The organism is Actinacidiphila glaucinigra (genome assembly GCF_900188405.1).
Classification (GTDB): domain Bacteria; phylum Actinomycetota; class Actinomycetes; order Streptomycetales; family Streptomycetaceae; genus Actinacidiphila; species Actinacidiphila glaucinigra.
Genome location: NZ_FZOF01000013.1, coordinates 54,586 through 112,256 on the forward strand (window position 1 = coordinate 54,586; position 57,671 = coordinate 112,256).

The 57,671-nt window shown below is 71.2% G+C and carries 47 protein-coding genes; 17 read left to right on the top strand and 30 right to left on the bottom strand.

Features of this window, described 5'->3' with window-relative positions; genetic code table 11:
• Positions 1-77 precede the first annotated feature (77 nt).
• From CHF15_RS24435 to CHF15_RS24450, 5 genes are all read right to left on the bottom strand, one after another.
• Positions 78-302, bottom strand: a complete 225-nt coding sequence (locus tag CHF15_RS24435) for a helix-turn-helix domain-containing protein (protein WP_089226019.1) — start codon at positions 300-302, stop codon at positions 78-80.
• On the bottom strand, positions 302-793 hold the full coding sequence (locus tag CHF15_RS24440; protein WP_089226020.1) for a DUF2975 domain-containing protein: 492 nt from the start codon (positions 791-793) through the stop codon (positions 302-304). Before CHF15_RS24440 ends, CHF15_RS24435 begins: the two co-directional genes overlap by 1 nt.
• 111 nt (positions 794-904) lie before the next feature.
• On the bottom strand, positions 905-1,492 hold the full coding sequence (locus CHF15_RS45860) for a hypothetical protein (protein ID WP_245939017.1): 588 nt from the start codon (positions 1,490-1,492) through the stop codon (positions 905-907).
• Positions 1,493-1,580: 88 nt separating this feature from the next.
• Positions 1,581-1,991, bottom strand: a complete 411-nt coding sequence (locus CHF15_RS45865; protein ID WP_107418565.1) for a hypothetical protein — start codon at positions 1,989-1,991, stop codon at positions 1,581-1,583.
• Positions 1,992-2,218: 227 nt separating this feature from the next.
• Entirely contained in the window at positions 2,219-2,830 is a 612-nt protein-coding gene (locus CHF15_RS24450; RefSeq protein ID WP_089226021.1) for a PadR family transcriptional regulator, read from the bottom strand.
• 182 nt (positions 2,831-3,012) lie between these two features.
• Between CHF15_RS24450 and CHF15_RS24455 the strand changes: the two genes are divergently transcribed.
• Positions 3,013-4,077: an oxidoreductase gene (locus tag CHF15_RS24455; protein ID WP_089226022.1), complete on the top strand. Its 1,065-nt coding sequence runs from the start codon at positions 3,013-3,015 to the stop codon at positions 4,075-4,077.
• A 95-nt stretch (positions 4,078-4,172) separates the two neighbouring features.
• Positions 4,173-5,405 (top strand): alkene reductase, encoded by a 1,233-nt coding sequence (locus CHF15_RS24460; RefSeq protein WP_089226023.1) that lies wholly within the window; start codon positions 4,173-4,175, stop codon positions 5,403-5,405.
• A 151-nt stretch (positions 5,406-5,556) separates the two neighbouring features.
• On the opposite strand, the gene CHF15_RS24465 is transcribed toward CHF15_RS24460, so the two are convergent.
• From CHF15_RS24465 to nhaA, 3 genes are all read right to left on the bottom strand, one after another.
• Positions 5,557-6,858, bottom strand: coding sequence for a DUF2254 domain-containing protein (locus tag CHF15_RS24465; protein ID WP_089226024.1), 1,302 nt, complete (start codon positions 6,856-6,858; stop codon positions 5,557-5,559).
• Between the two features lie 221 nt (positions 6,859-7,079).
• Positions 7,080-8,981, bottom strand: coding sequence for an alkyl/aryl-sulfatase (locus CHF15_RS24470; protein ID WP_089226025.1), 1,902 nt, complete (start codon positions 8,979-8,981; stop codon positions 7,080-7,082).
• 168 nt (positions 8,982-9,149) lie between these two features.
• The gene (gene nhaA / locus CHF15_RS24475; protein ID WP_089226026.1) at positions 9,150-10,469 is read right to left on the bottom strand and encodes a Na+/H+ antiporter NhaA; all 1,320 of its coding nucleotides are present in this window, start codon (positions 10,467-10,469) and stop codon (positions 9,150-9,152) included.
• Between the two features lie 425 nt (positions 10,470-10,894).
• On the opposite strand from nhaA, the gene CHF15_RS24480 reads away from it, so the two are divergent.
• The 5 genes from CHF15_RS24480 (at position 10,895) to CHF15_RS24500 (ending at position 15,699) form a co-directional block, all read left to right on the top strand.
• Positions 10,895-12,211, top strand: coding sequence for a molybdopterin-dependent oxidoreductase (locus CHF15_RS24480; RefSeq protein ID WP_089226027.1), 1,317 nt, complete (start codon positions 10,895-10,897; stop codon positions 12,209-12,211).
• 2 nt (positions 12,212-12,213) lie between these two features.
• Positions 12,214-12,717: a hypothetical protein gene (locus CHF15_RS24485; RefSeq protein WP_089226028.1), complete on the top strand. Its 504-nt coding sequence runs from the start codon at positions 12,214-12,216 to the stop codon at positions 12,715-12,717.
• 274 nt (positions 12,718-12,991) lie between these two features.
• Positions 12,992-14,128 (top strand): molybdopterin-dependent oxidoreductase, encoded by a 1,137-nt coding sequence (locus CHF15_RS24490; protein WP_089226029.1) that lies wholly within the window; start codon positions 12,992-12,994, stop codon positions 14,126-14,128.
• Entirely contained in the window at positions 14,125-14,526 is a 402-nt protein-coding gene (locus CHF15_RS24495) for a hypothetical protein (protein WP_089226030.1), read from the top strand. The genes CHF15_RS24490 and CHF15_RS24495 overlap by 4 nt, the downstream gene beginning before the upstream one ends.
• 120 nt (positions 14,527-14,646) lie before the next feature.
• Positions 14,647-15,699 (top strand): NAD-dependent epimerase/dehydratase family protein, encoded by a 1,053-nt coding sequence (locus CHF15_RS24500; RefSeq protein ID WP_089226031.1) that lies wholly within the window; start codon positions 14,647-14,649, stop codon positions 15,697-15,699.
• A 24-nt stretch (positions 15,700-15,723) separates the two neighbouring features.
• Here CHF15_RS24500 and CHF15_RS24505 read toward each other — a convergent pair whose 3' ends face one another.
• Both CHF15_RS24505 and CHF15_RS24510 read right to left on the bottom strand, forming a co-directional pair.
• Positions 15,724-16,836 carry a sensor histidine kinase gene (locus CHF15_RS24505; RefSeq protein ID WP_179279942.1) on the bottom strand — a complete coding sequence of 371 codons (1,113 nt, stop codon included), beginning with the start codon at positions 16,834-16,836 and terminating at the stop codon, positions 15,724-15,726.
• Entirely contained in the window at positions 16,826-17,545 is a 720-nt protein-coding gene (locus tag CHF15_RS24510; RefSeq protein ID WP_179279943.1) for a response regulator transcription factor, read from the bottom strand. Before CHF15_RS24510 ends, CHF15_RS24505 begins: the two co-directional genes overlap by 11 nt.
• A 114-nt stretch (positions 17,546-17,659) precedes the next feature.
• On the opposite strand from CHF15_RS24510, the gene CHF15_RS24515 reads away from it, so the two are divergent.
• The 6 genes from CHF15_RS24515 to CHF15_RS24540 all read left to right on the top strand — a co-directional run bounded on the left by CHF15_RS24515 (position 17,660) and on the right by CHF15_RS24540 (position 23,825).
• On the top strand, positions 17,660-18,385 hold the full coding sequence (locus tag CHF15_RS24515; protein ID WP_089226033.1) for a glycosyltransferase family 2 protein: 726 nt from the start codon (positions 17,660-17,662) through the stop codon (positions 18,383-18,385).
• Positions 18,382-19,038: a TIGR04282 family arsenosugar biosynthesis glycosyltransferase gene (locus CHF15_RS24520; RefSeq protein ID WP_089226034.1), complete on the top strand. Its 657-nt coding sequence runs from the start codon at positions 18,382-18,384 to the stop codon at positions 19,036-19,038. Before CHF15_RS24515 ends, CHF15_RS24520 begins: the two co-directional genes overlap by 4 nt.
• Complete coding sequence (locus CHF15_RS24525) at positions 19,035-19,871, top strand: class I SAM-dependent methyltransferase (protein ID WP_089226035.1); 837 nt, start codon at positions 19,035-19,037, stop codon at positions 19,869-19,871. Before CHF15_RS24520 ends, CHF15_RS24525 begins: the two co-directional genes overlap by 4 nt.
• Positions 19,868-21,322 carry a glycosyltransferase 87 family protein gene (locus CHF15_RS24530; protein ID WP_089226036.1) on the top strand — a complete coding sequence of 485 codons (1,455 nt, stop codon included), beginning with the start codon at positions 19,868-19,870 and terminating at the stop codon, positions 21,320-21,322. Before CHF15_RS24525 ends, CHF15_RS24530 begins: the two co-directional genes overlap by 4 nt.
• 144 nt (positions 21,323-21,466) lie before the next feature.
• Positions 21,467-23,056 (top strand): molybdopterin-dependent oxidoreductase, encoded by a 1,590-nt coding sequence (locus CHF15_RS24535; protein WP_089226037.1) that lies wholly within the window; start codon positions 21,467-21,469, stop codon positions 23,054-23,056.
• Between the two features lie 109 nt (positions 23,057-23,165).
• The gene (locus CHF15_RS24540; RefSeq protein WP_089226038.1) at positions 23,166-23,825 is read left to right on the top strand and encodes a fasciclin domain-containing protein; all 660 of its coding nucleotides are present in this window, start codon (positions 23,166-23,168) and stop codon (positions 23,823-23,825) included.
• A gap of 441 nt (positions 23,826-24,266) precedes the next feature.
• Here CHF15_RS24540 and CHF15_RS24545 read toward each other — a convergent pair whose 3' ends face one another.
• From CHF15_RS24545 to CHF15_RS46440, 3 genes are all read right to left on the bottom strand, one after another.
• Positions 24,267-25,142 carry an alpha/beta fold hydrolase gene (locus CHF15_RS24545; RefSeq protein WP_089226039.1) on the bottom strand — a complete coding sequence of 292 codons (876 nt, stop codon included), beginning with the start codon at positions 25,140-25,142 and terminating at the stop codon, positions 24,267-24,269.
• A 193-nt stretch (positions 25,143-25,335) separates the two neighbouring features.
• Positions 25,336-26,700 (bottom strand): carotenoid oxygenase family protein, encoded by a 1,365-nt coding sequence (locus CHF15_RS24550; protein WP_089226040.1) that lies wholly within the window; start codon positions 26,698-26,700, stop codon positions 25,336-25,338.
• Positions 26,697-28,949 carry a SpoIIE family protein phosphatase gene (locus tag CHF15_RS46440; RefSeq protein ID WP_089226041.1) on the bottom strand — a complete coding sequence of 751 codons (2,253 nt, stop codon included), beginning with the start codon at positions 28,947-28,949 and terminating at the stop codon, positions 26,697-26,699. Before CHF15_RS46440 ends, CHF15_RS24550 begins: the two co-directional genes overlap by 4 nt.
• Positions 28,950-29,320: 371 nt before the next feature.
• On the opposite strand from CHF15_RS46440, the gene CHF15_RS24560 reads away from it, so the two are divergent.
• Complete coding sequence (locus CHF15_RS24560; protein ID WP_089226042.1) at positions 29,321-29,806, top strand: hypothetical protein; 486 nt, start codon at positions 29,321-29,323, stop codon at positions 29,804-29,806.
• A 265-nt stretch (positions 29,807-30,071) separates the two neighbouring features.
• Here the strand turns inward: CHF15_RS24560 and CHF15_RS24565 are convergent, their stop codons facing one another.
• The 7 genes from CHF15_RS24565 to CHF15_RS24595 all read right to left on the bottom strand — a co-directional run bounded on the left by CHF15_RS24565 (position 30,072) and on the right by CHF15_RS24595 (position 42,625).
• Positions 30,072-31,073, bottom strand: a complete 1,002-nt coding sequence (locus tag CHF15_RS24565) for a LacI family DNA-binding transcriptional regulator (RefSeq protein ID WP_143681631.1) — start codon at positions 31,071-31,073, stop codon at positions 30,072-30,074.
• A gap of 199 nt (positions 31,074-31,272) precedes the next feature.
• Positions 31,273-34,479, bottom strand: a complete 3,207-nt coding sequence (locus tag CHF15_RS24570; RefSeq protein ID WP_089226044.1) for an alpha-L-rhamnosidase — start codon at positions 34,477-34,479, stop codon at positions 31,273-31,275.
• A gap of 182 nt (positions 34,480-34,661) precedes the next feature.
• Positions 34,662-36,920, bottom strand: coding sequence for an alpha-L-rhamnosidase-related protein (locus tag CHF15_RS24575; RefSeq protein ID WP_220093324.1), 2,259 nt, complete (start codon positions 36,918-36,920; stop codon positions 34,662-34,664).
• A 161-nt stretch (positions 36,921-37,081) separates the two neighbouring features.
• Complete coding sequence (locus CHF15_RS24580; RefSeq protein WP_089226045.1) at positions 37,082-39,373, bottom strand: alpha-L-rhamnosidase C-terminal domain-containing protein; 2,292 nt, start codon at positions 39,371-39,373, stop codon at positions 37,082-37,084.
• Positions 39,374-39,459: 86 nt separating this feature from the next.
• Positions 39,460-40,722: an ABC transporter substrate-binding protein gene (locus tag CHF15_RS24585; protein ID WP_089226046.1), complete on the bottom strand. Its 1,263-nt coding sequence runs from the start codon at positions 40,720-40,722 to the stop codon at positions 39,460-39,462.
• 137 nt (positions 40,723-40,859) lie between these two features.
• Entirely contained in the window at positions 40,860-41,681 is an 822-nt protein-coding gene (locus CHF15_RS24590) for a carbohydrate ABC transporter permease (RefSeq protein WP_089226047.1), read from the bottom strand.
• Entirely contained in the window at positions 41,678-42,625 is a 948-nt protein-coding gene (locus CHF15_RS24595) for a carbohydrate ABC transporter permease (RefSeq protein ID WP_089226048.1), read from the bottom strand. The genes CHF15_RS24590 and CHF15_RS24595 overlap by 4 nt, the downstream gene beginning before the upstream one ends.
• 262 nt (positions 42,626-42,887) lie before the next feature.
• On the opposite strand from CHF15_RS24595, the gene CHF15_RS24600 reads away from it, so the two are divergent.
• Positions 42,888-43,925, top strand: coding sequence for a LacI family DNA-binding transcriptional regulator (locus tag CHF15_RS24600; protein WP_089226049.1), 1,038 nt, complete (start codon positions 42,888-42,890; stop codon positions 43,923-43,925).
• Between the two features lie 68 nt (positions 43,926-43,993).
• On the opposite strand, the gene CHF15_RS24605 is transcribed toward CHF15_RS24600, so the two are convergent.
• The 7 genes from CHF15_RS24605 to CHF15_RS24635 all read right to left on the bottom strand — a co-directional run bounded on the left by CHF15_RS24605 (position 43,994) and on the right by CHF15_RS24635 (position 50,982).
• On the bottom strand, positions 43,994-44,749 hold the full coding sequence (locus CHF15_RS24605) for an SDR family NAD(P)-dependent oxidoreductase (protein WP_245939018.1): 756 nt from the start codon (positions 44,747-44,749) through the stop codon (positions 43,994-43,996).
• 445 nt (positions 44,750-45,194) lie between these two features.
• A complete protein-coding gene (locus CHF15_RS24610; protein ID WP_018561957.1) occupies positions 45,195-45,362 on the bottom strand; it encodes a hypothetical protein in 168 nt (55 codons plus the stop codon).
• 283 nt (positions 45,363-45,645) lie between these two features.
• Positions 45,646-47,118: a glycerophosphodiester phosphodiesterase family protein gene (locus CHF15_RS24615; protein ID WP_089226051.1), complete on the bottom strand. Its 1,473-nt coding sequence runs from the start codon at positions 47,116-47,118 to the stop codon at positions 45,646-45,648.
• A gap of 211 nt (positions 47,119-47,329) precedes the next feature.
• On the bottom strand, positions 47,330-48,523 hold the full coding sequence (locus CHF15_RS24620; protein ID WP_179279944.1) for an ABC transporter permease: 1,194 nt from the start codon (positions 48,521-48,523) through the stop codon (positions 47,330-47,332).
• Positions 48,520-49,236, bottom strand: coding sequence for an ABC transporter ATP-binding protein (locus tag CHF15_RS24625; protein WP_089226053.1), 717 nt, complete (start codon positions 49,234-49,236; stop codon positions 48,520-48,522). The genes CHF15_RS24620 and CHF15_RS24625 overlap by 4 nt, the downstream gene beginning before the upstream one ends.
• Positions 49,233-50,357, bottom strand: a complete 1,125-nt coding sequence (locus CHF15_RS24630; RefSeq protein ID WP_245939019.1) for an efflux RND transporter periplasmic adaptor subunit — start codon at positions 50,355-50,357, stop codon at positions 49,233-49,235. The genes CHF15_RS24625 and CHF15_RS24630 overlap by 4 nt, the downstream gene beginning before the upstream one ends.
• Positions 50,341-50,982 carry a hypothetical protein gene (locus tag CHF15_RS24635; RefSeq protein ID WP_089226054.1) on the bottom strand — a complete coding sequence of 214 codons (642 nt, stop codon included), beginning with the start codon at positions 50,980-50,982 and terminating at the stop codon, positions 50,341-50,343. The genes CHF15_RS24630 and CHF15_RS24635 overlap by 17 nt, the downstream gene beginning before the upstream one ends.
• Before the next feature lie 123 nt (positions 50,983-51,105).
• Between CHF15_RS24635 and CHF15_RS24640 the strand changes: the two genes are divergently transcribed.
• Both CHF15_RS24640 and CHF15_RS24645 read left to right on the top strand, forming a co-directional pair.
• Positions 51,106-51,804, top strand: a complete 699-nt coding sequence (locus CHF15_RS24640; RefSeq protein WP_089226055.1) for a response regulator transcription factor — start codon at positions 51,106-51,108, stop codon at positions 51,802-51,804.
• Complete coding sequence (locus CHF15_RS24645; RefSeq protein ID WP_089226056.1) at positions 51,801-53,633, top strand: sensor histidine kinase; 1,833 nt, start codon at positions 51,801-51,803, stop codon at positions 53,631-53,633. The genes CHF15_RS24640 and CHF15_RS24645 overlap by 4 nt, the downstream gene beginning before the upstream one ends.
• Positions 53,634-53,739: 106 nt before the next feature.
• Here the strand turns inward: CHF15_RS24645 and CHF15_RS24650 are convergent, their stop codons facing one another.
• The 3 genes from CHF15_RS24650 to CHF15_RS24660 all read right to left on the bottom strand — a co-directional run bounded on the left by CHF15_RS24650 (position 53,740) and on the right by CHF15_RS24660 (position 57,381).
• Positions 53,740-54,429: a DUF4232 domain-containing protein gene (locus CHF15_RS24650; RefSeq protein WP_179279945.1), complete on the bottom strand. Its 690-nt coding sequence runs from the start codon at positions 54,427-54,429 to the stop codon at positions 53,740-53,742.
• A gap of 546 nt (positions 54,430-54,975) precedes the next feature.
• Complete coding sequence (locus CHF15_RS24655; RefSeq protein WP_089226058.1) at positions 54,976-56,532, bottom strand: oxidoreductase; 1,557 nt, start codon at positions 56,530-56,532, stop codon at positions 54,976-54,978.
• A gap of 108 nt (positions 56,533-56,640) precedes the next feature.
• On the bottom strand, positions 56,641-57,381 hold the full coding sequence (locus CHF15_RS24660) for a hypothetical protein (protein ID WP_089226059.1): 741 nt from the start codon (positions 57,379-57,381) through the stop codon (positions 56,641-56,643).
• Positions 57,382-57,671 lie beyond the last annotated feature (290 nt).

The window sequence follows — 57,671 nt, forward strand, 5'->3', positions numbered from 1 at the left end:
TCACGGAGGTGACGCCGTTACCGCCGGGTCGGCACGGGCCGGCTTCCCCAGGCCTTCGCCCGCCAGCCCCGGGCGCGTCATCCCTCCGCGGTGCCGTCCTCGTCCTCCCAGCGCAGCAGGTCGCCCGGCTGGCACTCCAGCACCTCGCAGAGCGCGGCGAGCGTCGCGAAGCGCACCGCCTTGGCGCGGCCGTTCTTGAGCACCGCCAGGTTGGCGGGAGTGATCCCGACGCGGTCCGCGAGTTCGCCCACGGACATCTTCCGCCTGGCCAGCATCACGTCGATGTCGACGGCGATCGGCATCAGATCACCTCGTCCAGCTCGGCCCGCAGCTGCGTCGCCTCGACGTCGCGCGCGACGGCCTGGGCGAGCAGAATCCGCAGCACGAGCACGAGGAGCGCGACACCCAGGATGGCCACGCCGATGCCGCCCATGATGACGGTGACGCCCGGGTCCTCGCGCTGTCCGGGCGCGTTGATGGCCGTGACCGCGAACCACACGAGGGCGGCCGTGACGATCGCGCCGATCACGACGTCCACGTACCGGAAGGCGGCGTGCGAGAACACGGTGCCGCGTCGCACCATCGTCACCAGCCGCCACACGCAGACCAGGGCGACCTGGGCCGACACCATGCCCAGGATCGTGACCAGGCGCAGCGGGGTCAGCGGGAGCGACCCGTCCTCCGGGTCGTTGCCCGACACCAACGCCCACACCATCCCCACCTGCACGAACACGGTGCCGGCTAGCACCACCACGAGGACGGCGCGCAACGCCCACACTGTCAGCTTTCCCATGACCCATCCTTACATCGAGTTACGATGGGAATCTATCGAATCTCGATAGGTGAAGCAAGGTCGGGGGCAGCGGGCGGGCAGGCGGCGGTTTCATATCGCGGCCCGGTACGGTCAGGCCGTCCCGGCGTACCGTTCCCCCGCGTACGCCCGCAGCACCGGCACGACCGCCTCCGCGCCGCCCGGCAGCCGGTCCACCCGCTCCAGGACGTAGGCCCGGTGGCCGTCGACCAGGTGGTCGGGCTGCTCCTCCCCGTAGTTCCCCGGCAGCGGCCACACCGTCAGGCACGGGCGGGGTTCGACGCCGCGCGGATGCGAGCCGACCGTGACGGTGGCTATCCGCGCCCACCGGAAGAAGCTCTCCTCGCCGGCCACCTCGCGCATGCCGATGCCGGCGGGCCCGATCCGCAGCCGCATCGGCTTGCGCCGGCGCACGTAGGAGGATCCCGCCTGGATCCGGCAGACGATCGCCGCGAGCAACGCCACCGTGACGGGGATCCCGGTTCCGGCTTCATAGTCGGCCTGCTCGGGATGGAAGATCAGGTACAGCATGAACGAGCCGGACACCGCGCTGCACGCCAGCGCCGACACCGCCCAGGTGGCCATCCGGCGGCCGGCGCCCTCGTCGGCGGTGAAGGTCTGCTCCCCGCCGGGCACGCGGAGTCCGGGGCCGGCGACGGTCACCGGGATCGGCGCCCGCACGGCGCGCGGCGCCGTCTCGAAGTGGCGCCGCCGTGCTCGGCGAGCGCGGCGGTGAGTTCCCGGACGCTCTGGTCCAGGTCCGCGCACTTCACCGGGTGTAGCGGGTCCGGGCGTCCGCGGTGAGGTCGCGTCGGCGCGGCAGCGTCACGCCCGGCGCCGTCCAGAGCATCAGCCGCGGCTCGGGCGCCGCGCTCTCGCTGTCCGGCGCGGCATAGTGCCACAGGGCTGCCGCGTCGGTCTGCTCCCAGGCCAGTTCGGCGTCGTGCAGGGTGATCCCGAACTCGTCGATCCGCAGCCGGAACGGCCGCCGCGCATCACGCAGGTCCCTCCATCCGCGCCGGACCGCCACCACGGCCAGGGCCCCCACGAACCCCGGGCCGAGGACTTCGCCGTCGCGGGGCGCGATCAGCCAGACGAGCGCGCCCGCCAGGGCGACGAGTCCCCAGAACGTCCACCGCTTCCCTCGTCTTCGCAGCGTGCGCCCGACCGTGAACTCCATTGCGCCGAACCCCCTTTGCCATACTCCGCCGGTTCCATGATGTGGCCCCTCATCAGCATCTTCCGGCCCCGCGGATGGGGTGGGTGCTCTTCCGTGACGTCCGCGGGACATCGGCCCCCTCCCGCCCCTCCCCCACCTCCGTCCGTTCACCGCCCTGCCGCCTCATGTGCAGGAACGCCCGGGCGCTGCCCGGCCGGGATGGAGGCGACGCGGGACGGGCCCCGCGGTCACGTCTCCGCTCCGCCCTCGCCCACGAGGTGCGCCGGAGAGGCGGCGATCTCACGCCAGAAGTCGATGATCATTCGCTCGAACCGCAGCCCCACCTCCACGGTGGCCCGCTGGGGCGAGCCCGCGGGCAGCGTTCCGGAGGCGACCAGCCGTCCGTATTCGTCGAGTTGGCCCTCATGGGCGCGGATCTGCTCCGCGGCGAGCCGGCCGATCGCGTCGACGGTGTCCGCGGCGCCGGTCGCGGCGCCGGTCGCGTCGGCATCGATGCCGGCTTCACACGTCTGGGGCTGGAAGTAGAGCCTCAGCAGCCCCTCGTCGTGGATCTCGGTGATGGCCCGCGTCGGTGCGGCGAGCCACCGGCACAGTTCGCGTCGCCCCTCCTCGGTGAGCGACAGGGTGCGCCGATGGCGGCCTCCCTCTTCCTGGCGCTCGACGACCAGTCCGCGCCGCACCAGCCGTCCGGCCTCGGCGTAGAGCTGTGAGCGGGGGAAGACCCAGAAGTGACCGATGCTCTGACGGATCCTCTGGTCGAGTTGATAGGGGGTCGCGCCGTCGTGCCTGCCCAGCAGGCCGAGGACGACGTAGGCACTGACCGGCAGTGCGGTCGGCATCGCTGCCTCCCGATTCAGACCATCTGAATCTCAATATTCCGGACATAACCGTCCATACCGTACCGTGGATTTCGACGGTCGAGAGGGATCGACACGACCGCCGCAAGCCGTCCCGATGGACGCCCTGTTGGGCGCGCGACCACGGCCGCCCACCCCCTCCCCCACTTCCAGGAGGCAGCTCCGTGAGTACCACCTTGTTCGAGCCCGTCACTCTCCGCTCACTGACCGTTCCGAACCGCATCTGGATGGCCGACATCTCCCACTCCGGCGCCGCACCGGACGGGGACCTGGCGGGCGTGCCGGACGACGGGTATTTCGCGCACCTCGCGGCGCGGGCCACCGGCGGCACCGGACTGATCCTGGCCAAGGCCACCGCGGTCGGCCCGGAGAACCGGCTCGGCGCGTACGACCTCGGCATATGGAACGACACCCAGGTCGAGGCGTTCCGGCGGATCACCGGGTTCCTGAAGTCGCAGGGCACGGTTCCCGGTGTCCAGCTCGCCGCGGGGCGCATGGACCCCGCCGAGGGAGGCTGGGTCGACCGCAGGTTCCCGGTCACCCCGGGCAAGCGGTACGGCTGGACGCCCGGCGGCTCCGGCCCCGTCCCGTTCCGCACGGGCTCCACCGCGGCGGACGAACTCGGCACCGAGCAGATCGGCCGGGTCGTGGCGGACTTCGCCGACGCCGCCCGGCGCGCCCTGGACGCGGGATTCCAGGTCGCCGGGGTCCACGGCGTCCACGGCGGTCTCGTCAACCAGTTCCTGTTCGGGCACAGCAACCACCGCACCGACGGCTACGGCGGGGACTTCGCGGGCCGCACGCGCTTCGCGCTGGAGGTCGTGGAGGCCGTCCGCGCGGTGTGGCCGCAGGACCTGCCGGTCTTCTTCCGCATGTCGTCCGCCGACTGGCCGGACGAGTCCGCCGGCGACGACCCCGAGGACTGGACCCCGGACGACACCGTCCGCCTCGCCAAGGAACTGCAGGCCCGGGGCGTCGACCTGATGGACGTCCCGGCCCCGCGCCACCGGGCGCCGGTGGCCGAGCGCGTACGCAACGAGACCGGCATGCCCGTGGCCGCCGTCGGCCCCCTGACCCAGCCGGCCCAGGCACAGGCACTCGTCCGCTCCGGCGCCGCCGACGCCGTCCTCCTCGGCCAGGAGCTGCTGCGCGACCCGTACTGGCCCCTGCACGCGGCAACCGCGCTCGGCGGGAGGGTCAACCTCGCCAGGCACCACACCGGCGTCTGAGGCGCCCGCCCCATTCGACCACCCTTCGGCCCGGCCCCAGAGCCGTCCGGCCCGCACCTTCCCCGTCCCCCGTCACCGTTTCCCGGAGAAGAACCATGCACAACAGCCCCCTCTTCGACCCCGTCCGGCTCGGCGCCCTGTCGCTGGCCAACCGCTTCGTGATGCCCCCGATGACGCGCAGCCGCTCCCTGCCCGACGGCAGCCCCGGCCCCTCCGCGCCGCTCTACTACAGCCAGCGCGCCTCGGCCGGGCTGATCATCACGGAGGGCACCGTCGTCGCCGCCGAGGGCGTCGGCGGCCCCGGCATCCCGGGCCTGTGGAGCGACGCCCAGGTCCAGGGGTGGAAGCGCGTCACAGACGCGGTGCACGACGCGGGCAGCACCATCGTCACCCAGTTGTGGCACACCGGCCGCGCCTCGCACCCCGTCTTCCAGCCCGGCGGCAAGACCCCGGTCGGCCCCTCCCCCGTCGCGATCGACGGCCTGGTCTTCACCGACGAGGGCCGCGTGCCCTTCGTCGCGCCGCGGCCGCTGGAGATCGACGAGATCCAGGAGATCGTCGCCCAGTTCGCCAAGGCCGGCGAGAACGCGATGGCGGCCGGGTTCGACGGCGTGGAGGTGCACGCGGCCAACGGCTATCTGATCGACCAGTTCCTCCAGGACAGCGCCAACCGGCGCACGGACCGCTACGGGGGCGGCGTCGAGAACCGCGCACGCCTGCTGCTGGAAATCGTCGACGCCCTGGCCGGGACGGTGGGCGCGGACCGCGTCGGCGTCCGCATATCCCCGAGCAGCGTCTTCCAGGACATGACCGACTCCGACCCGCACGCGCTGTTCGGCCACGTCGTGGACGAACTCGCCGCCCGCGACCTCGCCTATCTGCACCTGGTCGAGCCGGGCATCATCGGCAACGACGACCACACCGCCGAGCGGCGACCGGCCGACGACATCGACAGCGCCTGGGCCCGCCAACGCTACCCGGGCCGCCTGATCGCGACCGGCGGCTATGGACGCGAGGAGGCCCTGCGCGCCGTCGAGAGCGGCACCGTCGACGCCGTGGGCTTCGGTCGCGACTTCATCGCCAACCCCGATCTGCCCGAGCGCCTGGCCCGCGACGCGGAGCTGCGCGAGGCGCTGCGGCCCACCTTCTTCGGCGGTGACGACCGCGGCTACCTGGACTACCCCTCCCTCGAGGCCGAGCGCCTGCTGTCCGAACTGCGCGAGGGACGCCTCGAGCCGGTGCCCGGCCTGGAGCTGAACTCCGCGACGCCGCCGGACACATGGCACCTGGCCTGGGCCCAGCAGCGCCACGCGGCCGCCCGGGACTGACCCGCGCGGTCGCCGACCCGGACGGGGCGCCCGATGGGGCGTGCCCGTCCGGGAGTGCCTGCCGAACATGCGCCGGCGGAGGATTCGGGAGGCCGGCGCCACTGCCCCGCAACGGCCGGAGCCGGAGCATGGAGGGCGCTTGGACGCCCGCTCAGCGGCCTGCTGAGTCGGACGGGCCGCCAAGGCCTTGCCTGTCGGAGCAGCCGGCGATGCGGTGCAGGAACGGGTCCGGAAGGCGCATGGTGGCAAGGCGCTGCAAGGCGTCGGCCCGTTCAGCCACGGCTGGCTTCCGCTCTGCGGGCACCGTCGCAAGCAGGCGTTGCAGGAGAGCGTTGAGACGTCGGACGGTCTGGAGGCTCGACGAGCCGTACAGGAGGGTTTCGTCGAGTGCCACGGAGACGACATCGGCCCATTGCGGGGCGGGGAGGTTGACGCGGGGGGTGCCGTGCTGGCCGAGGAGCCAGATCGGCCCGAGCGTCCGGTCCGTGAGTCGCAGCAGGGCGTCTTCGATCTGGTCGAGTGCCTGGACGGCCGTGGTGGGGTCGTTGATGCCAGGGGACAGGGCCCGGATGGCGATGTCGGCGAGCAGCCGGAATCCGTACGCGGTGTCCTGCTCGAGCGTGCGGCTGGGTCCATAGCGGAGGCATGCGGCGATCCTCCGGTCCGGTAAGGGGTCGACGGCCGCTGCTTCTGGTTCGACGCGAGCCACCACGTCGCCTGTCGTGACGGAGTCGCCGACGGTGCGCGTGAGCCAGATACGGAGGTGGTTTCGGTCGGCGAGCCGGGTGATACGTGCTTCGTCGATCGAGGCGATGACCGCGGGCCGGCCTCGATGCGTGATGGAAAGCGTGTCGCGCTGGTGCGCGGTCAAGGGAACGGGGCTGGTCTTCGCGGCTACGGGATGGACCTGGTGGATGGTTGCGCGGAGGCACTCGCCGACGGCACGGGACAGGCCGCCGCCGGTGACGGCGTGGCGCAGTGACGCCAGCAGGTGCAGGACGACGATGGCGTCGAGGAGGACGAGCGCGACCGCCAGGGTGACGCTGAGGCGCGGGACGTTGTCACCTCGGATGTGGCTGAGCGTCACCAGCGCGTAGAGGGCCGTGCCGATCAGCAGGCCGAACAGGGCCAGGAAGCGGCTGAAGCGTCCGAGGGCTGCCACGAGTCGTGGAGACATCGCTTGGACGGTCTGCACGACGAGGGTGATGGCCGTGACGATAAAGCCCGCCAGCGTGATCATGCTGCCGGCGACAGCTCCGAGGGCCGCTTGCGCTGTGGAGGCGTCGAAGCTGAGACCGGGCGCGGGCAGGCGCTTCTCCCACAGCGGCAGGAACCAGCCCAGCACCGCTCCTCCCGTGGCCAGCGTCAGCGCGGCGCTCTGGCCGCGCAGGAGTCCGGTGCGGCAGGCGCCCCGGCTCCGGTTCGGACGCCGTGCCGGCGGCTGGGACGTCATGGTCGGAGTGCGGGCGCGAGGCAGGCTTCCGCGGTGCCGAGCTCGGTCCTCACGGGCCACAGCGAACGGTTGGACGAGGTCGGCTGTGTGCCGTTGCCGCGTGCGTGCCACCCGTTCACTGGCGGGCCTCCTCGATCCTCGCTGCTGGGGACACTGAGTTGCAGATCACCGGGCGGTGCCGGTCGACGCACGGTGGCGCATCGCTTCCGAAGTGGGGCGGGCTACGGAGTCACGATGGCGAAGTTCGGGTCGGGTGTGCCGAGATGTCTGAGGAGTTCGGTCAGTTTGCCGACATCGCCGGTTGCCCGGACGCCGGTCCGGTGCTCCAGGTCGGTTGCCGACAGGGTTCCCAGGAGGACGGCCCGCAGATCGGCCTCGGAGAGGGTGACCTCGAGGTCGGGTCCGGCAGCTGCGGGGCCCTCACCGAGCACGTGGGTGAGCACGCCGTTGTGGAGGCGCCAGGTGACGGGCTCCGTGCCGTGGACGTTCCAGCGGACGGTGATGTCCGCGTCCCAGCCGGCGGGGCCGTCGAGGCGGATGGCGAGGGAGTCGAAGAGCTGGTCGAGGGACAGCGCGGAGACCACGTCGGGGGACGCGGTGACGGTGGGTGTGCCGACCAGGCCGTGTCGCAGTTCGAGGGCGCCGGTGAGGTAGAAGTTGCGCCATGTGCCGTTCTCGCTGCCGTAGCCGAGCTGGGTGAGGGCGTCCGCCTGCAGTTCGCGTGCTTCGGTGTTGCCGGGGTCGGCGAACAGGACGTGGTCGACGACCTGGGCCACCCAGCGGAAGTCGCCGTCCGCGTAGGACTGGTGGGCCCGGCGCAGTACCTCGTCGGCGCCGCCCATGAAGTCCACGTAGCGGGTGGCGGCTTCGGTTGGCGGGTGTTCCCACAGGTGGGCGGGATTGCCGTCGAACCAGCCCATGTAGCGCTGGTAGATCGCCTTGGTGTTGTGGCTGACCGATCCGTAGTAGCCGTGGGTGTGCCAGGCGTGTTCCAGCGCCGGGGGCAGCTGGATCCGTTCGGCGATCTCCAACGGCGTGAGTCCCTCGTTGATCATGCGCAGGGTCTGGTCGTGGAGGTAGGCGTAGAGGTCGCGTTGCTCGGTGAGGTGGGTCAGGACCCGCTCGCGTCCCCACACCGGCCAGTGGTGGGAGGCGAAGGCGACGTCGCTGTGGTCGCCGAAGAGCTGGATGGCCTCGGTGAGGTACTTGGCCCACACGCGAGGGTCGCGGACTTCGGCACCGCGCAGGGTCAGCAGGTTGTGCAGGGTGTGGGTGGCGTTCTCGGCCATGCACAAGGCGGCGCGGTCGGGGAAGTGCACGTTGAGTTCGGCCGGCGCCTCCGTGTCGGGAGTCAGCTGGAAGGTCATGCGGATGCCGTCGACGGTGAGCTGGTGCCCGGTGTGCGTGATCTCGACGGTGGGCGGGATGAGGCTGACCCTGCCCGTGGAGGTCGTCTGCCCCAGACCCGCACCGAGCTGGCCGTGCGTTCCCTTGGGCAGCGCGGCGCCGTACATGTAGGCGGCGCGGCGCGCCATCGCCGTGCCCGCGTAGACGTTCTCACTGACCGCATGGGCCAGGAAGCCCTGAGGGGCGATGACGGGCAGGCCGGCTCCGACCTGTTCGGCGGTCACGACGCCCTTGACGCCGCCGAAGTGGTCGACGTGGCTGTGGGTGTAGAGCACGCCGGTCACGGGGCGGTCGCCGCGGTGGCTCCGGTACAGGGCCAGGGCGGCCGCAGCGGTCTCGACGGACAGGAGGGGGTCGATGACCAGGATGCCCCGCTCACCCTCGACGACGGTCATGTTGGACAGGTCGAAGCCGCGCACCTGGTAAACGCCCTCGGCGACCTCGTACAGCCCGTGCCGGGCGACCAGACCGCTCTGCCGCCACAGGCTCGGGTGAACGGTGTCCGGGCAGTCCGCATCGAGGAATCCGTACGCGTCCAGGGACCACACGACGCGACCGTCGCGGTCCGTGATCTCCCGCTGGTCGACGGTCCCGAGGAAACCTCGGCCGACGTCGTCCAGGTCGCGGCGGTCCTCGAACGGCAGGAGGCTCCGTGCGGCCTGGTTGGCGGCGACGATGGCCGGCTCGGGACCCTTCAGCGCGGAATCGGCGGACATCGTGTTCTCCTTCGAGACCGGACCGGCGTCATACCCGTACGGGAGAGCCTCTGCCACCCTCGGCGATCGCCCGCAGGCACGCCATCAGGATTGCGCCATCTGCACGACGGGACAGGAGACGGTGCGCCACGGGCTGCACCTTGGCAGATGTGGTGCTGCTCCCCAGCGTCAGTCCGCCTGCTCGGCTGTGGTCGGGCTGTCTCCACCGTGCTGGTAGATGTCGGGAATGCCGTCCCCGTCGGCGTCCACGTTCTCCTCGGCGCACAGCCGCCGGTACAGCCGGTTGCGACGGAGCAGGAGCAGGGAAGCGAGGCAGGCCGAGATCACCGAGGCCACCAGGACCGCGGCCTTGACTTGCTCACCTTGCGAGGCGGTCGCGGGGAAGGAGAGTTCACCGATCAGCAGGGCGACGGTGAAGCCGATGCCGCCCAGGGTGGCGAGGCCGAACACGTCGGCCCAGGCGAGGTCCGGATTCAACCGGGCCCGCGTGAAGCGGGCGGCGAGGTAGGTTCCGGCGAAGATACCGACGATCTTGCCGAGCACCAGGCCCACGACGACGCCGAGCGGTTCGGGGCTGGTGAACACCTTCCCCAGGTCACCCGCGGAGACTGCGACCCCGGCCGCGAACAGGGCGAACAGCGGGACGACGACACCGGCGGACAAGGGGTGAAGCAGATGGCCGGTTCGCTCGGCGGGCGAGGTCACCTCGTGCTCGTCGCGGGTGGTGCGCAGGATCAGTCCCATAGCGACGCCGGAGACGGTGGCGTGCACGCCGCCGTTGTACATCAGGGCCCAGATCGCCAGGCCGAGCGGCACGTAACACCACCAGCCGGTGACCCGCAGCCGCTGCAGTACGTAGAAGAGCGCGAGCCCTGCCACCGCACCCAGCAACGCCCAGGGGTTGAGGTCGGAGGTGAAGAACACCGCGATGACCAGGATCGCGCCCAGGTCGTCGACCACCGCGAGGGTGAGGAGGAAAGCCCTCAGGGCCGCGGGTAGGTGGGTGGAGATGACGGCCAGGACCGCCAGTGCGAAGGCGATGTCGGTGGCCATGGGCACCGCCCACCCACTCGGACTGCCGCCCCCGGCAGTCGCGACCGCGGCGTACAGCCCGGCGGGCACCGCCATGCCGCACAGGGCCGCGACGACCGGCAGTGCGGCGGTCGCCGGAGTGCGCAGTTCACCGACGACCAGTTCGCGTTTCAGCTCGATCCCGGCTACCAGGAAGAACACCGTCAGGAGTCCGTCCGCCGTCCAGTGCCCGACGGAGAGCTCCAGCCCGAGGACGGGAATGCCGAAGTGGAAGTCGCGTATCGCCTCGTACGCGCCGCCGAACGGACTGTTCGCCCAGACCAGTGCCACCACCGCCGCAACCAGCAGGACCAGGCCGCCCACCGTCTCCGTCCGCAGGGCGTGGGCAACGGCCCGTCGCTCCGGCCACGGGAGCACGCCGAGGAAGAGGGGGCGGGAACGCGGCGTGTCGGTCACAGGGGCGAACCTCCGGGGCGTCGACGGGAACGGGCACACAGCCCCTCATCACGCCGACCAGACTTCCCGGCACACCGGGCGTCTCTTCTTGACGCCTTGCTGACACCCTACCGACAGCACCTCAGTGGCGGTGCTCCCGGTTCCCCCAGAGGTGCCCGCGTGGCTGCTGGGTGTGTCCCTTCACTCGCTTGCCTCGGTCACACGCCTCTTCGGTCGGTATTTCTCGGTTCTTGGTGGCGGCGTCGCGACCTTCGGCCGGGCTCGGGATAAGTGTGGTGACTGGTTCACGGCCGCTGCCCTGCCCGGCGCGCGCCTTGGCTGCGGAGGGGCGGTTCATGAGCGGCAGCGGACAGCCATCGTCGGCGGGACGACCGGGAGGTCCGAAGGAGTCCCGGGTGGCACCGCGGCGGCGCCACAGGAGGTTCATGGCGGCTGTGTCCGCCCGCGTGAGCGCGTTCGCGGAGCGGATCGGTTCGGCCGCCACACCTCCGGGTCCCTTCCGGTCCGGGTTCTGGCGCAGCCCGATCCGGGGGCCGTGGCTGACGTCGGTCTTCGGTCTCGTACTGCTCTTCGGCATCCCGGTGATGTTCGTGACCGGCGTACTCTCCTACGCCGCCTACAACCCTGGCCTGGGGCCGATCAACGACCAGACGGCGGACAAGGGCCTGCTGGGGTTCTACCTCTTCGACTGGCCGACCCGTCCCTACTGGCTGTACCGCCTGACCCAGGGCCTCCACGTGACGCTCGGAGTGGTCCTCGTCCCGGTGCTGCTGGCCAAACTGTGGTCGGTGATCCCGAAGCTGTTCCAATGGCCACCCCTGCGATCGGCCGCCCAGGCCCTCGAGCGCCTGTCGCTGCTCCTGCTGGTGGGCGGGGGCATCTTCGAGTTCGTGACCGGGATCTTCAACGTCCAGCTCTTCTACGTCTTCCCCGGCTCCTTCTACACGCTGCACTTCTACGGCGCCTGGGTGTTCATCGCCGCGTTCGTCGTCCACGTGAGCCTCAGGTTCGGCCGAATGACGCGCGCCCTGCGCAGTCGCAACCTGTTCCGGGAACTGCGCACCGGAGTCTCCGGCACCCGGCCTGAACCCCCCGATGCGGACGGCCTGGTGCCGGTCGCACCGGCGGCGCCCACCATGAGCCGACGTGGCGCAGTGGGGATGGTCGGCGCCGGATCGCTGCTCCTGCTGGTGGTCACCGCGGGGCAGAGCATCGGCGGCCGACTGCGCGGCACGGCGCTGCTCGCACCCCATGATCGTGATCCGGGACACGGCCCAAACGGCTTCCAGATCAACAAGACGGCCGCGTCCGTCGGCATCACCCCCAACCTCGTCGGCCCGGCTTGGCGGCTCGAGGTGCACGGCAGCGGGCGGCCCGTTGTCCTCTCCCGCGAGCAGTTGCTTGCGATGCCGCGGCACACCGCGGCCCTGCCGATCGCCTGCGTGGAGGGCTGGTCCACCGCCGACCAGCACTGGGAGGGCCTTCGACTCGCGGACCTCGCAGCGCTGAGCGGACTGCCTGCGGCCGGGAGCGTGCTGGTCGAGTCCGTACAGCCCTCGGGCCCCTACAGCTCCGTGATGCTTCGCGGAAACCAGATCCGCGACCCGAGGGCGCTGCTCGCCCTGCGGGTCAACGGAGCGGACCTGTCCATGGACCACGGATACCCGGCGCGTGTCATCGTTCCGGCAAACCCCGGGGTCAACAACACCAAGTGGGTGCACCGACTCACGTTCCGGACGTGATCATGTCCCGATTCCTGCGCTGGTACGGCGCAAATCCGCTCCATCTGTTGGTCCTCGTCTGCTCATTCGCCATCACCGGATACGCCTGCGCCCGGTTGTTCGCGCAGCGGCCCGTCGAAGTGGTGATCTGGCTGGTAGGCGCGGCGATCGTGCACGACCTCATCCTGATGCCGCTGTACTCGCTCGCCGACCTCTCGGCCAGGTCGGTGCTCCGTCATCGAGCCCAGGACATGCCGACGCCTGCGTGGATCAACCACCTGCGTGTACCTGCCTTCCTGTCCGGCGTACTGCTCCTGGTCTGGTTCCCCCTGATCTTTCGCCTGTCCGGCCCCTACCAAGGCGCCACGGGGCTCACCGACGCCGTCTACATCGGCCGATGGCTGGCCATCACCGCCGTGCTGTTCGGCCTCTCCGCTCTGATCCTCGCCTTCAAGCTGGGCCGGATCCGCCGGCAGGCGCGAGACGACGAGGAACGCCCCCCGGCGAGCGCCGGGAAGAGTGCGTGAAGTCGCGCTCACCACGTCCTGGCCCCGTCCTCAGCTCCGCCGGCAATACCGTCTCCCCGGATTCCGGCATGCGCCGTCAAGTCGGCGGCCGCGTCCAGCAGGGTCCTCGTGCCGCTTCGGCCGAGGGTCGAACCCCGCCGTGCGGGAAGCGGGAATGCACCCCCTGCCCACACGCGGGGTACCTGTCACAGCAGCCCGGTCGAGGCTCGGATGTCCGTGTTCCGTAAGGGGTTCGGGCGTTCCGCAAGGGGCTCGCAGCCGCTGGGATGGACGCATGAGATCACGTTTACTCCCGCCGGAGTTCAGCGGCAGGCTGCACGATGCCCGAACGGCGACCTCGATCGGACGGTGGCTCGGGCTCGCCTTCGCGGTGTGCTTCCTCACCGGGCTGATCAGTCATGTGCTGCAGCATCCGCCCGGCTGGCTGGACGGTGACCTGCCGAGCCGTCCGACGTGGGGTTACCGGCTGACGCAGGGACTGCACGTCGCATCGGGTATCGCGGCGGTTCCGCTGCTGCCGGCGAAATTGTGGACGGTGTACCCGCGGCTGTTCTCCTGGCCTGCCGTGCGGTCGGTGCGGCATGCCCTGGAGCGGTTGTCGGTAGCCGTACTGGTGGCGGCGGCCGTCCTCGAAGTGGCCACCGGCCTGATGAACACCGCGCAGTGGTATCCGTGGCCGTTCCCCTTCGTGCCAGTGCATTACGCCCTGGCCTGGCTGGTGGCCGGATCGGTCCTGCTGCACATCGCGGTCAAGGCCCCGGAGATCCGCGCCCACTGGAGCCGGCGGTCGCCGGGAACGCTGGCCCTGCCCGAGGAGGACGGGCCCGACCGGCGCTCCCTGCTCGCCGCGGTGACGGCGGCGGTCGGTGCGGTCACGGTGACCACGGTGGGCCAGTCCTTCACCCCGCTCAAGGGCTTCACCCTGCTGGCGCCACGTCATCCGGACCACGGCCCGAACGGCCTGCCGGTCAACCGCACCGCCGCCGCGGCCGGCGTCGGGCTGATCGCGTCCGACCGCTATCGCCTGACGGTCGTCGGACCCCGGGCCTGTGCGCTGACACTCGATGAGCTGAGGGGGCTGCCGCAGTACGAGGCTGAACTGCCGATCGCCTGTGTGGAGGGCTGGAGCAAGTCGGCCCACTGGACGGGCGTCCGGGTGGTGGACCTCCTGGACCTCGCGGGGGCCCCGCGGCACGCCCGGGTACGGGTGGTGTCCCTGCAGACACGCGGGGACTACCGGATCTCCGAGATGGGGCACGAGTACGCACGCGACCCGCTGACCCTGCTCGCCCTGCGCCTCAACGGCGAGGAACTCACCCCCGACCATGGCTACCCGGTTCGTCTGATCGCCCCGAACCGGCCCGGTGTACTGCAGACCAAGTGGGTCGGCCGGCTGGAGGTGCTGTCATGAGGACGGGCGTGACGCGGTGGCTCACGGGCGCGGCCGGTCTGGTGCTGGCGGGAGTGGGCGCCTATCGGCTGCTGGGGGTCGACGACCTGACAGGCGTCCTGATCTGGCTCGGCGGCGCGGTGGTGCTGCACGACGTGCTGATCGCGCCGCTGGTGCTGCTCATCGGTTCGGTACTGGTTCGAGGGGGCGTCCGCGGGCCCGTCCGCGGGGCGTTGCTGGTCGGCGGCGCTCTGACGGCGGTCGCCCTTCCGGTGCTGCTACGCCCGGGGAAGCCGGCCAACCCCTCGGTCCTGCCGCTGGACTACCCGCGCAACTGGCTGGTCACGCTGGTGGCGGTGGCGGTCGTCTCGGCGCTTGTGCCCGTTGTGCGGCGCATCGGCCGCAGCCGCCGGCGATGACGTTCGCGGGTTCGTCCGCAGTACGGCAAGCCGTGCGGCCCGCGGTAGGGGGGCTTACGAACCCCTGACGTGTCGGCGTCGTACGGTCGCCGACCGGCCCGGTGGCCTTACGGTCGAGGCATGTTGATCCTGGTCACCGGAGGCGCGGGCTTCATCGGCTCGCACGTCGTCACCGCCCTCGCCGGCGCCGGGCACGAGGTGCGCGTGCTCGACGCGCTGTTGCCTGCCGCGCACCGTACGCCTCCGCCGGTCCCCGACGGGGTGGACTGGAGGCACGCGGATGTCCGTGACGCGGCGGCGGTGTCCGAGGCCCTGCGGAGCGTGGACGCCGTGTGCCATCAGGCGGCGATGGTGGGCCTCGGCAAGGAGTTCGGCGACGCACCCGCCTACGTCGGTTGCAACGACCTGGGCACCGCGGTGCTCCTGGCCGGCATGGCCGAGGCGGGAGTTCGGTCCTTTCTGCTGGCGAGTTCGATGGTGGTCTACGGCGAGGGACGCTACGAGTGCCCGTCGCACGGGGTCGTGGGGCCGGGTCCGCGCAAGGTGGCCGACTTGCGGGCGGGGCACTTCGAACCGCCCTGCCCGCAGTGCGATGAGCCCTTGGCGCCCGGGCTGGTCGCCGAGGACGCCCCGCTTGATCCGCGCAACGTGTACGCCGCCACCAAGCTGGCACAGGAGCATCTCGCCTCGGCGTGGGCGCGAGCGGTGGGCGGACGGGTGATCGCGTTGCGGTACCACAATGTGTACGGGCCGGGGATGCCGCGGGACACCCCGTACGCCGGGGTCGCCTCGCTGTTCCGGTCCGCGCTGGAGCGTGGTGAGGCGCCGCGCGTGTTCGAGGACGGTGGCCAGCGGCGTGACTTCGTCCATGTCCGGGACGTGGCCGCCGCCAACCTCGCGGCCCTGGAAGGTCTGCCCGCTCTGCCGGAGGGGACTGCGAGGGCATACAACGTCGGCAGCGGTCAGCCGCACACGGTGGGAGAGATGGCGGCCGCCCTGGCCGAGGCGCACGGCACGCGGACACCGGTGGTCACGGGCGAGTACCGGCTCGGCGACGTCCGCCACATCACCGCCTCCTCGCACAGGCTGCGCGAGGAACTGGGCTGGACGCCGCGGGTCGCGTTCGCGGAAGGAATGGCGGAGTTCGCGACGGCTTCGTTGCGGAACGGCTGACGGGCCGACCGGCCGCACGGAGCCTCAGACCGCGGCGGGCAGCCGCACCTCGAACCGGCACCCGCCGGGGACGTTGCACACCGCTGCCCGGCCCTTGTGCGCCTCCACGATCCCCCGCACGATCGCCAGCCCCAGACCCGCTCCGGCGGGCGGCGTCCGGGCATCGGTGCCGCGCCAGCCGGTGTCGAAGACACGGGGCAGCTCCTCCACGGGAATGCCGCCGCAGCCGTCCGTCACGGACACGACGACGCTGTTCGCTTCCCGGCGGGCGGAGACCGCGATCGTGCCGTCGGCAGGGGTCCGGTGGATCGCGTTGACGAGCAGATTGGCGAGGACCCGGGACATCTCACGGCCGTCGACCTCGACCGGAACGGGCTCGACCCGGTCTCCGACGACCCGTACGCCGTGCTCCTCGGCGAGGGCGGCGGCGCCCGCGAGCGCGTCTCCGACGAGGTCGTAGACCGACACGCGGGTGGTGTTGAGGGCGAGGACGCCGGCCTGGATGCGGGAGAGCTCGAAGAGGTCGCCGACCATGTCGCTCATCCGTTCGACCTCAGTGCGGATGCGGGCGTGGTACACGCCGGGATCGTCGACCAGGCCGTCCTCCAGGGCCTCGGTCATGGCCTGCAGTCCGGCGAGCGGGGTGCGCAGGTCATGGGAGATCCAGGCGACCAGTTCGCGCCGGGATTCCTCCAGGGCCCTCTCCCGTTCCCTGGACGCGGCGAGCTTCGCGCCGGTGGCGGCCAGTTCACGGCCGAGTTCCGCGAGTTCGGCGGTGGGCGCGGCAGCGGGCGGGGTGAAACTGCCGCCGTCACCGAGGGCGCGGGTGGCCTCGGCCAGGGCCCGGCTGCCTCGGACCACGCCGCGGCCGAGCGCGAGCGCCACCCCGAGTGAGACGACAGCCGCGATGGAGCAGACCATCGTCACGACCCACAGGTCGTGGTCCGAAAGGAACATGGCCCAGGACACCAGCATGGTTCCGGCCAGCATCGCCGCGACCGTGACGACGGCCACGACCGCCAGGGACAGTGCGACCGAGCGGTTGCGCAGCAGCCGCAGAACGCCGGTGCCGAGCAGGCCGGCAACGGCGGCGCCGATGGCGGCGTAGACCACGATGAGGACGGTGTCATGCACCATCGCGGGCTCCCTCGGTCGCGGGCGGAGCGTCGAACCGGTAGCCCACGCCCCACACGGTGCTGATCAGGCGGGGGTGCGCGGGGTCTTTCTCGATCTTCTCGCGCAGCCGCCGGACGTGGACGGTGACGGTCGACAGATCGCCGAACTCCCAGCCCCACACCCGGCGCATCAGCTCCTCCCGGCTCGTCGCCCGTCCGGGATTGCGCAGGAAGAACTCCAGCAGATCGAACTCACGGATCGTCAGGGAAAGTTCGGTGCCGTCGCGCGTGACACGGCGAGCGCCGGGGTCCAGGACGAGAGGGCCGGTACGCAGCCCGGATTCGGCCGCGGCGGCCCGGTCGGCCTGATCTCCCGTACGGCGCAGCACCGACTCCACCCTGAGCACGAGCTCACGGGGGCTGAAGGGCTTGGTGACGTAGTCGTCGGCCCCGACTTCCAGGCCGAGGATGCGGTCCTCTTCGTCGCCGCGCGCCGTCAGCATGATCACGGGGATCGGGCCGCTGGAGCGCATCCGGCGGCAGACCTCGATGCCGTCCATGCCGGGAAGCATCAGGTCCAGGACCACCAGGTCGGGCGTCCGAACAGCGGCCAAGGCCAAGGCGGTGGGGCCGTCGGAGGCCACGTCGACGTCGAAGCCCGCCCGGTTCAGGTAGCCGACGACGACCTCGGAGACGGTGGCGTCGTCGTCCACGACGAGTACATGTTTCACGTCGTCGAGTCTGGCACCCGGCCTTCGGCCGACGGCGGGAGCCGTGGCGGACGTCAGGGATCCGTAAGGCGGTCAGATCCCTTTTGGGTATTTTGTCCCCGTAGGGTGAGTGGAGTGATCGAGACATCTCCCTCTCCTTCCGCTTCGGTGGACGTGGTCCTGCCCTGCCTCGACGAGGCCGAGGCCCTGCCGTGGGTCCTGGAACGCATCCCCCCGGGCTGGCGCGCGATCGTCGTCGACAACGGGTCCACCGACGGCTCGGCGGACATCGCCCGCGGCCTCGGGGCGCACGTGGTCCACGAACCCCGGCGCGGTTTCGGCGCCGCCTGTCACGCGGGCCTCACCGCCGCGACTGCCGACATCGTCTGCGTCTGCGACTGCGACGCCTCCCTCGACCCCGCGCTGCTGCCCGCCGTCACCGGACCCGTCCTCGACGGCGTGGCCGACCTCGTCCTCGGCCGGCGCAGGCCCGTCACGCGCGACGCCTGGCCCCTGCACGCCCGGCTGGCCAACCTGGAGCTCGCCCGGCTGGTCCGCCGGCGCACCGGCCTGCGCCTCCACGACCTCGGACCCATGCGCGCAGCCCGCCGCGAGGCCCTGCTCGCCCTGGACCTGACCGACCGTCGCTCCGGCTACCCGCTGCAGATGGTGGTCCGCGCCGCCGACGCGGGATGGCGGGTGGAGGAGACGGACGTGCCGTACCGTCCGCGCACGGGCCGGTCCAAGGTCACCGGCACCTGGCGCGGTACCTGGCAGGCGGTACGGGACATGCGTTCCGTCCTCGCCGAACCCCCCGTCGACCCGGCGCCCGCGGCGCGCGCCCGGGAGACGGGACGATGAGCCACCGCCGCCCGGCCTCGAATCCGCCCACGCTGCTGGTCATCGCAAAGGAACCCGTACCCGGACGGGTCAAGACACGGCTCACCCCTCCCTACACCCCCCGGGAGGCAGCCGCTCTCGCCGAGGCCGCCCTCGCCGACACGCTGCACACCGTGCTCAAGGCGCCCGCTCGGCGGCGCGTCCTCGTTCTCGAGGGGGCTGCCGGTCCCTGGTTGCCGCCCGGCTTCGACGTCGTGCGCCAGGGCGCCGGCGGCCTGGACGAGCGCATCGCGGCCGCCTTCGACCACTGCGACCGCGGACCGGCCCTCCTGGTGGGCATGGACACCCCGCAACTGACCGTGGAACTCCTCGCGGGGGTCGGACGCGACGGCCACGACGCCTGGTTCGGTCCGGCCGAGGACGGAGGCTTCTGGGCGCTGGGGCTCGCCGATCCGGGACGCGCCGCAGCGCTCGTACGCGGCGTGCCGATGTCCACCGACCGCACCGGCGCGACGCAGCGGCACCGGCTCGTCGCGGCGGGGCTCAGCGTGAGCGACCTGCCGGTGCTGCGCGATGTGGACACAGCCGCCGACGCCACCGCTGTCGCCGCCTGCTGCCCGCCCGGCTCGCGCTTCGCCGCCGCGCTGAACTCGCTCGCGCGGGCGGGCCGGTGAACGGCACGGCAGGCGGCCCTGATCCCGCCCTCTCCGAGCGGACGGCACGGACCGCGGACCGGTGGAACACCCGGACGACGACCCGGCCTGCCCGGCTCCCTGCGCAGCCGGGCGAACCGTGGACGGACGACCCCTACGCCGACGCCCTGCGCACCGGTCGCGGTCCGCTCTTTCTGCGCCGCCTGTCACCCCCGGGCCGACCGGACGGCATCGCGGGGGAAGGGGAACTGCTGCCGCTGGACGTCGAGCGCTGGTGTGCCGCCCCAGACGTCGCCGACACCACCGTACTGAACCGCTGCACCGGCCCCGTGCTCGACGTGGGTTGTGGACCGGGACGTCTGGTCGCAGCCCTCGCCGCCCGGGGCGTGCGGGCGCTCGGAGTGGACCTCAGCCCGGCCGCGGTGGCCCGGACCAGACGACGCGGGGGCACTGCCGTGCGCCGGTCCGTCTTCGACCGCCTGCCGGGGGAGGGCCGCTGGGGCACCGTCCTGCTGATGGACGGCAACGTCGGCATCGGTGGCGACCCGTTCGCCCTCCTCACCCGCCTACGCACCCTGGTCGCGCCCGGCGGGCGCCTCTTGGCCGAGCCCGCACCGCACGACGCGGACGAGCGCTTGACCGTCCGGGTCGAGGACGTCCACGGCCGGCACGGCCGCCCCTTCCCCTGGGCCCGCCTCGACGCCACCGCCCTGCTGCGCACCGCCGCGGCCACGGGGTGGATCCCCACCGGCCGGTGGACCGACGCGGGCCGCCAGTTCGTGGAACTGCAGCGTCCTCGGCCCCGGCACCACGATGAGCACCCGACGGCCACCGGAAGGCCCGGACACTCATGAGCGACACTGCTCCCGCACAGCATCAGTCGCCGCAACCGCTGTCCGGTCGACCCGCGGTATCCGTGAACGGCACGCCGGCCCGTATCCGCACCATCGCCGTCGTGGTCCTGCTCGCCGCACTGACCGCTGTCGTCATCGGCACCCTCCGCACCGGCGACAGCCGGAGCGACCCCGGGCAGCTCGCGGTCGGATACTCGCTCGCCTGGACGCTGTTCGCGGCCTCGGCATGGGCCGTTCGCAAGGTCCCGGCACGCGCCGCGACCGGGCTGGTCATCGCCGGCGCGGCCGCCGTGGCGCTGGCCGGGCTCGCCGCACCGCCACGCACCAGCACCGACATGTACCGCTACGCCTGGGACGGCCGCGTACAGGCCGCCGGGATCTCTCCATACGCCTATCCGCCCGCCGCACCCGAACCGGCCAAGCTGCGGGACGACTGGCTCTTCCCCGCCGGTGGTTCCTGCCAGGGCTGGGGGCTGACCTCGACGGACAGCGGTCTGTGCACCCGTATCAACCGACCCACCGTGCCCACCATCTACCCGCCCGTCGCCGAAGCCTGGTTCGTCACCGTCCATGTCCTCTCTCCACCCGGCAGCCGCCACAAGCCGCTCCAAGCAGGCGGTGCCGTACTGGCGTTCGGCACCACCGCCACCCTCCTCGCGGTGCTGCGCCGACGAGGTGATCCCCGCCAGGCCCCGGCCCGCACCGCACTGTGGGCGTGGTGCCCGGCCGTCCCCCTCGAGGCGGTCAACAACGCCCACATCGACACCCTCGGTGTCCTGCTCACCGTGCTCGCCCTGGGCACCGCCACAGCGGGCGCCCGTCGTGGAGGGCTGCTCGGCGCGGCCGTGGCCGTCAAACTGCTGCCCCTGCTGACGGTGCCCGGCGCGCTGTCCGGCGAGCGCGGTCCTGCCTGCGTCCTGTGCACGCTGACGGCGACGGCCGCCGTCGTCGTGCTCAGCTACCTGCCGTACGTCGCCGCGTCGGGCACGGGCGTCCTGGGCTACCTGCCCGGCTACCTGCAGGAGGAGGGCTACGAACCCGGCGATGTGCACCGGTTCGCCCTGCTGCGTCTGCTGCTCCCGGACAGCACCGCAGGAGTGGTCGTGCTCGTGCTGCTCGCACTGCTGGCCCTGTACGTATGGTGGCGCGGCGACCCGGCCCGCCCCTGGCGCGGCGCCCTGCTGCTGACCGGTACGGCGCTGCTGCTCGTCTCACCCAACTACCCCTGGTACTCGCTGCTCGTCGTCGGCCTCGTCGCGCTCGACGGTCGCTGGGAGTGGCTGGCCGTCACCGTCGCCGGCAGCGTCCTCTATCTCGGGGGCGGTCTGCTGCCCGGCATCCCCCTCCAGGCGTGCGCGTACGGCACGGCCGCCGTGTGCGTCGTGGTCGGGGCGTGGCTGCGCGCTGCCCCGGCACGACAACTTCTGAGCAGGCGTCGATCGCGCATCTGACGTACCTGCAATCCAAGTTGCGCCGTCGGAATGAGCGCGAGCGTGCTTCTTCGATTGCTTCTCGGCCAGGCCCTCCCCCGGCCGTCGACACGGGGTCTTCACTCGTTTGGGTGGTACACCAATCTGGGGCCGCCCCGGCGGCGAATGCCTCACGTGAAGAAGTTCAGCAAGGAGCGACTGACACGCGGTGGACTCGGCGCGGTGTCCGGCCTGTTGGCGGCGTTCGCCGCCCTCGGGGTGGCGGAGGTCGTCGCCGGGGTGGTGCGGCCGCAGGCCGGGCCGGTGCTCGCGGTGGGCGGGGCGGCGATCGACCGTACCCCCGCCGCCGTGAAGGACTGGGCGATCCGGTCGTTCGGCAGCGACGACAAGCTGATGCTGCAGCTGGGCATCCTCCTCGTCCTGGGCGCCCTGGCCGTCGCGTTGGGACTGCTGGGCCTTCGGCACCGGCCGGCGGGAGCGATCGGCGTTCTCCTGTTCGGTGTCGTCGGTGCGGTGGCGGCACTGACCCGGCCGGACACCGGCGGTGTACCGGATGTGCTGCCGTCCTTGGCGGGAGCGGCAGCCGGGGGCTCGCTGCTGTACGTCCTCACCGGGCGCCTGACCCTCGCGTCCGGCCCTGCGCCGGATACCGCTGGGGCTCCCGGGTGGGACCGGCGTGGTTTCCTGACGGCCGCGGCTGCCGCTGCCGCCGCTTCCACCGCCGCCGGAGCGCTCGGGCGGGGTCTGGCCGCGTCCAATGGCAAGGAGGCGGCGGCATCCCGTGCGGCCGTCGTGCTGCCCGCGCCCGCGTCGCCCGCGACCCCGGTGCCACGCGGGGCGGCACTGCGCATCCCCGGCGTCAGCCCGTTCGTCACGTCCAACCAGGACTTCTACCGGGTGGACACCGCACTGGTGGTGCCGAAGGTGGACGCCGACCGGTGGCGGTTGCGTCTCCACGGGAAGGGCGTCGCCGCGCCGCTCGACCTGACCTTCCGGGACCTGTTGCGACGGGAGCTGATCGAACGGGACATCACGCTGACCTGCGTCTCCAACGAGGTCGGCGGGCCGTACGTCGGCAATGCCCGGTGGATCGGGGCGCCTCTGGACGACCTGCTGCGTGAGGCGGGTGTGCGACCCCCGTCCCAGGGCGGTCCGGCGGATCAACTGGTGTCCCGGTCGGTGGACGGGATGACCATCGGGACTCCGGTCGAGGACGTGATGGACGGCCGCGACGCGATGCTCGCGGTCGGCATGAACGGTGAACCGCTGCCGCTCGAGCACGGCTTCCCGGTCCGCATGGTCGTTCCCGGCCTGTACGGATACGTCTCGGCGTGCAAATGGATCCAGGACATCGAACTGACCACCTTCGACGCCTACGACCCGTACTGGGTGAGACGGAACTGGGCACGCGAGGCCCCCGTCAAGACCCAGGCCCGCATCGACACGCCCAAGCCGTTCGCCCGCCCGAAGGCCGGGACGGTGACCGTCGCGGGTGTCGCCTGGGCTCAGCACCGGGGCATCGACCGCGTCGAGATACAGGTCGACGACGGACCGTGGCAGGACGCCGACCTCGCCGCCCAGGCAGGTCCCGACACATGGCGCTTGTGGTCCTGGTCCTGGAAGGCAATCCCGGGATCCCACACTCTCACCGTCCGTGCCACTGACGGCGCCGGCCGGGTCCAGACCGCCGATCGTGCCCGCACCGTCCCCGACGGGGCCGGCGGCCGGCATTCGGTGGTGATCACCGTGGACTGACCAAGTGGCCGTTGACGCCCGCCCCGCAACCCGTCGGCCGGTCGGGCCGGCACTCCCCAGAAGCAGCAAGCAGCAAGCAGCAAGCAGCAAGCAGCCAAGGAGAAACCTGATGAACACCCTGCGCCTTCGTCGTGCCGCCATCGCGGCGACCGCTGCCGCCGTACTGCCGTTCGCACTGACCGCCTGCGGCGACGACGGCAAGGACAACGCCTCCGACACCTCCTCCAGCACTGCCCCGTCCAACGCGGCCGAGGACGGCTCCGCGAGTGACGACCCTGGTGACTCGATGGCCATGGACAAGCCCTTCGGCACCGCGTGTTCCGCGGTGCCCCAGGACGGCGCCGGCAGCTTCGGCGGAATGGCCAAGGACCCCGTGGCGACGGCCGCGTCCAACAACCCGGCCCTGTCCACGCTGGTGGCGGCCGTGAAGAAGGCCGGTCTGGTGGACACCCTGAACAACGCCCAGGGCATCACCGTCTTCGCGCCCACCAACGATGCCTTCGCGAAGATCCCCAAGGCCGACCTCGACAAGGTCCTCAACGACAAGGCCACCCTCACCAAGATCCTGACCTACCACGTCGTCGGACAGAAGATCGCGCCCGCTCAACTGGCGAACGGCTCTTTCGCGACCCTGGAGAAGGGCAAGGTGACCACCTCCGGCACCGGTGAGGACTACGTCGTCAACGACACCTCGCGTGTGGTGTGCGGCAACGTCTCCACCGCCAACGCCACCGTCTACATCGTCGACACGGTCCTGATGCCGAAGTAACGGGCGGCCGGGCCGGTCATGACGTCGGCCGGCCCGGAAGGACACAGAAGACCGGGCCCGGGGAAGGACGACGGCTGTGTGCGTCCAGGGGCCCGCACACACCTTCCCCGGCGCCCGTTCCGCCTCTTTCGACGGCAAGGACGACCTGGTCCGGCGCCTGCATCGAGGCGGCGGACCAGGAGATCAGGGACCGGATCACCGCCGCCGAGGCGGGAATCGGCTCGCCTTCCGACTTCCTCGCCGCCGTCGCGTACGGCATCGGCGAGGAGGTCTGCGGTTCCGGGTTCCGGGGCGGTCCGTTCATCAACGCCACGGCCGAGTACCCGGACCGCGAGAGCCCGGTCCACCAGGCGGTGCCGCGGCACCGCCTGATTCCGGCACCACGCGAGGCGTCCCGGCCTCCTCCCACGGGTGGGGAAGAGGCCGGGACGCCGGGGTGGATCAGCGGGTGGTCGCCGCGGCCTTCTCGATGAGGCGCGTCACGGCCCCGGGGTCGGTCACGTGGACGGCGTGCGGGCCGTCGACCTCGATGGTGCGGGCGTGGGCGCGCGCCGCCATGAACCGCTCGGCGGCCGGGGGTATCGTCCGGTCGGCGCGGGCGACGAGGTACCAGGAGGGGATGGTCTTCCAGGCCGGAGCCTCCGCCGAGGGCTCGCCGACCGCCTGCGCGGTGATGGGGCGCTGCGTGGCGGCGAGTGCGGCGGCCTTGCTCCTGCTGACGCGGTTGCTCAGGAAGACGTCGCGGAACTTGTCGGGCTTGATGTAGAGGTCCACCCCGGTGCCGCCGTCGGCCTGGGTGAAGGGGACGGCGTTCAGGGCGGTGGGCACGGGAGCGTTCGGGTCGTCGCTGAGGTGGCTGCCGGGGAACCTGCCCACCAGGTCGGCGATGCTCTCGCCCTTGTCGGGAGCGAATGCGGCGACGTAGACGAGGGCCTTGACGTTGTCATTGCCGGTGGCGGCACCGGTGATGACGGCGCCGCCGTAGGAGTGGCCGACCAGGACCACCGGACCCTTGATCGTCTTGAGGTAGTCGGCCAGGTAGGCGGCGTCGCTGCCCAGGCCGCGCAGCGGGGTCGCGGGGGCGGCGACCGGGTAGCCGTCCGCCTGCAGGCGCTTGGCGACACCGGTCCAGCCGGCGGAGTCCGCCCAGGCGCCGTGGACGAGGACGACGGTCGGCTTGGGCGCGGGCTTGCCCGCCGGCTTCCCGTGCCCGTCCTGGGTGGCGGAAGCGGTCGTGGCCAGTCCGGCGGCCAGGGCGAGGCCCACCGCGCCGACGACGGCGAGACGGACACGGCGGACGGGGCGGCGGTGAGACATCGTTTCTCCAACGGTGACGCGGGGCAGCGGCTGAACTCGATAGATAGAACGTTCTATCTACCGAGAATCTAATGCGGAGTCGTCCCCGAAGGCAACGCGGTGCGGTGAGCGCTGGGTCACATCACGGAGAGTGCGTGTTCCTCCGGCGGGGAATGCGACCGGACGTCGCGGCCTGCGCTCTGCCACCGGCCGGTCAGCCGGCACCGATCTCGTCGTCGGCGATCCAGTTCCCGTGGAAGCCGAAGGGCACGCGACGGGGCAGGTGCACCCTGGCGACCGGGGCGGCGGTGATGTCGGCCGCGTCGAGCACGACCAGTTCGGCCCGGTTCACGCCCGCGTCGTGGACGACCGAGAGGATCCAGCCGTCGTCCTCGCCCGCGACGTCCGGGCGCGGCACGAAGGCGGGTTCCATGGTGACCCGGCCCGGCCCGTGGTCGTGCGTCGTGGTCTCCCCGGTGCGGGTGTCGACCTTGACCAGCGGTCCCGCGCCGAACCCCTCGGTGCGGCTGCGTTCCACATCGTCGGTGATCATCAGTCCGTGCGCGCCGAAACCGGCGAACCATCCGTAGCGGTGCGGGCGACCGGTCAACGCGCGGTCGATGCGGGGGAATTCGACACGGTACTCGCTGATCGCCTCTTCGTTGACGGTGCCCAGGGCGGGATTCACCGTCCAGCGCACCAGCGTCGGCTCGGCGTCGCCGGGCCCCAGCACATCGCGGGCGAACATCTCGTCGTACCGGATGACGTCCATGGTCAGCGAGCCGTCGGCGTCGTCGAAGGCGTTGAGGACGTGGAAGACGAAGCAGAGCGGCGTCTCGACCCAGCGGACCTGGTCGGCCGTCCCGCCGACGGGCAGGACTCCGAGCCGCGGAGTGTGCCGGTCGTCCCAGGTGTACGGCAGGTTGGAGACCGGTTCACCGGCCCGCGCGCGCCGCTTGGCGGCGGCCACGGTGACCGGGAGGTCGAGCACCACGACGCGGGTCTCGGTCAGCGCCATGTCGTGGACCATCGGCCCGTCGGCGGCCTCGATGTCGGCGGAGTGCCTGGCCGTGCCGTCGGCGCCGATGACGACGTACCGGACGGACCCGAAGCGCGGGTTGTAGGTCATGGCGTGCATGTCGCCGGTCGCGGGGTCGGTCTTCGGGTGGGCGGTGAAGCCGCGGCTGAGTGCTCCCTCGCAGTCCCAGACGGCCATCGGGGCGAGATCGGGGCAGATCTGCACCGGCGGGCTGCCGGCCTCCACGAGGGTGAGGATGCGTCCGGCGTGGCTCACGACGTTGGTGTTCGGCGAACCGCGCTCGCTCGTGACGAACCGGCTGCGGTACCACTCGGCCTCGCCGTCGCGCAGCCGGATGCCGTGCACCAGCCCGGCTCCGGTGAACCAGTGGTGGGTGGCCGGGTCCGCGTCGCCCCGCGGGTTCGGTCCGATGCGCAGGTAGCGGCCGTTCAGATCGCACGGCAGCTCGCCTGTGACGGGCAGGCCGGTGGCGGTCACTTCCTCTGCCAGGGGCGCGTAGTTGCCTTCGAGGTAGCGGTTCGCCTGATCCGCTCCGCTCATCGCGCCGCCTTCCCGTCGGGGCCGTCCTGCTCTGTGCCGGCGGGACGGAGGGCCTGCTCGGACCAGACGGTCTTGCCGCACTTCGCGTAGCGGGCGCCCCACCGTTCCGCGACCTGGGCGATCAGGAAGAGGCCGCGGCCGCCTTCGTCGGTCGTCCGGGCGTGCCGCATGTGGGGGGAGGTGCTGCTGCCGTCGAAGACCTCGCAGCTGAGCGTGCGGTCGCGGATGAGGCGCAGCCGGACGGGGTCAGAACCATAGCGGATGGCGTTGGTGACCAGCTCGCTGACGACCAGCTCCGTGGTGAAGGCGAGGTCCTCCAGTCCCCAGGAGGCCAGTTGCCGGGCCGCCTTGGACCGGGCCGACGCGACGGCCGCGGGGTCCTTGGGGATGTCCCAGCACGCGACGTGCTCCTCCCCCAGGGCGCCCGTCCGGGCCAGGAGGAGCGCCACGTCGTCGGCCGGCCCGCGGTCCGCGAGGCCGGTGACGGCGGCCTCGCACTGTTCCTCCAGCGGTGCCCCGGGAGTGGCGAGGGCGTCGAACAGGTGCCGGAGGCCGCGGTCCGTGTCGAGCGAGGGGCTCCGGATCAGGCCGTCGGTGTAGAGGGCGAGGACGCTCCCTTCCGGTACCGGGAAGCAGGCGGACTCGAAGGGCAGACCTCCGAGTCCGAGGGTCTGGACGGCGGCGCGGAGGCGTCCCATGGTGGCGGCGGCGTGGATGCCGTGGCCGACGACGTCACCGACGACGAGGGCGACACGGGCTCCGGAGAGCGGCAGGACGTCGAACCAGTCGCCGCCCACGCCGGCTTCCGCGTCGGCGGGCAGGTAGCGGTAGGCCGCCTCGACGGCGTTCTGCGCCGGCAGGTCCACCGGGAGCAGGCTGCACTGGAGGGCCAGTGCGGCTGCGTGTTCGTGGCTGTAGCGGCGGGCGTTGTCGATGCAGACCGCGGCGTGCGCGGCCAGTTCCTCCGCGAGGTCCACGTCGGCGGGCTCGAACGGCCCGGAGTCCCGTGAGCGCCCGAACGTGGCCGCTCCCAGGGTGGTGCCGCGCGAGCGGATGGGCACGGTCATCAGGGAGTGGATGCCGAGGCGGCGCTCGTGCGCGCCGCGGACCGGATCGTCGGCGGTCCGGCGGGGGTCGGCGGGGTCCACGTGGGAGATGAGCGACGGTACGCCGCCGGCGATCGCACGAGCGGTGGGCGACCGCGCAGGATACGCGCAGGGCCCGCCCGGCGGGACGGGCGGCGGGACGTCGCCGCGGGTGGAGCGGTAACCGGCCGAGCGGAGCGTCGCGGCGGTGGCGGCGCTGACCGGGCCCGGCGGTGCCTCCTTGCCGCGCAGGACCGCGTCGAGGAGGTCGACGGTGACGTGGTCGGCGAGCCCGGGGACGGCGGCGTCGGCCAACTCCTGGGCGGCGTCGGCGACGTCGAGGGTGTTGCCCATGCTCTTGCGGGCCTCGTTCAGGAGCGTCAGCTTGTGCTGGGCGCGGTGGAGGTCGGTGGTGGACAGGACGATGTAGCAGGCGCCGAGGGGTCGCCCGTCCTCGGCTTCCAGGCGAAAGCACGAGGTGGAGTAGGCCACTTGGTCGGGGTCCGCGAGGACGCGCCCGAGGTACTTGCGGCCCGAGGAGGGAATCCCGGTCTCCAGGACCCGGCATATCTCGGCCTGGGTGCGCTCCACGTCCAGTCCGGGCAGGACGTCCGCCGGGAGCCGGCCGAGGAACCGCTCCCGGGGGACCCCGCACATGTGCTGCATGGCGTCGTTGACCCAGGTGAAGCGCAGTCGGGTGTCGAGTACGGCCATGCCGACGGGGGCGGTGGAGGTGATCCCCTCCAGCAGGGAGCGGCCGGCCCGGGACCACCAGGTACGGGTGGTGTCGGCCGCGAGGATCAGGCGCATGGCCGGCCCGCCCGGGCTGTGGACGGGCAGGATCTCGACCTCCAGGTCGAGGCGGCGGCCGTCCGCGCGGCGTACGACCTGACGGCCCTCCCATCCCCGCTCCGATCCGAGCCGTCCCGCGAGACCGGGCGCGCCTTCCCCGGGGTCCCCCGCCTCAGGATCCGCTGCACCCATGGGTGGGAGGACGTCGGTCAGGAGCCTGCCCACCGCTTCGCGGGCCGGACAGCCCAGAAGTGCCGTGGCCCCCTCGTCCCATCCCCGGATCACGGCGGCATCGTCGACCACGATCACGGCCGTCGCCGGACCGAGGGGGGTACCTGCCGCTGTGGGCGGATGTCTCGTGGGAGCACCCATGCCGGCCATCCCTTACGGCTGCGGTCCCGGCTCGGACGCACCGCTCCCATCCGGATACCGGGCTGTTTCCACAGTAACCGGGGCAAGGTCGTACGACCTGCCCTTCGCCCGCCCCGCCGGCGACGACCGGGCCGGGGACGGCCGGTGCCACGCCCGCGGCCCTTCCCGAGGTGGGGACGGAGCGGCGGTGAACCACGGGGCGGGGTCGTCCGTCATACCCACGGTCGGCGAGTCCCGAGGGGGTGGTGCGTGTGAAGCCCGCGCGTGTGGTGCGGTGGCCGGCTGCGGCGGGCGCCGTGGTCGCTGTGATCGTCGGATGCGGCACCGCGACAGGCGGCGCGGGGCCGCCAGGACCGCCGGCGCCCCCATCGGTGCTCCGCGACGACGCCGCGCTCTCGGGGGCGGCCGACGAAGTGCACGGCATCGTCCGTTCCCGTTATGAGGACTGGTACGCGGGCACTGTCCTGGATCACCGTCGCGGCGTGCTGACCGTCTACCGCAGGCCGGGAAGCGGCCTGGACGAGGCCGTTCGTTCCCGGGTGTCCGGGGTGGAGCTGGTGTTCAAGGACGCGGCGATGTCGGAGAGGGCCATGCTGGCCCTGGTCCGGAGGATCATGGCCGACGCCGGGTACTGGCGGGACCGGGGCATCCTCGTCACCGGGGCCGGACCGCTGGCGGACGGCTCGGCGGTCGCGGTGACCACCCGGGCGGGCGCGGCGGAAGAAGCGGTGCGGCTGTCCCAGCACTACGGCAGCCGTGTCGTGGTCGAGCGCGGGAGCGCGGTCGCGGTCCCCGCGCCACGTCTCACACCGCCGCCGCAGGGCCCGGCGGCCTCCCCGGGCGTCACACAACCGTGAGCTGTCCGGTCTCAAGGTATGCAGGCCGGCCCGGGGCCGGAAGTCCGTGCCGGTGCCTGGTCGGCCTGCACCCAGGCACGGGGGCCGGCGGGTCCGCGTCTCGCGGGCCGCGCCCGCCCTCGTCCGAGCCGCCGGACGCCCGCCCCACGGCGGTGGGGCGGGCGTCCGGTTCTGACCGGGATCGACTGCGATACCTCCGGGCGTCCCTGTGCTCGGTGCGCCGTGGCCGGCCGACCGGCTCAGGAAGTCCGGCAGCTCAGCGGAACTACGCCATGGACGCCGGCAGCACGAGCTCCGGGGCGAGCCGCACATGCGGACATGTGAGGGCGCCGGCCGCGCGTGCCGCCTGGTGGGGCTTGGCGATCCGGTCGAAGAGCAGGTTCACTGCCGTCAGACCCGTCTCCTGGTGGGGGGCGCGGACAGCCGTGACGGGTGCCCCGGCCAGTGGTGCCCATGCGCCAGCGTCGTAGCCGATGACGGCGACGTCCAGGGAATCCTGTGTACCGGGCCCGGCGGCGAAGACCCGGGTCGTACCGACCGCCAGGCTGCCGTTGGTGCAGTAGAGGGCGTCCGGGCGTTCTTCCTGCGGCCTTTGAGCGATGGCCTCGGCGCACGCGATTCCCGCGTTCAGTGACCCGTCGGCCGCACGGATGACCTCCAGGGCGATGCCGGGTGCGGCGCCGAGCGCGCCGACCGCACCGCGGAGTTGGTCCTGGACGTGCCAGGCGCCGAGGTCATCCGACACGAAACCGAGCCGCCTCCGGCCCTGCCCGACGAGGTGCTCCACCGCGATGCGGCCTGCGAGTGCGTGGTCCGTGGAGACGGATGCCTGAGTGGTCGATGTCGCCGGGCGGGTGATGACCACACTGGGGATGCCGTGGGCGCGGATCCTGGAGAGTTCGGGTTCGACGTCTCCGACGGGCGCGATGATGATGCCCGCCACGCGTTGCTGTGCGAACAGCCGCAGATAGGACCGTTCGCCCTCTTCGGTGCTCCCATTCGCCATGAGGAGGTGCATGCCCTCATGCGCGATCCGCCGCTCGATGGCGTGGGTGGTCTCGGATGCCCCCGCGCTGACGAGGTCAGCCGCGATGTATCCGATCACGGGATTCGTTCCGGTGCGCAGCGTGCGGGCCGCGTGGTTCGGGACGAATCCGAGGGCTTCCACCGCCTGGCGAACGCGTTCGCGGGTGGCGCCGGTGAGTTTGCCGGGGTGGTGGAAGAAGTTCGAGACCGTCGAGGCGGACACGCCGGCTGCGGCGGCCACGTCGCGGATGGTCGTCTGGCTCAGCCGGTTCTCCCGGGTCTCGAGGCGGTGGTCTGGGGTCGGCGGGGCGTCGCGGGCGGTGGACGGAGGCGTCCGGTTCCGCCGGCGGCACTCCGGCGGGACCGCATGAGGCTCGTCGCGCTTCACCAGGGCGTGGCCTCATGCGGTTCCGGCGGTACGGCGGTCCGGTTTCCGGTGGCTACCGCGCCGGGTGTACGTCCCGTGCGACGAAGACGTACGTTCCCGAAGGCACGTGGTAGACCGCCCGGTCGCCCTCGACGCGCCGGAAGGTCGCCCCCTTCGGGACGTCGTGCGGTGCGCGGCCGCCCTTGGGGACCCGGACTTCGGCGGTGGTGTTCGGGGGCACGTCGACCTTCAGCCGGAAGGTGCCCTTCTTCAGGGTCCATTCGGAGGCGACCCGTCCTTGGGGGGTCTGGTAGCTGCCTGCGACGTGGGTGAGGTCTCCGACGATGCGCGGGTCGATGACCAGGTACCGGTAGCCGGCGGTGCCGCGGGCCTGACGGATGCCGGCCAGTCCGCTGTGGAACCACTCCTCGATCTGCAGGAGGATCATGTGGTTCTTGGAGTTGCCCATGTCCCACTGCTCCGGGTGGGTGGTGAGCCCCTGCGGGTTCGCGGTGGTCGGTGCCATGAAGAACCCGTAACTCGGCCGGGTGTCTTCCTGCAGCGCGTCCCACAGGACGTCGTCGCGGCCCCCGTCCATCAGGGCCCGGACGATCGGGGCGAGGCCGATGGTGCCGCCGCTGAAGTGCGGGCCGCCGCCGAACGGCTGGAAGGCGTGGACGAGTTCGACCAGCGCGTCCAGCACTCGCCGGCGTTCGCCCTCGGGGACCAGGCCTTCGTCGAGGGCGAGGGCCTGGGCGGCCTGGGAGGCACCTGTGGTGCCCGCGTCGCCCTGGGCGGTGTAGCGGCCGAGGGCCGTGTTGTAGAAGGCGTCGTTGAACGCGGTCTTGATGTTGGAGGCGAGGCTCCGGTATTCGAGGGCGTCGGCGTGGCGGCCGAGGAGGTCGGCCATCTTCGCCATGCGGTCGGCGATCTGGTGGTAGCCCCACGTTCCCGTGATACGGCCCGAGGTGTTCTCGGCGGCGATCCAGTCGGCAAGGGCGGCGTCCACGATGTAGGCGTCGGCGCCCGTGCCCGCCTTCTGCGTCCGGATGTAGTCCATGAACGCCTGCATCTGCGGGTAGTACCGCGCCATGGTCTGGGTGTCGCCGTAGACCTCGTAGAGGAACCACGGCACGAGGATGATCCCGTTGCCCCAGTTGATCTCGTCGCCGAACCGGCCGGTGTAGCCCCAGTCGTACACGGGTGCCTTGAGGGCGACGTTGCCGATGTTGTCGCCTGCCTTGGACTGGCCCTCGGCCAGGTGGCGCTCCATGGTGCGCAGGTACGCGTTGTAGCCGAAGTTGCGGTGCAGGGACCCGAAGGGCTGGAGGTAGTCCGCGGGGTAGGCCAGCTTCTCCCGGCCGGGGCAGTCGGTGAAGGTGGACATCATGTTGCTCATGATCGAGTACCGCGACATGCGGTGGATCCGGTTGACGCGGTCGTTGGAGGTCGTGACGGTGCCCGCGGTGGGGGTGGCCGCGTGGAGCTGCAGGCCGGTGATGGTCTCGGCGGTCGGGGTGTAGCCCTCGGGCAGGCCGGTCACCTGGACCCACTGCATGCCGAAGTAGTTGAAGCGGGGGTGCCACGTCTCGCCGTGCCGGTTGCCGCGGGTGGTGTAGGTGGCGAACACATTGGTGCCGCGGCTGCTGCCGCCGCCCATGATGGAGGCCTGGTTGACGGTGCCGTCCGCGGCAAGCGACTCGGCAGGCTTCATGGTGATGGTCGTTCCTGCCGGGACCTTCCCGTCCACGGCGAGCTCCGGCCAGCCGGCGATGTTCTGCCCCAAGTCAAAGACCCACACCCCCGGGGTCGGCTGGGTGATGCCGACGGGGTGGATCCGGTCGGTGACCTTCACCGGCTCGCCGACGCGCCACACGAGCTCGGTCGTCAGGTTCGGGGGCGGCGCGATGCCCGCGCGTGCCCATCCGGCGGCGCTGCCGTCGCGGCGCGTGGCCGTGGGAGACAGGTCGGCACCGGGGGCGTTCCATCCGGGCTGTTCGCGGCGGGCGTCGTAGTCGGACCCGGAGTACCAGTTGTCGGTGGTGGTCGGGCCGAGGGAGGTCTTCCAGGAGTGGTCGGTGACGATCGTCTGGACCGAGCCGTCGGCCTTGGTCACCTCCAGGCGGGCGATCAGCCGGGGGGAGACGGCGGCCCCGGCGCTGGGGTCGGTGCCGGCCAGGGAGTTCCCCGAGCCGGTGACGGTCACGGCGGCCGCGTGCTGCTTGGTCAGGGCCGGAGTGAAGGTGATGCCGGTCCCGTCGGCGCCGGCCGTGCCGATGTCGGTGATCGTGCGCGGCTCCAGGCGGTCGCCGCCGTCGCCGGTGTCGATGTTGATCGTGCCGCCCACGTGGTAGCCGCTCACGCTGCTCAACTGGACCGCGGTGTCCCCGGGTGCGGCGGGGGCGGCCAGGGTGCCGTTGCCCTTGAACTGGCTCTGCCACCAGCCGTAGGGCGCGGTGCGGCCGGTGGCCGGGTTGGTGACGGAGCGGGTGACCAGGGCCTGGCCGTGGCCCACTTCGACGCCGAGGGTGTTGGCTCCGGAGCGGATGAGGCGGGTGACGTCGTACGCGCGGTATTCGACGGACAGCTGGTAGTTGGAGCTTCCCGGTGCGAGGACCTCGTCGGTGACGGCCCGTCCGTTGAGGCTGGCCTCGTGGAGACCGGCCCCGGCGATGTACAGGCGCGCCTGGACGACCTTGCCGCCCTGCCGGTTGTCGACGTCGAAGGCGCGGGCGAAGATCGGCAGAGGGTCGCCGACCTGCCGGCCGGGGTACTCGATCCACTGGGCCGGGTCCCAGTCGGTGCGCTTGAGCAGCCCCATCTCCCAGGTGGCGGGGCTGCTCCACGGCGTCACCTCGCCTCGGGTGTCCCACAGGCGCACCTGCCAGACGACGCTCTGGCGGGACCCGAGGGCCTTTCCGCGCCAGGGGATGTCGGTCTGGGCGTCGGAGAGGACCTTGCCGGAGTCCCACAGGTGGCGCCCGCGGTCCAGGTCCGCGGGGGTGGCTGCCGCGCGTACCTGGTAGGCCTTCTGGGTCCAGTTCGCCGGGGCGCCGGTGACCTGCCAGCCCAGGCGGGGAGAGGGGTCGTCGACGCCCAGGGGCTCGTCGGTGCGGCCGTCGATGCTGAGGTGTCCGACGGTCGCTTTGCCGCCGTGCGTACGGGAGGTGGTGGCGGCCGCGGGGCTGGTGACCCCGATCGGGAGGGCGAGTCCTCCCGCCCCGGCCACCATGATCCCTACGACGTGTCGGCGGCTGAGACCGCGCGGTGCTTCGGACATCGGCAAACTCCTGTCGATCAAGGCATGTCACAGGTGGTGCGCGGCGGCCGGCGCTGCTCGGTGAGGAGTCGCCTCCGGCCACCGCGTCGTGCGGAGCAGGGCGGCCGGCCCGATGCCGGACCGGCAGAAGCCTGGTCCCCGCGCGCATGGGGAGGAGCGCGCGGAGACCGGGCTGTGGGGTGTCAGCCGCGGCTGACGGTGATGTCGTACGTGCCGCCGGGAACGGTGAGCTGGGCGTAGCCGTCGGCGATGGTGCCCTGGTAGGCGTCGCAGCTTCCTGCCGTGCAGACGGTGCGGCCGTTGACGGTGACGGTGGCCTGGGCGGTGACCGGCACAGCGATCGTGCCGCTCGTGCCGGTCGGGGTCCCGGCGTGCAGGGTGAAGGCCGAGGAGTCGGACTGCCACTGAACGGCGATGTCGCCCGCGCTGGTGGGGACGGAGCCCTGGGCCCACTCGAGGTTGCCGGTGTGGGGCTTGATGCTCCAGGTGGCGTAGCCGGGGTTCACGGGGGTCACGCCGAGGACCTGCTCGGTGAGCTGGACGGTCGGTGAGGCCGCCCAGCCATGGGCGAGGCTGGCGGTGGCGCGGTTCACGCCGCCGTTGCTGTTCTTGAACTCCCAGAACGCGCCGGTGTAGAGCGGGTTGCTCCTGTCGACCATCGGGCCCCAGGTACGGCGCATCAGGTCGAAGGCACCAGTGGCGTCACCGACAGCGAAGCGTCCGGCGGTCTCCATGCCGTTGCCGAACGGCTCGATGGTGTGGCCGGTCGGGTCGACCAGCCCCGGCCCCATGATCGCGCCATATGAAGTCCACAGTGTCTTCAGCGCGTTGAGCACACTGGTGCGCCGGTCGGCCGGGACGAAGCCGTACTGCAGGGCGAGTGCGTTGGCGTCCTCGACGAGCACATTGGGCTTGGCGCTGCTCTGGCCGTAGGCGCCCAGTTGCGTGCTCCAGAGGCGGGTGTTGACGGCCTGCTTGATCGACTCCGCCTTGGCGTCATTCGCGGTGGCGTTGCTCGCGGAGCCGACCTGCCTCTCCAGCCAGGCCATCTCCTTGAGCAGGATGTAGTAGTCGATGCTGTACTTGGTGACCTCGCCGCTCTGACTGGCCTGCCAGTAGTCACGGTCGTTCGACGCGACCAGACGGTTGGCGGTCAGGAACCGGTCGTTGTAGGCGAGCTCCGCACGCAGGTCGGACAGGACGCTCGTGATGTAGTTCCGGTCCCCGGTGTACCGGTAGTAGTCGATCGCGGCGCGTGCGCCGTAGCCCGAGTAGTTGTTGGAGTAGAACAGGGGCGATCCGGCCGGGTTGCTGCCCTTGCTGAAGTCCGGCGAGCCGGGGATGGCCCCGTCGGAGCGCTGGGCGGCCAGCAGCACGTTCAGGGACGACTTGACGTAGTCGGCGCCCGCGTCGCCGAGAGTGGAGATCGCGGTCGGTCCCTGGACCAGAAGATCGCCGGTCCAGATGCTGCGGTCGCGCTTGGCGCCGTCGTAGATCCGCTTGTCCGCCAGGCCGTTCAGCCCGGCCGGCTTCAGGTTCAGCTGCAGCGTGTACGCGCCGGAGTACCACATCCTGTTGAGCTGGTCGTCGCTGGACATGAACCAGCCCTTGTAGTCCGCGGCGGTGGCCCGGACGCCCTGGAAGGTGACCCCTGCCGCGGAGAGCGAGACGCTGCCCGGCGAGGTCAGAGTGAGCAGGACGAAGCGGAAGCCGCCGTGGTAGGAGCCGGAGGTCCGGCCCGTTCCCGTGGGCCGCAGCGTGTCGATGCCGCCGACGCCCGCCAGGCCGCGGGACTCGTCCGAGCTCGGCGCTCCCGGGGCACCGACCGCCCTGGTTTGCGTTGTCAGGCTCCGGGTCAGGGCGGGCGTGACGGTGACCCGCCTGGTGGAGGTGTCGAACGCGGTGATGGTCCGGGCCTGGGCGGTCGTGCCGGTGCCGAAGGTGATCGTGTTGCCGACTTCGAGGTTCGCCGTCGACGCGACGGTGACCTGCGTGGCCCCGGAGGAAGCCGCGGCGGACACGGTGGTCGACGCAGGCGTGCGGATGTACTGGCGGGCCTCTGCGGTGGCCAGCGACAGGGTGGGGCTGCCGGTGCGGGCGGTGACGTCGATGTAGGGAGTGCCGGCGACGTTCTTGCCGAAGTCCAGGAGGACCGACGCCGGGGCGCCGCCGGCTGCCGTTGTCAGGGTCGTCGCGCTGCCCTGACCCGTGACCAGGGTGTTCGGGTTGGTCACGCTGCCCCGGGTTTCCACATCGGCCGGGAGTACCTGCGCGGTGGCCGGACCCAGTACATAGGACTGCCAGTCGGGGTTCTGCGGGGGCGCGGCCTCGGCTTGCACCGCGGCGGAACCCATGGTGGTCAGCAGCGCCACGGCCGCGATCACGCGTGAGCGTCTGAAGGTGCGGAGGAACCCGCCCCTGCGGTTGCGTCTGTTCAGCACGATGGTGTGGTCTCCCTCGAAGAGGCGTTCGGGAACGCGGGGCTGAGCGGCCGGGGCTACCGCCCCGGCCGTGGGGACTGTCAGCGCTGATCGAGTGGTGCCGGCGGGGCCTGGTCTCCGCGCGCATGGGGAGGAGCGCGCGGAGACCGGGCTGTGGGGTGTCAGCCGCGCCTGACGGTGATGTCGTACGTGCCGCCGGGAACGGTGAACCGGGCGTAGCCGTCGGTGACGGTGCCCTTGTAGGCGGTGCAGCCGCCGCGGGTGTACACGGTGCGTCCGTTGATCTTGACGGTGGACCTGCCGGTGACCGGGACGGCGATCGTGCCGGTGGTGTCGCGGGGCGTGCTGGCGTGGAGGGTGAACTTCGAGGCGTTGGCCTTCGACTGCCAGTTCACCGCGATGTCGCCGTACTGGGTCGGGACGGAGCCCTGGGCCCACTTGAGGTCGCCGGTGTGGGGCTTGATGCTCCAGGTGGCGTAGCCGGGGTCGACCGGGGTGACGCCGAGGACCTGCTCGGTGAGCTGGACGGTCGGTGAGGCCGCCCAGCCGTGGGCGAGGCTGGCGGTGGCGCGGTTGACGCCGCCGTCGTTGTTCTTGAACTCCCAGAACGCGCCGGTGTAGAGGGGGTTGCTCTTGTCGACCATGGGTCCCCAGGTGCGGCGCATCAAGTCGAAGGCGCCGCCCGCGTCACCGACGGTGAAGCGTCCGGCGGTCTCCATACCGTTGCCGAACGGCTCGATGGTGTGGCCGGTGGGGTCGACCAGACCCGGGCCCATGATCGCGCCGTACGGTGTCCACAGCGTCTTCAGGGCCTTCAGGACGCTGTCGCGTCGTTCGGCGGGGACGAAGCCGTACTGCAGGGCGAGGGCGTTGGCGTCCTCGACGAGTACGTCGGGGTGGACGCTGCTCTGGCCGTAGGCGCCCAGTTGCGGGTTCCACAGCGTGGCGTTGACGGCTTCCTTGATCCGGTCGGCCTTGGCGTCGTGCTCGTCGGCGATGGTGGCGGAGCCGACCTGCCGCTCGAGCCAGGCCATCTCCTTGAGCAGGATGTAGTAGTCGATGCTGTACTTGGTGACCTCGCCGGTCTGGCTCGCCTGCCAGTAGTCGCGGTCGTTGGACGCCACGAGGTGGTTGGCGGTCAGGGACCTGTCGTTGTAGGCGAGTTCCGCGCGCAGGGCGGGCAGGATCTTGGTGATGTAGTCCTTGTCGCCGGTGTAGCGGTAGTAGTCGATGGCGGCGCGTGCGCCGTAGCCGGAGTAGTTGTTCGAGTAGAACAGGGGCGATCCGGCGGGGTTGCTGCCCTTGCGGAAGTCCGGCGAGCCGGGGATGGCCCCGTCCGCGCGCTGGGTGGCGAGCAGCACGTCGATCGAGGACTTGACGTAGTCGGCGCCCTCGTCGCCGAGGGTGCTGATGGCGGTGGGTCCCTGGACGAGCAGGTCACCGGTCCAGATGCTGCGGTCGCGCTTGGCGCCGTCGTAGATCCGCTTGTCCGCCAGGCCGTTCAGCCCGGCGGGCTTCAGGTTCAGCTGCAGCGTGTAGGCACCCGAGTACCACATCTTGTTGAGCTGGTCGTCGTCGGACAGGAACCAGCCCTTGTAGTCGGCGGGGGTGACCCGGACGCCCTGGAAGTCCACGCCGGCGGCGGAGATGGAGATGCTGCCGGGCGAGGTCAGGGTGAGCAGGGCGAAGCGGAAGCCGGGGTGGTAAGCGGCGGAGATCCGGCCCGTGGCGGTGGGCTGAAGCGTGTCGATGCCGCCGACGCCCGCCAGGCCGCGGGACTCGTCCGAGCTCGGCGCTCCCGGAGCGCTGACGGCCGCGGTCTGGGCCGGGACGTCGCCGCTCAGGGAGGGCTGGAAGGAGACGGTCTTGGCAGCGGCGTCGAAGGCGGTGACCGTACGGGTCTGGGCGGTCGTGCCGGTGCCGAAGGTGATCGTGTTGCCGACTTCGAGGTTCGCCGTCGACGCGACGGTGACCTGCGTGGCCCCGGAGGAAGCCGCGGCGGACACGGTGGTCGACGCAGGCGTGCGGATGTAGCGCCGCGCTTCGGAGGTGGCCAGCGACAGGGTGGGGGTGCCTTCGACGGCGGTGATGTCGAAGTAAGGGGTGCCCGCGATGTCCTTGCCGAAGTCCAGGAGAACCGACGCCGGCGCGCCGCCGGCGACCGTCGTCAGGGTCGTCGCCTTCGGCTTGCCCTTGTCCTTGTCCTTGCCCTTGCCGCTCACGAGGGTCTTGGGGTGGGTGACGTCGCCACGGGTCTCCACGTCGACCGGCGTGACCTGAGGGGTGGACGGGGCCAGGACGTAGGAGTGCCAGTCGGGGTGCTTCGGCGTCGACGCCTCGGCCTGGACACCGACCGATCCCACGGTCGCGAGCACTGCCACGGCCACGACGAGGCGTGAGCGCCTCAGGCCGCGGGAGGTGCCGCCGAACTCGGAAGTGAATCGTTTCAACATAAGGGTGTGGTCTCCCTTGGAAGAGGTGTACGGAAAAAGTGCCTACCTGGCCGGGGTGAAGGAGCCTTCGCCCCGGCCGGGGTCTGTCAGGAGCCGGACGTGTAGTCGGCGTCCATGGCCTGGAGGACCTTGTCCGGCGTGGACTGGTCGCTGAAGATCTCCTGCAGGCCGCTGAGCATGGACTGCTGCACCTTGGGGTTGGGCCAGAGCTGGTCCATGAAGGGCACGGTGCGGTCGTCGTTGACGAACGTGGACAGCTCGGTCAGCGACGCGTCGGGGGTGAAGCCGGTGTCCGGCCGGGTCGGGAGGCCGCCTTGCGTCGTGACGAAGAGGTTCATGCCCTCGGGCGACATGACGAAGTCGACGAACTTCAGCGCGAGTTCCTTGTTCCTGGCCTTCGCGTTGACTCCGTAGCCGGTGCCCCCCGCGGCCGGCATGAGGAACTCCGAGGGGGTGTCGGTGGCCGGCAGTGCCCTGAGGGTGAACTTTCCGTTGGGGTTCTTGCCCTTGAGCAGGGCGATGACCCAGTTGCCCTGGATGATGCCGAGGGTCTTGCCCGTGGCGGCGAGTTCCTGGCCGGCCTCGTAGCTGGTGCCCAGGGGGTCCTTCTGGAAGCAGCCGGCCTTGTCCATCTGCTGGTACTTGGCCATGGCGGTGGTCCACGGCGAGTCCGCGAAGGTGGCCTGGCCCGCCTGCATCTTCTTGTCGAAGTCGGGGTCGGGGCCGTAGACGGTGGTGGCGGCCAGGGCGTAGAGGACGATCTGGGTGACCCAGTTGTCCTGGATGCCCAGAGCGAAGGCGGGGGTGCCCTTGGCGTTCGCGTCCTTGCAGAAGTCGAGGAGTTCGGTCCAGGTGCCGGGTGGAGTGAGGCCTGCCTTGTCCAGGGCGTCCTGGTTGTAGACGGCGCCGATGCCGTTGAGCCCGAAGACCCCGTTGTAGGTCTTTCCCTGGTACTGGGAGACGGTCTTGACCGCGTCGGGCAGCTTGGAGGCCCAGGGCCGGTCCGACAGGTCGAGGAGGTAACCGGGCTTGGCCAGTACGTAGGTCGCCGCGGGGTTGCCGTTGCCCGGCCAGACCGACATCACGTCCGGACCGGTGCCGGAGGCGAGCTTGGTGCGGATCTGCTGCTGGTACTGGTCGGCGCTGCTGACGGTGAGGCGGACGTCGATGCCGGGGTTGGCCTTCTCGAAGGCCTTGACGACGGGCTCGATGGATCCCTGGTCCTGCGAGGCGATGGTCAAGGTGGTGGAGGAGTTCCCGCCCGCGGCGTTGGTGCCGCCGCTGCAGGCTGCCAGCAGGCCGGCAGCCGTCACCGCCGCTATCGCGGCGGACAGTCTGGTGCTGATCATGGTGTCTCCCACGGGGAAGGGACGGCGATCACGAAGGGACAGGTGAAGCCGGCTCCGGCGCAACGGCGCTGATGAGCTGCCGACCTGATGCCGGCCGTACAGCGGCTCCGGCCGGGTGGGGCGGTTCACTGCGTCGCTCATCCCTTCAGCCCGCCGGCGAAGCCGCTGATGATGCTGCGCTGCAGCACGAAGTAGACGGTCAGGACGGGCACGATGCTGATCGCCAGGGCGGCGAAGACAAGGTTCCAGTCGGTGACGTACTGGCCGAAGAAGCCGGCGATCGCCACGGGCAGGGTCTGCTGGGTGCTGCCGCTGAGGTACAGCAGCGGGGTGAAGAAGTCGTTCCACACCGCGACGGCGTTGAGGACGAGCGCGGTCACGGTGATCGGTCTCAGCATGGGCAGCACCACATGACGGAAGCTCTGTGCCGGTGTGCAGCCGTCGATGAGCGCGGCGTCCTCGAAGTCGCGGGGCAGAGCGCGCAGGAATCCGGTGTAGAGGAAGGTGGTGAAGGGCACCTGCAGGCCGGAGTGGAACAGGATCAGCGCCCAGGGGGTGCCCAGCAGGTGCAGGTCGCGCATCGTCTGGTAGAGCGGCAGCGCGGCGAGCTGGAAGGGCAGGATCAGTCCGAGCATCACCAGCAGGAACAGGCCGCGTGACCAGCGTGCGGTCGACCGGGCCAGCGGGTACGCGGCGAACGAGGAAACCGCCAGGATGATCACCACGCTGCCGGCGGTGACCAGCACGCTGTTCAGCAATGCACCGCCCAGCCCGCCTTGCTGCCAGGCCTGGCTGAAGTTGTCGAGGGTGGGCGAGGTCGTCGGCCGGATCGGCGAGGAGGTGTCCGAGACTGGCCGCACGGCCAGGTTGACCAGGACGTAGACCGGGAAGGCGACCACCAGGGCGACAGCGATCATGGCCAGCTCGAGCACGAAGGTGCGCTTGCGGTAGCGGTTCACGAGGCCGCCCTCTCTCCGCGGGCCAGCACGAGGTACTGCCCGGTCGACGCCACCGCCACGATGATCGTGAGGACGACCGCGAGAGCGATGCTGTATCCGAACTCGCCCAGGGTGAAGGCGTCTTTGTAGATCAGGGTGGACAGCGTGTCGGTGGCGTGGCCCGGGCCTCCGCCGGTCAGGGCGTAGACCTGGTCGAAGAGCTTGATCCCGCCGATGATCGACAGCATCAGGTTGATGGTGAACGCCGGTGCGAGCAGCGGGCGGGTGATCGACCAGAACCGGCGGATCGGTCCGGCGCCGTCGATGTCGGCCGCCTCGTGGACCTCCTTCGGGACCGACTGCAGCCCGGCCAGGAAGATGACCATGGAGTAGCCGCCGAACTGCCACACGATGACCCCCACGACCGACCACAGGGCCAGTTGCGGGTCACCGAGCCAGTCCTGTCTGAGGGAGTCCAGGCCGACCGTACCAAGGAGGCTGTTGACGGCGCCGCTGGGGCCGAGCAGGTTGCGCCACAGGTAGGCGGTCACGATGGGGGTGATCACGGCGGGTGCGAAGAGCAGGACCCGGAGCACGTTGCGGGTCTTGATGAGGCTGTTGACCCCGAGGGCGAGCAGGAGCCCGAACACGTTCTGGATGACGGTGACCGACACCGCGATCAGCAGGGTGTGCCAGACGGCCTGCACCGCGTCCGGGTCGTCCAGCAGTCCGGTGAAGTTGTCGAAGCCGACGAAGGAGGAGTTCGGGTCCAGGCCGTCCCAGTCGGTGAAGGCGTAGTACACGCCCCGGGCGCTGGGCACCAGGACGACGAAGGCGAACAGCAGCATCGCCGGGACGGCGAACCACCACGGGGAGGTGGCGCGGCGCCGGCCGGAAAGGCGCCCGGGGCGTCTGGGGACGACAGCGGCCGGTGGCGACAGCTGATCGCGCGAGGTTGCAGGCACTGGCGACGCCCCCCTTTCTTAAACGTTTCAATCCTATGGGTAACGTTTCCCAAAACGTGCGACAGACCCTAGGGAGGGGGGCGACGTAACGTCAAGATGTCGGGCACGATGCACCGCAGTTGCCGAAGCCCACGAACGCTCTCTTCCGTCATGAGCTGCGGAAAGGTGCTGCCGAGCGGTACGGTTCGGCGACGGGAACGACTCGAGTGCGCGATCCAACGCGCTGGGCAACGTTTCCCATGTGCGTCCTGGAGGGAGTCAGATGGAACCGCCCGCGCAGCCCAAGCGCGTCACGATCGTCGACGTGGCGCGGCATGCCCAGGTGTCCACGACCGCGGTGTCCAAGGTGCTGCGCAACGCCTACGGGACCAGTCCCCAGATGCGCGCGAGGGTCCGTCAGGCGATCGACGACCTGGGTTACCGCCCCTTCGCGGCGGCGCGGGGCATGCGCGGCCAGACGTACACGGTCGGGGTGATGCTGCCCGACATCCGCAACCCGTTCTTCCCCGAGATCCTCGACGGGATCACCGATGCCCTGTGGGAGACCGACTACCAGGTCCTCATGGCCCCGGGCCGCAACGGCGAAGCGGCGGAGGCCAAGGTCACGGAGGCCATGATCGACCGCGGGATGGACGGCATGATCCTCGTCGCGCCCGTCTCATCGCGGTCGCACCTCGAGCGCGTCGCCGGCATGGTGCCGACCGTGGTCGTCGGCCGGCACGGCCGGTCCGCCGCGTATGACACCGTCTCCGACGACGACTTGGCCGGCGCCGCCCTCGTGGTCGACCACCTCGCCGACCTCGGGCACCGCCGGATCGCGCACATCGAGCACGACGAGACCGACCCCCGCCGTATCGAGGAGATGCCCAACGCCATCCGCGCCGACGGCTACCGGCGTGCGATGCGGGCCCGCGGCCTCGAGGACGAGATCAGCATCGTCTCCACCACCTACACCCAGCGGGGCGGCTACCTCGGCGCCCAGCAGTTGCTGACCCGGTCCCCGCGGCCCACCGCCATCTTCGCCGGGGCGGACATCGTTGCCATGGGCGTGCTCCAAGCCGTCTCCGAGGCCGGGCTCGAAGTGCCCGACGACATCTCCATCGCCGGCTACGACAACACCACCTTCGCCGCCCTCGGCCCCATCTCACTGACCAGCGTCGACCAGGCCGGTCGGCACATCGGCACCAACGCCGCCCAACTGCTCATCGACCGCATCGGCGACCGGGTCCGCCCCACCGCGCAGATCAAGTTCTCCCCCACCCTCGTCACGCGCCGCACCACCGCTCCCCCACCCGGTTGATCGGTTCCCCGGTCGTGGGCGGGCCAACAGTGTGACGGCTGATCCGGTGACGCGGCGGGCACCACGGGTCAGACGGTGTAGCCCCCGTCCACGTTCCAGTTCGCGCCGGTGACGAACCACGCCTCGGGCCTGGCCAGGAAGGCGACGACGCCGGCGATGTCCCGGGGCTGTGCGAACCGGTCGACGGCCGTGACCCGCGTGAGGGCCTCGATGAACGCGGGGTCGTCGGGGAGCATGTCGGTCTCGGTGGCGCCGACCTGGACGTTGTTGATCGTGATGCCGCGGGGCGCCAGTTCGCGGGCGAGCCCCCGGGTCAGGCCGGCCACGGCCGCTTTGGTCATCGCGTACACCGCGATGCCGCCGATCGGGACCCGGTCGGCGTTGATGCTGCCCGTGGAGATGATGCGACCCCCGTCCCCGAGGTGCGGAAGCGCCGCCTTGATCGCGGCGAACACGCCTCTCACGTTGACCGCGACCATCCGGTCGAAGTCCTCGAAGGAGAAGTCGTCCACCAGGCCGGCGACGCCGACCCCTGCGTTGTTGACCAGGATGTCCAGGCCCCCGAGTTCCGCGACCGCCCGCTCCAGCGCCGCCTTGACGGCCGCCGCGTCCGCGCTGTCGGCCTGCAGGGCCAGCACCCTGCCCCCGGCGGCCGAGAGCTCCTCGACCAGGGCGTCGGCGGGCTGCCTCCCGTGGACGTAGGTGAAGGCGACCGAGGCGCCCTCGCGGACCAGGCGACGTACGATCCCCGCGCCGATCCCCCGCGATCCCCCGGTGACAAGAGCCCTCCTGCCCTGGAGGACCTCCGCTTGTTCCTGTGCCACGTCCGCCGCCTTCCGAGGTGAGGGAGCGCCTTGCGGACCGGGGCCGGTCCGTGACGGCGCCCGCGCACACCGAGCCGATACCGCTGGACGAAACATCCTAAATCGCGCTTTGGCCTTCGGCGCATCCGCGGCTCGGACGCACCGGACGGATGGGCCCCGGACCCGCCGACTTCGCCGGGGCTCCGCGGTCGAGACAAACAGATGTGGGGCGCAGGGCCCGGTCAGGTCGACGTGTATGCCAGGTGATCCGGCTGCCACCTCCTCACAGGGCGCGCCGAACAGGCGGTAGCGGTGACCCGGGTGCCGGGGAGGTCCGCGCCGATTTCGAACGCGATGACGGCGAGCCGCCTCCGACGCGTCCACCCGCAACGTGGGCCGGACAGCACGAAGGGCGGGGTTCGCGGCCGCATCGCGAACCCCACCCCGGCTGGTGGGAGGTGTCAGCTCACCATCGGTACCAACGACGGCGCCCGCCGCCTTCGGCGGCTCGGAAGACGAACCCGAGGAGCCACACCACCAGCACGATGATGGCGATCCACCACAGCGCCTTGAGGGCGAACCCCGCACCGAAAAGGATCAGCGCCAGCAACAGAACCAAAAGCAAGGGGACCATTGTGTTTACCTCCTGACCACGCGTCTGCCCCGGCGATTCGTCGCCATGCGTGACCCTCCGCGGGGATGCGGCGAAGGGGCGGGAGGTGCCGCAGTCCGGTGGCTCGGCGACCGCGGAGCCGGCGGCGCCGCGGGAACGGCCGCGAACGCGACCTCGGCGTCAGCGGCCTGCGCGTGACGGCGTGCGCCCAGGCGCGCACCGCGTACATGGGTGTGGGGCAGTCCCGAAGGGGCTGCCCCACACTCCGGCCCGGCCCTCTCCCCGGGGGCCGGCCGGGCGCGCGTCAGTGGCGGACGGGCTCGAGCTGGAGGTAGTCGAGGTTCCAGTTCTGGTAGGCGTCCTGCGGAAGGCTGATCCGCAGGACGTGGTGGCCGGCCGTGAGGAACTGCTGCACGCCGCCGGCCTGGAGCACTTCCTTGTTGTGGCTCGTGGTGTTCCGCACCTCGACCCGCTCGCTCTCGGCGCCGCCGTCGAAGGAGACGGTGTACGTGCCCGCGGGCGTGTACGGCGACGACACCCGGGCCGACAGCGCGTACGTACCGGAGCGCGGGACGTCCACGTCGTACGTCAGCCACTCGCCGCCGCGCATCCAGCCGACCCGCACGTTGCCGTCGGCGTTGTCGATGTCGACGTCCTCGCCGGGCCGCATCTTCAGTCCGCCCGCGTTCCCGGCGTCGTTGTCGTGGTAGCCCTTGTCCTGGCCGGGGAGGAAGTCCTCGGCCTGCAGGCGTACGCCGCCGCGGGGCAGGGGGTCGCCCTCGCCGGTGCGGATCCACGACTCGAACTTCTCGACGTCGTCCGTCTGGAAGACCGTGGTGCGGTAGCTGCGCACCATGGCCTCCCAGCCGCGCAGCGGGTCGATCAGCGACGCCTCGTCGGTCATGCGGTCCGACAGGCCGTTCCACATGGTGTTGTTCCAGACGCGGCTGTGCCGTGCCAGGGCGTCGAGGAAGGGCTTGCGGGCGACGGGGTCCTGGATGCTGTCGTAGTTGACCTCGTAGGCCACCGGCTGGTCGTCGCCGAACTCGGCCACGGCCGCCAGGTTGGCGTCGGTGATCATGTGCATGTAGACGGCGTCCTCGTGGGCCGCGCGGAAGGCCTCGACCTCCGGCACCGGGGCGTCGCTCTTGTAGATCCCGTTGCGAACGGTGCCGGTCCGGGTGAGGACGTCCCAGACCTGCTCCCGGAACGGCCAGCCCTTGTCCAGGTTGACCAGGCCCCGGTCCTTGGCGAGCTTCATCGCCTCCTCGAGCGTCGGGACCCGGGCGTCGGTGACCGCCGCCTGACCGCCGCCGAGTCCGGCCTTCAGACGGAGCTCCTTGATCTGGGCGAGCGTCATGCCGGCGACCGCGCCGGTGCCGTTCGTGGTGCGGTCCACGGTGGTGTCGTGCATCAGGACGGGAACGCCGTCCTTGGTGAGCTGGATGTCGGTCTCGATGATCTCGGCGCCGTCGTCGTAGGCCGCCCGGAAGGCCGCCAGCGAGTTCTCGGGGGCGTCCCGCCACTGGCCGCGGTGCGCCACGGTGAGGATCTTCGCGTTCGAGCCGTGGTCGAGCAGGTCCCGGTAGGCGCGGACGGCAGCCGTGCTCCCGGACCGTCCCGGGCCCCCGAAGATGTACGACGTGCCGTTCCCGCTCCGGTCGGCGGCGAGGCCGATGCCGGCGGCGGGACGATCATCGGCAAACCCGGTGAAGCCGGCGATCACCGTCAGGGCGGCGGCAACTCCGGCGAGTCCCTGGATAGTTGATCTCTTCATGGCCCGGAGAGTAGGAAGACGTCGGGACGGAACGGGATACGCCGCACGCCGCGTCGGAGTCCGCGCACTGAATAATCCAGGAGCTTCGCCGGCAACCGCCGCTCCGTGACATCGTGCTCCGATGCGCAGGCACGGAGATTCCAGCCTGCGCACGTCGCGTGGCGGATCGCCGCTTCGTCCGGGGGTGGTTCCCGGCGCCGCCGGGCCGGCGTCAGACCGCGGACAGGGCCTCCGTCGGGGGCAACCGCGAGGCGCGCAGGGCCGGGTAGACGCCTGCGACGGCGCCCACGACGATCGCGCCGGCCAGACCGGTCCCCAGCGCGAGGGGTGGCAGTACGGGCGGCCACGACTGGGACAGCGCGTAGGCGGCCGTGCCCGCCGCGCCGAGCACGGTGCCGCTCAGCCCGCCCAGGACGGACAGCATCACGGATTCCGTCAGGAACTGGCCGCGTATCTGCCGGCGGTTGGCGCCGAGGGCGCGACGCAGGCCGATCTCGCGACGTCGTTCCAGTACGGAGACGAACATGGTGTTGGCCACGCCGATGCCGCCGACCAGCAGGGCCACCCCGGCGAGGCCCAGGAACAGCGCGGAGAAGGTGTGTTCGGTGGCGCGCTTGGCGGCCAGGGCGTCGGAGGGGCGGCTGACCTGGACGAGTCCGGGCAGCTCGGGGTTGACGGTGTCGGGCAGGACGTCGCGTACCGCCTCGATCCGCGACTCCCGTGCCTTGACGTAGACCACGGTGGGGTGGCCGTCGAAGTCGAGCACGTCGCGTGCGGCGTCCCAGCCGACGAGTACGGAGCTCTCCAGGTCGGGTGTGAGGGGCATCGGCCCGAGGATGCCGATCACGGTGAAGTGGTGCGTGCCGATGGTCACCAGGGGCTCCCGTCCCGGGGTGACGCGGTCGATGCCGAGTCGCTTCGCGGCGCGCGGGCCGAGGACGGCCGTCGGGAAGCGCTCGGTGGCGCGGTCGAGGAACCGGCCGGAGCGGACCGTGCCGCCGACCGTGGCCAGCAGGTCGGTCCTGGCGGCGAGCACGCTGAGCCCGATCGAGTCGTTGGGGTCGGCCAGGTCGGAACGCCGCACGGTGGAATGGGTGTTGGCCACCGCCGTGGCGCTGGTGACCGGGCCGATGCGTGCCGCCATGGCGTCGGCGGCCTCGGGGAGCAGGGCCTTCTGTTCGGCGTCGGGTTGCGGCTGCGCGCGGAGCATGTTGGTGCCGAGCGCGGACAGTTCGTCCATGAGGGCCCGCTGGCTGGAGGCGGGGATGCCGGTGACGACGACCAGTGTGGCGATGCCGATCGCGATGCCCAGCGCGGACAGCGCCGCGCGGGTCCTGCGGGTGCGCAGACCCAGCAGGCCGAGGCGCAGGACGTCGAAGGGGGAGAGTCTGATCGGTCGGTTCATGCCGGGCTCCAGGCGGCCGCGCGGGTGGCGCTGTCCGAGGCGATCCGGCCGTCGCGCAGCTGGATCCTGCGGGGCAGCCGGGCGGCGATGTCCCGGTCGTGGGTGATGACCGCGATGGTGGTGCCTTCCTGGTTCAGTCCGGTGAGCAGGTCGAGTACGGCGCGCCCGTTGGCGCTGTCGAGGGCTCCGGTCGGCTCGTCCGCGAGGACGAGCGCGGGTTCGTTGACCAGCGCGCGGGCGATGGCGACGCGTTGCCGTTCGCCGCCGGACAGCTGCTGGGGCAGGTGGCGGGTGCGGTGCGCCAGGCCGACCCGGGCGAGGGCCTCTTCGGCGCGGGGGCGGCGTTGCCGTCGTGGCACGCCCGCGTAGAGCAGGCCGGTCGCGACGTTCTCCGTGGCGTCGAGTCCGTCGGTGAGGTGGAAGTGCTGGAAGACGAAGCCCAGCAGTCGTGCCCGCAGTGCGGACAGCCGCCGGTCGGACAGTCCGGCTGCGGCGTGGCCGGCGATCTCGACGGTTCCGCTGGTCGGGCGGTCGAGGGTGCCCATGATGTGCAGCAGGGTGGACTTCCCGGAGCCGGAGGGTCCCAGGATGGCGAGGAGTTCCCCTTCCTCCACGGTGAGCGACACCCCGTTCAGGGCGGTGACGTCGCCCGCGTAGGTCTTGGTCACCTCGCGCACGGCCAAGGCGGGGGCCGGTCGCCCGGTGGGGTTCACGAGGCGGTCACCACCGTCATGCCCTCGCTGACGCCTGCCCCGCTCACTTCCACCATTCCGTCGGCGAACATCCCCGTCTCCACCGCGACCAGGGAGGAGTCGGGGCGCTGCAGCGCGTAGCCGCCTTCGCTCAGGGCCAGGAGCGCGGTGACCGGGACGGCGAGGACGCCCTTGCGGTCGGTGGCCGTGAAGCGGACCTGGACGGAGGCGGAGTCCAGCCCCTTCACGTCGCCGGCGTGCCGCGGCGTGACGGTGACGGCGACCGTGGGGGGTCCCGTCTGCGCGCTCTGGTCGTCGGCGGAACCGCCCTGGACGGCGCGCGCGACGGCGGTGACCGTGCCGGGGACCTCCCGGCTGTCGGGCAGGGTGATCGTGACGCTCTGCCCCGTGCGGAGGGCACCGACCCCGGCGGCGTCCACGGTCAGCGCCACCGACTTCGCGGTGGTGGTGTATGTCAGCACCTCCCCTTCGACCGGGTCGCCGGGGGTGGCCGTGACGGTGTTGACCCTGGCCGGCCCGGGCAGGACGAGCGCGCGGCCGGGTGTGAGGGTCCCGGTGGCCTCCTGGCCGGTGTCGCTCTGCCACCGCTTCAGGGCGGCGCTCAGCTCGGGTGTGAACTCGGTGCCACCGGGCGCGAAGCGCGTGGGCGCGCGGTTCACGGTGTGCCCGATGTCGTAGCCGAGGGCCCGCAGGTTGTCCGCCAGCACCGTGACGTCGCGCCCGCGCAGCCCCGGCTTGTCCAGGGCCCTGAAGAAGGGGGTGTCGCCGAAGAAGACGGTGACGGGCCGGTCGTTCACCCGGTACAGGGGTTTGCCCCGTACGGCCTTGGCGCCGGGCGAGGGCAGCTCGGTGAGCACTCCGGTACCCGTGCCCTTGAGGGTGCGCAGCGGGCCGTAGCCGAGCGTGCCGGGCAGGGTCCTGTCGGTGGACAGATCGGTCCTGGTGACCTTGACGGTGTCGAGCTTGACCGGGTGTTCCGGCGCCGTCTGCGGGCTGCCCTGCCGCGTGCTCCAGGCGGCGGTGGCGCCTCCGGCACCGCCGGCGGTCAGGAGGACGGCCAGGGCCACGGTCAACCGGCGCCGGCGCCGCCTGGGGAGGCGGTGCTCAGCGGTTCTTGCCACCGAAGGCCTCCATCGTGCAGTTCTTGTCGACCTTGGTCTGCTCGTCCTCGCTCAGCGCCTGCTCGCTGCTGGCGAAGGTCCAGCCGGAGTTGTCGGCCAGCGCGACGACCTTGAGCCCGTGGGAGTTCAGGCACTTGATGTAGGCGCGGTAGTCGTCGTCGTAGTGCGGGTTCCGGTCACGGTCCAGCTCGGGGGGCTGGAGGGGGAGTTTGCCGGCGCACGTCTTCTGGGCGGCCTTGGCGGTGGGGCTGTTGTCGTTCTGGTCGATGGAGTAGGGGCCGCGCTCCAGGAGCATCTTGTGGCCGTGGTCCTTCAGGCAGGTGGCGTAGGCGTTCCAGTAGCGGTCGCGCTCGGCGTCGGAGCTGTCCAGACGGAGCTGCGGGCGGCCCTGCTCGCTGTCGGCGGCGGGCGTCCCGGATGACGACCGCGGCGCCGCCGAGGGGGTGCCGGTCGCCACCGAGGCGACGTCCTGTTCCCCTGACTGCTGGCCTGACTGCGCGCCGGACTGCTTGCCGGACGCCGCGCCGGTGCCCCCCGCCGAGCCGCCGCAGCCGGTGAGCAGGACGGCGCAGACGACCGCGGCGGCAGCGCCGAGTGCGCGGTGAGGGAGGTGTGGGTGGCTCATGCCGCCTGATCGTGGCCGGTGAATGTCGGAAACCTGTCAGGAAGCGATGGGCATCCCGTGGTCCCGCGCGGACGGAACCCCGACACCGCAAATACGACACTTGGCGTACTTATACTCCGGGCCATGAGCGCACACATACTGGTGGCGGAGGACGACGAGAAGCAGGCGCAGCTGCTGCGCGTGTACCTCGAGCACGAAGGGCACTCGGTCACCGTCGTCCACGACGGACGCGCCGCCCTGGAGGAGCTGCGCCGCGACCCGCCGCACCTGCTCGTGCTGGACGTGATGATGCCGAAGGTCGACGGGCTCGACGTCTGCCGCATCCTGCGCCGCGAGTCCGACCTGCCGGTGCTGATGCTCACCGCCCGCTGCACCGAGGACGACCTCCTGCTCGGCCTGGACCTGGGCGCCGACGACTACATGTCGAAGCCGTACAGCCCGCGCGAGCTGACCGCCCGGGTGCGCACCCTGCTGCGCCGCGCCCGGCCCTCCGCTCCGCCCGCCCCGGAAGCCGACCCGACGCTCACCGTCGGCGGCCTGAGCGTCGACCCCTCCCGGCACGAGGTGATCTGCGACGGCACCAGCGTGGACTGCACCCCCGGGGAGTTCCGGCTGCTGGAGACGCTCGCCGCCCAGCCCGGCCGGGTCTTCACCCGCGAGCAGATCCTCGGGCAGCTCCACGGCACAGGCCGCTACTTCACCGTGCGGACGGTGGACACCCACGTCATGAACCTGCGCCGGAAGATCGAACCCGATCCCGCCCGTCCCGTGCGGCTGCTCACCGTGTACGGCGTGGGCTACGTCCTGTCCGACACCGCATGAGCCGCCGTTTCCACAGCAGCCTGGTGGTGCGGCTGCTCGCGCTGTCGGTGCTGGTCTCCGTCTGCTCGATCGCGGCCACCGCCTGGCTCGCGGTCCGTACGACCACCCGCGCGATCCGGCAGGAGCAGGGCCAGGCCATCTCCGACGACGCCCGGATCTACGAAGCCCTCCTCGGCCGGGCCGCCACGCACACCGGCTGGGAGGGTGTGCGCCCGCTCGTGGACCGCCTCGCGCGCGAGACCGGGCACCGCGTCGTCCTCACCACCCAGGACCGCCGGCCCATCGCCGACTCCGCCGACGCCGGCCACCGGACCCCGCTGCCGGACCGGGCCTCGGCGACCGTCGACCCGCTCGCCGTCGACGCCGCCCTCGCGGGATCCCGAGAAGGCGACCGCATCGACTCCCGTGCCGCCGGCCCCTTCCGTCTGACGCGGGCGGAACGGACACGGCTGACCGCCCTCGCGCAGCGCCACGTCACCTGCCTGCGCGACATCGGCATCGACGCCACCGCCGTCACGGCACCCGGCGGACGGCCCCGGGTGACCACGCCGGGCTACAGCGGCACCCGATGCGCCGAGGACGCGCTGGACCGGCCAACCCGCACCGAGTCCCGTGCCCTCGCCCGGCTCGACGCCCTGGTCGACGCGTGCCTCAGCCGGCGGGGCAGCGGACGCGTACAGCTCGCGCTGGACCTGACGTGGACGCCCGATTGGCACAACCGCGAGCCGGTGGACGAAGGGCTCGTCGTCTCGTGCCTGGACAGCGCCCGCCGCGAGCAGCTCGCCCCGTACGTCGCCCCGGCCGCGCTGCTGTTCATCGGCTCCCCGGAGAACGCCGCCGCCGCGTCCCCGTTCGACCTCTCGGCGCCCAACCGCCTCCGCATGGCGGGGGTCGTCGCCGGCGTGCTCCTGCTCACCGTCGTGGTCACCGTGGGCCTGGGCCTGCAGTTGGTCAGGCCACTGCGCGCCCTCACGGCGGCCGCCCAGCGCGTGAAGGCGGGGGACGTCGCCGCGCGCGTCCAGGTGACGGGCAAGGACGAGATCGGGCGCCTCGCCGAGGTCTTCAACGAGATGTCCCAGGAGCGCGCGAAGCTGGAGCGGCTGCGCACCGAGATGGTGGGCGACATCGCCCACGAGCTCCGCACCCCGCTGAGCAACATCCGCGGCTGGCTCGAGGCCGCCGACGACGGTGTCGTCCCGGCCGACCGCGCGCTCGTCGGCTCGCTGCTCGAGGAGGCGCTCCTCCTCCAGCACATCGTCGACGACCTCCAGGACCTCGCCGCCGCCGACGCCGGGGCGCTGCGCCTGCACAAGGTGCCGTGCGAGGTCGGCGAACTCCTCCGGCAGGTCGCCACCGCCCACGGCGGGCGCGCCGACCACGCCGGTGTCGCGCTCTCCGTCGACGTCGCCGCCGACGGCATCGGCAGCGTCGTCGCCGACCCCGTACGCCTCCGTCAGGCCGTGTCGAACCTCGTGTCCAACGCCGTCCGCCACACCCCGCCCGGCGGAACGGTCACGGTCACGGGACGCCGGGAGGACGACGCGGTGGTCATCGCCGTGGCCGACACGGGCGGCGGCATCCGGCCCGAGGACCTGCCCCGGGTCTTCGACCGCTTCTGGCGCGCCGAGAAGTCCCGCAACCGCGGCACGGGCGGCAGCGGCCTCGGCCTCGCCATCGTCCGCAACCTCGCACACGCCCACGGCGGCTCCGTCACCGCCGAGAGCGCTTACGGCGAGGGGTCGCTGTTCACCTTGCGACTGCCGGGCGGTGAGCCGGGGCGGAAACAGGAGTCCTCGCGTCGCGCATCACCACGCGCGGGCGGGGCCTGAGCCAGTGCCGCGCGCAAGGTCCGCGGTCGCGCTCATCACGGGTTTCCGGCATGGCGGGTGCCGGGGCCAGGCCCCGGCACCCGCCACCGTCACCTTCCGTGCCGGGTCAGCGGACGGGGTGAACCGGTCCGATCTTCAGTCCGTGCGCCCCGCGGACACTGCACTCCGAGGCCTTCCACGGCACATCGATCTGGTCCCGGGAGTCCGGCGGGAAGACACCCAGGAACGAAACACTCTTCAACCGGCAGTCGGAATCGGAGAGTCCGGCCTGCCCGTTCAGGACCTGCGCGTCGGCGACAGCGCGGGCATTGGGAATCAAGGTCACCGTCGTGGCGCGCGTGGTCTCGACGCGGTCGGCGGAATTGCCGATCTCAGCGCCGTCGCGGCCGCGAAAGGACACTCCGGGGAAGCCGGTCAGGGCGCACGGCGCGGTGCCCGTGTTCCGGAAGGCCAGCTCGAAATGCGTTGTGCCGGCACCGCTTTCCTGGTTCTCCACGGAAACCCGCAGACTTCCGGACGCGCACCGCTGCGGCTCACCGCCGCGACCGGATCCGGAATCCGTGTCCTGCGCACCTGAACGGTCACGCGACGCCCCGTCGGCGGACCCCTCCTCGCCGCCGGCTCGCCGCTGGGAGGCGGCCGACGAATCACCGCGCGAAGACGACGCGTCCGAGGCGGTCGCCACCGGAGAGGAACCCGAGGAACCGGCCTTGTCCGCCTCCGGGCCGCAGGCTGCCAGGGCCGCCATAGCCAGAACGAGTACGGGTACGACGCGAGCGCCGGTCGAGACCTTCATCAATAGCCTTCTTTCCATGTGGTTCAAGGGAACCTCCCCCGTCACAACCGCAACTCTGACAAAGAATGCGGACGCGACGCCACCAAAAAGAGCCTCCGTGACCGCGCGATCAATGAGCAGTTACGGTCCCAGGACATTGGGAACCCGGCCGCGTCAAGCTTCACAATTCATCGATGTAAATCCGCGCCAGGACCAATAAATTCTGGCACTCCGCTTCTATACGCACCTGCCAGGCGTCGAGTAGGAACGGGTAGTCCGCGTGGCCGAATTCGCCGCCGCACGTTCGGCTGAGCCTCAAGCAAGCGGATCGCGGCCCATTGCCGAACGTGTTGACCTGCTGGTCCGGATACCGGGATATAGCGCACGCCTATGAACGTGTTCGAGATCCTGCGTGTCGGTGGTGGCGAGGACTCGTTGATGCTGGTGCGAGTGAGCCCTTCGTCATGGCCTCGGTCCTTCAGCTTTTCCGCCGCGACCTGCCGGCCCGTCCTCACAGCGCGCCTGAGTGGATGTTCCCCGATCTCGGCCTGAACTCAGCTGCCACAGCTAGTTCTTCTGCAGGGTGCGGGTGACACCAGCGATGACGGCGGTCGTCAGCACCCAGCCGAAGGCGATCAGCAGGTATGCGAGCCCCTGGAGGCTGTCGTTCGACCAATACCAGGCCGTGCGCTGACCCAGACCACCGATGGGGATCAGGAGGTCGAGTGTGTAGACGAGGGGCTGGAACGGGGCGCCTTCGCCTTGTTTGACCGGGGTAGGAGAGTGAGTGCCGAAGGACAGAGAGCCCAGCAAGGCCAACGCGAGGAGCCAGACGCCGGCCAGCCAGGGGCGGTAGCCATAACCGACGGTCACGTCTAGCAGGTGCCCCCACACGCGCCCGGCCGGAGGCAGAGTTCGACGCCGATGGCGCTGTTTGGCCAGAAGTACGCGCCGGGCATCGTCGTCGTGGCCGGCCTTGCGATACCAGCTCGCCAACTGCTCATAAGGCTGCGGGGTGTAGCCCGGGCTGCGTCGTATCCACGCCACACGGTGGACCACAGAGTCCCGCCGCCCCACTGCCTCCCGCCGCTCGCCTGCCTCGTCCACTGTGATGGAGCCGTAGACGAAGCCGTCCAGTTCCACCACGTCCGGCCAGCTGTGCTCGTTGTCGTGGAGGTAGGACACCTGCGCGCCCCGCAGGTCCACCGTGCTGGACGGTGGCCGGGCAAGGGTGACGTCGAAGTCGACGGCCTGCATCAGCGGGGCAGCCAAGGAGGGACCGTGCCCGTCGCGCGGCCCGTTCAGTACGGCTCCTTCAAAGGTCAGGTTGTCCGAGATCCGGGCACCACGCAGCCGTACGGTCCCGTTCGCGATGAATCCGTCGGAGAAGTCGAGCGTCGAGGCCACAGCGTTGTCCAGAGCGAGCGCCACCCCGCGCTGGCTGGGACATTCCAGTCGTGCACCTCGCATGTGCAGTCCGCCTGGCAACTGTGCCCCCAAGAGACGGACTTCACCATGCGCGACGAATCCGTCCTGGCAGTACACCCCACCCTCTGCGACCAGTCCGCCGGCGGACACCGCCCATTCCTCAGGTGCGGTGATCTCGGCGCCGCTGAGGTTCACGGCGCCGCTCACGTGGGCGTTGATGAGCGACAAGGCGGTAACCCTGCGGTGGAAGGGCGAGGCGGAGCCGCATTCCAGGCGAGAGCGTCGCAGGTCGAGGCGTCCCTCGATACGGATCAGGCCGGCTTCCACGCCCGGCACCCGGCTGCCCACGATCGCAATCGACTGGGCCGATGCTCCGGAGAGATCCACGCCCTCCTCGAACCAGCAGTCCCCGAGCCAGAGCGCATGAGCGATCTGCGCGCCGGCCAGGTTGAGGTGCCCGGATATCCGTGCCCCCGCGAGCCTCAGACACGCGACGGCACTCGGCTGCGCGGTGTTCGCGCCCTGGAGAAGCGCCACGATCACGGCGGCCCGAACCGTTCGCCCGGGGCCCCACTGTCCACCCTCAGCAACACGGTCGTCCTCGGGTACGCCCGTGCGCAGATCCACGTGGCGTCCCTCGGGGAACGCGTCCCACACCTCACGCTCCGGTGAAGTCAACTCGTCGTATGAGAGCACCCCATCAGAGTAGGGATCTACCTCAACGCCCGCCTCGCCCCACAGCCGGTGGTTTGGGGGTCAGCCATTCTGCTGGGAGTTCTTGCTGCCAGCGCCAAGCGGCGGTCATCATCCGGTGACTGACATCGTCTGCTGCATCGCCGCTGCTCGGGCAACGGCCTCTTCAATTTGGCATCGGCCAGTCCGACTTCGGCTCCAGATGGATGCGCACCATCGACGTGGTGTCTCGCTGCTCCAGTTCAGAAACTCCTTGACCACGACATTGTCGGACAGCCGCCACCGGATGGTGGGGCCTGAGGCTTCCGGGACGTCGGTGAGGCCGGCGAACTGCTCGGCGAGTGCGGAGCTGTCCACCTCGGCTGTTATGCGGTCGCAGGTCGAGACCGTGTCGGTGAGGGCATGGGATTCGATGAGTGCCGGGAGGGATGGGGCGATTTCGAGGAACGTGCCGCCTCCATCGTCCACTCCGACTCGTCCGTCCGTGTGCACCAAGTAGCACACTGGAGAGGAGACACGTTCTCCGAACCACTCGAAGTACCAGCCGTGGGTAGAGCCGGTCGCCATGCGCTGGCCCAGGTCGTAATGCCACTCGCGGAGCATGTCGTGGCGTTCGCCCTGGATGGTGTAGCTGCTTCGCACCTGGTAGCGGAGTCCGCCGTATCTCTGGTCGAATCCTTCCCGGCGGATGACGAGCATCATGGGTGTGGGGATCAACTGGCCAACGCGGTCCCGGATCCGCAGGAACTCAGTGCTGAGTCGGGGTTCCCGCTGACGATCGCGCCAACCGGTTCGTTCGAGCAGATTCTGGGCACGGGTGGAAAGACCGGTGGGGTCATCCAGGATGTGCATCCTGCACTTCTTTTTCCATGTCAGGGTGTGGCTTCGTAGGCCCTTACGGTACCGGGTCGAGTCGCTTCGGCCCCCGGAGTCCTGCGCGGCCATGGATCCAGCACGGGCCTCCCGGACCGCACCGTCGCGGTCGGGTCGCCCCGTCGACAATCGGCAGGAGGGTGGGGGATGCCGGGGCGTCGATCTGACGTGGTGCGGTGCCGGTTGGGGTGGGGATGGCGCTGCCAGGACGGAGGGCCCGGCAGGTTTCCCCACCCGGCGTGTGGAACCCCGGGCGGAGCGGTGACTCC

Excerpts from the sequence above, each read along its gene's own strand:
- CHF15_RS24610 (WP_018561957.1), bottom strand. The coding sequence starts at position 45,362 with ATGGTCCCCTTGCTTTTGGTTCTGTTGCTGGCGCTGATCCTTTTCGGT.
- CHF15_RS24470 (WP_089226025.1), bottom strand. The coding sequence starts at position 8,981 with ATGTCCGCCGATTCCGCGCTGAAGGGTCCCGAGCCGGCCATCGTCGCC.
- CHF15_RS24505 (WP_179279942.1), bottom strand. The coding sequence starts at position 16,836 with ATGGTGCATGACACCGTCCTCATCGTGGTCTACGCCGCCATCGGCGCC.
- CHF15_RS24545 (WP_089226039.1), bottom strand. The coding sequence starts at position 25,142 with ATGTCTCACCGCCGCCCCGTCCGCCGTGTCCGTCTCGCCGTCGTCGGC.
- CHF15_RS24645 (WP_089226056.1), top strand. The coding sequence starts at position 51,801 with ATGAGCCGCCGTTTCCACAGCAGCCTGGTGGTGCGGCTGCTCGCGCTG.
- CHF15_RS24465 (WP_089226024.1), bottom strand. The coding sequence starts at position 6,858 with ATGACGTCCCAGCCGCCGGCACGGCGTCCGAACCGGAGCCGGGGCGCC.
- CHF15_RS46440 (WP_089226041.1), bottom strand. The coding sequence starts at position 28,949 with ATGGGTGCTCCCACGAGACATCCGCCCACAGCGGCAGGTACCCCCCTC.
- CHF15_RS24660 (WP_089226059.1), bottom strand. The coding sequence starts at position 57,381 with ATGCACATCCTGGATGACCCCACCGGTCTTTCCACCCGTGCCCAGAAT.
- CHF15_RS24615 (WP_089226051.1), bottom strand. The coding sequence starts at position 47,118 with ATGAAGAGATCAACTATCCAGGGACTCGCCGGAGTTGCCGCCGCCCTG.
- CHF15_RS24540 (WP_089226038.1), top strand. The coding sequence starts at position 23,166 with ATGAACACCCTGCGCCTTCGTCGTGCCGCCATCGCGGCGACCGCTGCC.
- CHF15_RS24495 (WP_089226030.1), top strand. The coding sequence starts at position 14,125 with ATGAGGACGGGCGTGACGCGGTGGCTCACGGGCGCGGCCGGTCTGGTG.
- CHF15_RS24435 (WP_089226019.1), bottom strand. The coding sequence starts at position 302 with ATGCCGATCGCCGTCGACATCGACGTGATGCTGGCCAGGCGGAAGATG.
- CHF15_RS24640 (WP_089226055.1), top strand. The coding sequence starts at position 51,106 with ATGAGCGCACACATACTGGTGGCGGAGGACGACGAGAAGCAGGCGCAG.
- CHF15_RS24500 (WP_089226031.1), top strand. The coding sequence starts at position 14,647 with ATGTTGATCCTGGTCACCGGAGGCGCGGGCTTCATCGGCTCGCACGTC.
- CHF15_RS24520 (WP_089226034.1), top strand. The coding sequence starts at position 18,382 with ATGAGCCACCGCCGCCCGGCCTCGAATCCGCCCACGCTGCTGGTCATC.
- CHF15_RS24600 (WP_089226049.1), top strand. The coding sequence starts at position 42,888 with ATGGAACCGCCCGCGCAGCCCAAGCGCGTCACGATCGTCGACGTGGCG.
- CHF15_RS45865 (WP_107418565.1), bottom strand. The coding sequence starts at position 1,991 with ATGGAGTTCACGGTCGGGCGCACGCTGCGAAGACGAGGGAAGCGGTGG.
- CHF15_RS24550 (WP_089226040.1), bottom strand. The coding sequence starts at position 26,700 with ATGAGCGGAGCGGATCAGGCGAACCGCTACCTCGAAGGCAACTACGCG.
- CHF15_RS24460 (WP_089226023.1), top strand. The coding sequence starts at position 4,173 with ATGCACAACAGCCCCCTCTTCGACCCCGTCCGGCTCGGCGCCCTGTCG.
- CHF15_RS24650 (WP_179279945.1), bottom strand. The coding sequence starts at position 54,429 with ATGAAGGTCTCGACCGGCGCTCGCGTCGTACCCGTACTCGTTCTGGCT.
- CHF15_RS24450 (WP_089226021.1), bottom strand. The coding sequence starts at position 2,830 with ATGCCGACCGCACTGCCGGTCAGTGCCTACGTCGTCCTCGGCCTGCTG.
- CHF15_RS24535 (WP_089226037.1), top strand. The coding sequence starts at position 21,467 with ATGCCTCACGTGAAGAAGTTCAGCAAGGAGCGACTGACACGCGGTGGA.
- CHF15_RS24570 (WP_089226044.1), bottom strand. The coding sequence starts at position 34,479 with ATGTCCGAAGCACCGCGCGGTCTCAGCCGCCGACACGTCGTAGGGATC.
- CHF15_RS24635 (WP_089226054.1), bottom strand. The coding sequence starts at position 50,982 with ATGAGCCACCCACACCTCCCTCACCGCGCACTCGGCGCTGCCGCCGCG.
- CHF15_RS24530 (WP_089226036.1), top strand. The coding sequence starts at position 19,868 with ATGAGCGACACTGCTCCCGCACAGCATCAGTCGCCGCAACCGCTGTCC.
- CHF15_RS24440 (WP_089226020.1), bottom strand. The coding sequence starts at position 793 with ATGGGAAAGCTGACAGTGTGGGCGTTGCGCGCCGTCCTCGTGGTGGTG.
- CHF15_RS24480 (WP_089226027.1), top strand. The coding sequence starts at position 10,895 with ATGGCGGCTGTGTCCGCCCGCGTGAGCGCGTTCGCGGAGCGGATCGGT.
- CHF15_RS24620 (WP_179279944.1), bottom strand. The coding sequence starts at position 48,523 with ATGAACCGACCGATCAGACTCTCCCCCTTCGACGTCCTGCGCCTCGGC.
- CHF15_RS24485 (WP_089226028.1), top strand. The coding sequence starts at position 12,214 with ATGTCCCGATTCCTGCGCTGGTACGGCGCAAATCCGCTCCATCTGTTG.
- CHF15_RS24580 (WP_089226045.1), bottom strand. The coding sequence starts at position 39,373 with ATGTTGAAACGATTCACTTCCGAGTTCGGCGGCACCTCCCGCGGCCTG.
- CHF15_RS24585 (WP_089226046.1), bottom strand. The coding sequence starts at position 40,722 with ATGATCAGCACCAGACTGTCCGCCGCGATAGCGGCGGTGACGGCTGCC.
- CHF15_RS24490 (WP_089226029.1), top strand. The coding sequence starts at position 12,992 with ATGAGATCACGTTTACTCCCGCCGGAGTTCAGCGGCAGGCTGCACGAT.